Origin of the sequence: Methylobacterium sp. Leaf111, assembly GCF_001423285.1 — a bacterium.
Classification (GTDB): domain Bacteria; phylum Pseudomonadota; class Alphaproteobacteria; order Rhizobiales; family Beijerinckiaceae; genus Methylobacterium.
In genome coordinates this window covers 115716-173028 of sequence record NZ_LMNE01000023.1, presented here as the reverse complement: position 1 = coordinate 173028, position 57313 = coordinate 115716, and the positions used below count along the sequence as shown (strand labels likewise).

The following is a 57313-nucleotide window of genomic DNA, read 5'->3' as shown; positions in this document are numbered from 1 at the left end:
TCCTGAAGGCGGAAGCGTCCGTCGACATCTTGTTCACCGATATCCGGCTGCCCGGCCTGATGGACGGATGGCAGCTCGCCGAGGCCGCGCGGACCCTGCGTCCCGACCTGCCGGTCATCTACGCCACGGGGTTCTCGCAGACGCCGCCCCGCCTCATCGCGGGCAGCGTGTTCTTCACCAAGCCCTACCGCGCGGCGACGCTGATCAAGGCCATCGAATCCTTCGCGGTCGGGCCGAACGCGTGATCCAGCCCCCCGGCCCCACCCGCCGCGCCGTCGCGGTCGCGGGGCTCGCGGGCGCCGCGGCGCTGACCGCCGTCGGATCCTCCGCGGCCGGGGCGCCCGAGGCGGGGCCCGCGCGGACACGCGCGCTGCGCATCGCGATGCTGCTCTATCCGGGCATGACCGCCCTCGATCTCGTCGGGCCGCAGGCCCTCCTCGCCGGCATCGCCGGAGGCGGGCTGCACCTCGTGGCACGCTCGGCCGGCCCTGTCTCATCGGATACCGGCCTGACCCTCCTGGCCGGGGACAGCTTCGAGACCTGCCCGCGCGACCTCGACGTGCTGTTCGTGCCGGGGGGCGACGGCACGCCCGCGCAGATGCGCGATGCCGACACCCTGGCCTTCCTGCGCGACCGGGCGGCGCGCGCCGGCTGGATCACCAGCGTCTGCACCGGCTCGCTGATCCTCGGGGCGGCCGGCCTCCTGCAGGGCTATCGCGCCACCTCGCACTGGTGCGTCCGCGACCGGGTGCTGCCGCGCCTCGGCGCCATTCCGGTGGATGAGCGCGTGGTCTTCGACCGCAACCGCGTCACGGCGGCGGGCGTCTCGGCGGGTCTGGACTTCGCCCTGGCGTTCTGCGCGCGGCTCGCCGGGCCGGAGGCGGCCCGCACGAGCCAGCTCGTGGCCGAATACGCCCCGGCGCCCCCCTTCGTGGCCGGAACGCCGGAAGCGGCCGGCCCCGCCATCACCGCGCGGGCGCGGGCGATCCTCGGCCCACTCATCGACGGTGCGGACGCGGCGGCCGCGGCGATCACGCGCCCGTGACGGGAGCGCGGCCCGAAACCTGCCGGGGCCGCCAATCGCCGTTTGCCACTGCGTTGGGCAAACGCCAAGATCGCCCCTCACGAAGACCACACCCTTGCCATCCTCTTCCGCGCCCGCCCGCAATGCCGGGCGGGTCATCCGCTCCCAACCAGGATAGGACCACCCTATGGCGGCAGGCCTCGCGGGCGACCTCACGCGCACGAAATCGCTGGAACGGCTGAACAGCGACGCGGAGGGCGGCGAGCACAAGCTCGCCCGCACCCTCGGCCCCTGGAGCCTGATCGCCCTCGGCATCGGTGCGGTGATCGGCGCCGGCCTGTTCTCCCTGACCGGCATCGCGGCGGCCGAGCATGCGGGCCCCGCGGTGGTGATCTCCTTCGCCATCGCCTCGATCGCCTGCGCCTTCGCGGGCATGTGCTACAGCGAACTCGCCGGCATGATCCCGGTGGCGGGCTCGGCCTATACCTACGCCTACGCCACCATGGGCGAGTTCGTGGCCTGGATCATCGGCTGGGACCTCGTGCTCGAATACGCGGTCGGCGCGGCCACGGTCTCGGTGAGCTGGTCGAGCTACGTCACGCGCTTCCTGCGCGACACCCTCGGGATCAACCTGCCCCCGAGCCTCGTCCACTCCCCCTTCGAGACCTACGTCCTCGCCGACGGCACCACGGCCCACGGCCTCGTCAACCTGCCGGCAATCTTCATCATCGTGGCGGCCTCCGCCCTGCTGATGATCGGCATCCGGGAATCGGCCCGGGTCAACGCCGTGGTGGTGTTGATCAAGCTCGCCGTGGTGGCGGTCGTGATCGGGGTCGGGCTGTTCTACATCAAGGCGCAGAACTACGTGCCGTTCATCCCCGAGAACACTGGCACATTCGGCGAGTACGGCTGGAGCGGCATCATGCGGGGCGCCGGCGTGGTGTTCTTCGCCTATGTGGGCTTCGACGCGGTCTCGACGGCCGCGCAGGAGGCCAAGAATCCCCAGCGCAACATGATGATCGGCATCCTGGGGTCGCTCGCCATCTGCACGGTGATCTACATCGCCTTCGCGGGGGTGCTCACCGGCCTCGTGCACTACGACCAGATGAAGGGCGACGCCGCCCCGGTGAACACCGCCATCGGCCAGACGCCGTTCCTGTGGCTGCGCAGCCTCGTGACGCTCGGCGTGATCGCGGGCTTCTCCACCGTCATCCTGGTGCTGCTGCTCGGCCAGAGCCGGGTGTTCTACTCCATGAGCCAGGACCGGCTGCTGCCGGGCTTCTTCTCCAAGATCCACCCGGCCTGGCAGACGCCCTACCGCTCGAACCTGTTCTTCATGGTGTTCACCAGCGCGCTGGGCGGCTTCCTGCCGATCTCCCAGCTCGGCCACATGACGAGCATCGGCACGCTGCTGGCCTTCATCCTGGTCTGCATCGGCGTCATCATCCTGCGCCGGACCCAGCCGGATGCGCGCCGCGACTACCGCACGCCCCTGGTCCCCCTGGTGCCGATCCTGGGCATCCTCAGCTGCTTTGCCATGATGGTCTCGCTCGACGGGGAGACCTGGCTGCGCCTGCTGGTCTGGCTCGCCATCGGCCTCGTCATCTACTTCGCCTGGAGCCGGCGCCACAGCCGCGTCGGGCGGGAGGAAGCGGCCTGATCGAGCCGGGAGGTCCCGCCCCATTCGGGCGAGGGACCCTGCGCCTCAGGCGGTGCGCGCCAGGGCCAGGGTGGGCGCGCTGCACACCGGCTCGCCCACGGCCACGGTCTGGCGCTCGCGGGCGATGAAGGCGGTGGGCATCGCCGCCTGCATGTCGGCCTCGACGCTGCGCAGCATCGCGTCGGTGTGGCAGGGATGCAGGTGGATGATGGCGAGGGCCTTCACGCCAGCGGCCTGCGCCAGTTCCACGCCCTTCTGCCAGGTCGAGTGGCCCCAGCCCCGGCAGACCGGATACTCGCCCTCGGTGAACATGCCGTCATAGACCACGAGGTCGGCGTCCCGCACGAAGTCCTTCAGGGCCGCGTCCGGCCACGGATCGCTGTGCTCGATGTCGCTGATCACGCAGAGCCGCCGGCCCGCATGCTCGAAGCGGTAGCCCACCGAGCCCTGCGGATGGTTGAGCAGGATCGTGTCGACGGTGGCGCCGTCGGGGAAGGTCAGCCGCTCGCCGGCCTTGAAGCCGTGATGGGCGAGCCGGCAGGGAATGATGTCGAGGGTGACGGGAAACAGCGGCGGCGCGAACAGCCGGTCGAGGGCCGCGGCGGCGCTCTCCCCGTCGAGATTGCCGCAATAGGTGTTGAGGGTCCGCTCCGGGTCCAGCACCACGGGTTTGAAGAACGGCAGACCGGCGGTGTGGTCGAGGTGCAGGTGGCTGAAGAGGAGGTCGATCTCCTTGGGCATCGCATCGCGGTGATGGCGGCCGCAGGCATTCAGCCCCGAACCCGCATCGAGGAGGAACAGCCGCTCGCCGCACCGGATCTCGAGACAGGGCGTGCTGCCACCGAACTCGATGTAATCCGGGCCGCTGACGGGCGTCGAACCGCGTACACCCCAGAAGGTCAGGGTGAGGCCGTCATCCGCGAAGGGACGGGAGGAGAAGGTCATCGTTCGATTACCATATGCCCCGATCCCAATCTGGATCGGGTGCCCTTCGTCGCACCGGCGCGATCCAATCCTCGCGGGTCGGCGGTAGGCGGGTGCCGGGATCGAAGTGGAACTGCTCTGAGGTAGTAAGCCGCCCCTCCCCCCGATGTGCGAGCCCGCACATGGCTGGGCGGCGAGGCATCCGGCCCGGAACTTCGCCGGCGAACTGTGTCGACCCGGCCACCGGCCCACTCACCGCTGCGCCAGGACGTCGAGGGTGCCCCGGGCCGGACCGGGCACCGGCAGGGTGCCCGACAGGCCGAAGCGAACCAGGCGCGGCCAGGCGACAGGATAAGCCTCCGTCCCGAGGGCGGCGGTCGCCAGAGGCGCGAAGAGCGGCGCCATGCGCTCATAAGCCGGGACGAAGCCCGGCATCCGGGTTCGCGAGAGCGGCGAGTCCGGCGCGATCCAGCGCGACCACACCGCCTCGGCCACGGGGACCGGGCGTGGCCGGGCCGCGATGACCACCACCTCCTGGCCCGCATACGCGAGGGCTTCCGGCCGGCTCACGTCGCCGAGGGAGGCCCCCTTGGCGGCGAGCGCCGCCCAGAACGGATGCTGCGCCCCGTCGGAATAGGTGGTGCGCACGGCCGCGCTCCCCTCCTCCACCAAGGTGGCGATGCGCGCCTCCTCGGCCCCGCGATAGGCGACGACTTGGGCCTCCTTGGCCGGATCCTTCGCGGGGGCGAAGGCGTAGCGACCGCCGACCACGCTGACGGCCGGCTCCTCGCCGAGGGCGTCGAATCGATCGGCGCCCTCCTTGAGCTGGCGCCAGAAATCGATGTTCGGATCGGCCCGGTGCCGGGCCATGTTCGCGGCCGTCATCCGGAACGGGAAGGACTGGAACTGGAAGGCGGATTGACCGCCGGCGAAGGCCTCCCGGGCGATGGCGTAGATCTCGCCCACCACCTGGTCCGTCATGGCAAAGCAGCCCATCGACGAGCAGACCCCGTGCACCATCACGGCCGAACCGGTGGAGCCGTGGGCCCGGTCATAGGCATTGGGGTAGCCGACGTCGAAGGAGAGGTAGTAGCGCGAATTCGGGTTCATCTGGCGCTGCGGCACCGTGTAGAAGCCCTCGGGGGTCTGGCGGTCGCCGCTCTTGCGCTTGGGGCCGAGCTGGCCCGACCAGCGGCAGATCGGGAAGGTCTTCACGTGGACGAAGCGGCCGCTGCCGGCCCGCTTCCAGACCTCGATCTCGGATTCCTTCTTGTAGGCCCGGAACAGCACCGGGGCCGCCGCCGTGGTGCCCCGCGCCTGCATGAGGGCCAGGGTGGCGGCCGGAATCGGCGCGAAGGCCTTGGACGGCTCGGCCGCGGCCGGCGACGCCGCCATCACGGCGCCGAGGGCCAGGATCGGCGTCGCGAGAGCGAGAAGGGCCGACGCCGCACGGCGGAGCGGGCCCCGGGACAGGAAGACCATGCGTGGTCCTGAAGAGCGACCCGTCCGCTGGCGGGCGGACGCCCGTGCACGATGCACGCCCTCCTGCCTATCGCATCCCAATGGGGCGGCAATAGGGGAAGGCCCCGGAAAGCCGGGGAAGCCCCGGTTCTCACCCGCGATCAGGCGGCCAGCACCGTGTTGCGCTCGATGCGCAGCACCGCGTCGAAGGGCTCGACCCCGGCCAGGGCCTCGGCATCCGGCAGGCAGACGATGAGTCCGCGGCCGGCCCGGGCCGCCCGCAGGGCCGCCAGACGGGCGCGGATCTCGTCGCCCTTCCGGTCCTCCAGGGCGATGGCGATGACGACGATGTCCGGCCGGCGCACGAGGCAGCGGGCGAGGTCGATGGCGATGCGCTCCCGCGGGCCGATGGCGTTCTCGCCGAGGCTGGCGCCTCCCCCGGCCAGGCCGGGCTCGACCCGGCTCTCGAGGCCGAGGCGGTAGACGGCCGGTTCCAGGCCCTCGTCGGCGAGCACCCGGCGCACCAGGGCCCGCACCCGGGCCTCGGCGCCGGCCTCCTCGCCGTTGATGCGGCCGAACAGGATGTTCTCCTCCAGACTCGCGGCGGCGGTGAGCCGGGCCGGATCGTAGAACTCGACCGTTCCCCGCAGGTTGGCGGGCATCAGGCGTGCGAAGGAGCGGCGGGCCTCCACCAGCCGCCCCTCGAAGGCGGCGTCGATGAGGCCGAAGCGGTGCCGCGTCTCGCTGTAGCGCAGGGCGAGGCCGATCAGGCGCTTGCGGTCGCGCTGGCCGGCCGGGCCGCGGCGCCAGCCCTTGGCCTCGGGCTGGCGGCCGACGAGATCCTCGAAGAAGCCCCGCTCGGCGGCCGGGAACAGCGAGAACGTCTCGAACAGCGGATGATCGTCGGGCAGGTCGGCGAAGATCTCCACGAGGCTGCGGGCGACCTGGAGACCGATCTCCGTGAGAGGGCGACTGAGGCCCTCCGCCTCCAGGACGGCGCGGAGATACGGGTGCGCCGCGATGTGGTCGGAGGCGAAGGCCGGCCCCACCGCCTCGCCGAAGAGGATGTTCTCGCCCACCGTGGCCTGGTGGTTGTAGCGGGCCGGATCGAAGGGCTCCACCAGGCGGCCGGCCTTGTCGGCGGCGAGCGCCTCGCGGACCGCGTGGCGGGCGGCCACCACGGCACGGGCGATCTCCGGCTCGGCCGCCGGATCGACCGTGCCCTCCAGGCCGCGTGCATACGCGAAGGCGTCGAGGCCGGTGATCCGCAGGGTGGCGATGAGGTCGTCGGGATCGGGGGTCCCGGAGGCGCCGTAGAGGATGTTCTGGCGCAGGGACCCTTCGATGAGAATGGCCTCGGCCCCCGCCAGGGCGATGCGCCGGGCCCGCTCCTCCGGCTCGAAGGCGCGCAGGTCGATGCCGCCGTAGGTGACCGCGCCGGCGGAGGGTTCGAGCTGCCCGGCCAGGATCGCGGCGAGCACCCGGCTGCCGCTGCCGCGCTCGCCCAGGATGGCGACGTGGCCGGGCATCGGCAGGGCGGCGTCGACGCCGGCCAGCCGCTCGCCGGTGGCGGGATCGTAGGCCCCGACCCCCTGCGCCACCAGGGCGCCCGCCTCCGGCAGGGCCGTCACCGTGCCGGGGCGGGCCGGGGCACGGCCCTCGAGGGCCGGCACGGCGACGGCGACGTCGCGGAACGGGCCGGCGAGGATGCGATGCAGGCTCGCCATCCGCAGGGTCACGGTGAGGGCGACCACCGCGAGGGCGAAACCACCGGCGGCGGCCAGCAGCGCCCCGGGCTCCACCGGCTCGGTGGTGCCGTCGTGCCCGCGCCACAGCGCCACCGCCACGACGATCGCGGGCAGCAGGATCGCCAGAGCCATGGAGGGCGCGCGGGCATAGGCCAGGGCGGATTCCGAGGCCGCGAGGGCGTCGCGGGTGCTGGCGCCCTTGGCCGCGAGGCGCTCGCGCTCGAAGGCGCCGGCCCCGTGCGCCCGCACCGCCGGCATGCGGCGGATCAGGTCGGCGAGAGCCCGCCCGGCGGCCCCGCCGGCCCGGAGGCGCAGGGCGGCCCGGTCCTGCATCCGCCGCTGGATCAGCGCCCGGGCGAGGCCGGCGGCCAGGAGCCCGGCGGCGACCGTGACCACGAGGCGCGGCGCGGCGAGGCCCGCGAGGACCAGGGCGAGGACGGTGCCGCCGACCGCCAGCGCCGGGACCAGGATCGCCAGGCCGAACAGCGTGTCGAGGCGGGCGAGGAGGTCTCCCATGGCCTGGGCCAGGGCGCGGGCCTCGTCGCGGGCACCGGGCGGCGCGCGCAGGATCGCCTCGGTGACCCGCCCCTGCAGGGCGGCCACCGTCCGGGTCTGGGCATGGAAGCACAGGCGCGCCACGGCCCAGCCGAGACCGGCCGAGGCGAGGGCCGCCGCCGCGAGCCCCAGGAAGGCCGCGCGCACGAGTTCGCCGTGGGGCAGGATCCAGCCCGCGAAGGCCACGAAGGGTCCCTCGGCGGCGGGACGCCAGGGCAGGGCCGCGGCGATCCGCAGGAACGGTCCCGTGGGATCGGTGTCGTGCACCTGCACGCCGACGAGATCCCGCAGGCACAGGAGTGCGAGCAGCGCGAGGGGTCCGCCGAGACCGAGCGCCAGCCCGACCGCGGCGGCATGCTCCCGCCGCGCGGTCCGCCAGGTGAAGGCGATCGGATCGCGGTCCATCGGCACCCTGTCCACGACGCCCCGGAAAGGGGCCCGGGGAGCGGCTTAGAGGATCGTCCCCGGCGGCGAAAGCGCGGGGGCGCACCTCGGCGGGCCGGACCGCCCTTCTCCGCTGCCCTTCTCCGCCGCCGTTCCCGGTCATCGCCCGGCGCGACGGCGGCGGCGCGGACCCAGCGCGCACTCCGGACGTTTCAGGCGGATTAGCGGCTCCCGCGGGCGGGAAAATCCTCTAGAGTGGGTCGCTCGGCACCCCCAGGGGTCCGCCGCCCCGCAACGTCCTCCCTCCGTCCCTCGCGAAGTCCCCCGAACCTCCATGTGCGAACTGCTCGGCATGAGCGCGAACGTGCCCACGGATATCCGCTTCTCCTTCGCCGCCCTGGCGCGGCGCGGGGGCGAGACCGGCCCGCATGCCGACGGCTGGGGCATCAGCTTCTACGAGGGACGCGGCGCCCGCGCCTTCCACGAGCCGGAACCGAGCGCGCAGTCGGAGCTCGCCCGGCTCCTGCGCCGGACGCCGATCAAGAGCCGCATCGTCATCGCCCACGTGCGCAAGGCCAATCGCGGCCGGGTCAACCTCGAGAACACCCATCCCTTCAGCCGCGAATTGTGGGGCCGACGCTGGACCTTCGCGCACAATGGCCAGCTCAAGGGCGTGAAGAAGTGGCCCCTGACCTGGTTCAAGCCGGTCGGTTCCACGGACAGCGAGCACGCCTTCTGCTGGATGCTCGACCAGCTGCAGCAGCGCTGGCCCGACCTGCCGAGCCCGGCCCGCATCGACCGGGCCGTGGCGGACCTCTGCGCGGCCCTGCACGGCCTCGGCGTCTTCAACATGCTGCTGTCGGACAGCCGCACCCTCTATGCCCATTGCGGCAAGCGCCTGTGCTACCTGACCCGCCGTGCCCCCTTCGGCACCGCGACCCTGGTGGACGAGGACTGGCGGGTCGATTTCGCGCAGGAGACCGGCGCGAAGGATGTCGTCACGGTGATCGCCACGAAGGCCCTCACCCGCGACGAGTGCTGGACCGACGTGGAGCGCGGCCACGTGCTCTCCCTGCGCGACGGCGTGGTGCGCACCCTCAAGCCGGCCAATGCCCCGGGAGGCTCGTCCAAGGGGGCCTCCGCCAAGGCGATCCCGCTCCCGGACCGGGTCCCGTCCCCCTGCGGCTGTTGATGCGGCGCGGCGCAGAACCGCCACGGTTGTCCGGCGGGATGCGTGGCCGGCCCAGATGCGCTACAACGCCCGACATCAGTTGACCACGCGGGTGCTTCTCGGACGCCTCGGGCCGACACGAAACCTGACCGCCCCAGATTACGACGAGCCATGACACGCGACGTGACCGACACCGCCCCCGACGCCCTGTCGGCCTCTGCCGATGGCCGGCCGAACCTGTCCTCGAACATCCGGACCCATCTGGGCGAGCACCTGCGCACGGTCTACGACCGCCTGCCCGCGGACGAACAGCCGACCCGCTTCGCCGAACTCATCGCGCAGCTGGAGGCCGCCCTCAAGGCGCGCGGCGAGGCGATCGAGCCCGAGTTCCGCAACGGCCTGCTGGCGGCCGTGCCGTCCCTGCGCGCCTTCGCCCTGTCGCTGACGAGCAACCCGGCCCGCTCCGACGACCTCGTGCAGGACACCCTGCTGAAGGGCTGGCAGCACCGCGCCCGCTTCCAGCCGGGCACCAACCTGAACGCCTGGCTGTTCACGATCCTGCGCAACATCTTCTACTCGGACCACCGCAAGCGCGTGCGCGAGGTCGAGGACCAGGACGGCTCCTACGCCGCCCGCCTCGCCACCGCCCCGCACCAGGGCGACCGCCTCGACGTCGAGGACCTGCAGACGGCTCTGGGCAAGCTGCCGCCGGACCAGCGCGAGGCGCTGGTGCTCGTCGGCGCCGAGGGCGTCTCCTACGAGGAGGCCGCGGCCATCATGGGCTGCAAGGTCGGCACCGTGAAGAGCCGCGTCAGCCGGGCCCGCGGGCGCCTCGCCGAGCTCCTCGGCTACGACGAGGAGGACCTGAGCTCGGACCGGCTGATCCAGTCGGCCATGCCCAAGGAAGCCTGATCCCGCCCGGGGAAGTCCGATTCCGGCGGCTCGCGACCGCCGGCCCGTAAGGGGTCCGGCCGTGGCCGCCGGCGCGGCGGACAAGGCCCTCCGCTCTGTTCGGTCCCGGAACTTTCGACGCATCCCTTCCGGGAGTTGGACGTTACTGCCCTGAACCCGGCAGCGCTTCACAGCGTCGCGGGATCCTCGTTCAGGAGCTTCACGATGAACTTCAAGACCCTTCTCGCCGCTTCCGCGATCGCCCTCAGCCTGCCCATGGCCGCCCAGGCGCAAGGCCTGGTGCGCGGCGCCGAGCGCGGCGCCCAAGAGGGCGCGGATGCGGCCGGCCCGGTCGGAGCGATCGTCGGCGGCGCGGTCGGCGCGGCGACCGGCACGGTCGGCGGCATCCTCGGGGTCGATGACCGTCCCCGCTTCCGTCAGTACGTCACCCGCGAGCGTCGCTCGTCCTACGACTACAACGGCGACGTCCGCGTCGGCGCCGTGCTGCCGAACTCGGGCGTGACCTATTACGATGTCCCCGCCGAGTACAACGCCCGCGGCGCCCGCTACACCATCGTCAACGAGCGTCCGGTGCTGGTCGACCGCAGCCACCGCATCGTCGAAGTGATCGACTAAGGATTTCCGCCGCGCCCTCGGCGCGGGGATTGATCGAGGCCTCCGGCGACGCCCTCGCCGGAGGCCTTTTTCCGTTCGGACCAGTTCATCCCCGCCCTCCCCCGGTGGCCTTCGGACGATGACCGGTGCAACACTTGACGATCTCGGCCGTTACTCTTCCCGGTACGCGTCGCGTGGGTACGAATTTGTCGATGGACGCGAGGGATACCCAGACAATGGCAGACGATTCCACGCTCGACCCGGCCCTTCCCGAGCCGGTCCGCGATCATCTCGGCCAACAGCTGCGGACGGTGTTCACCACTGGCGAGACCGTCCCGGACTATCTCGGCGATCCGGCCGCCCCGGAGGCTTTCGCCCCCCAGCTGAAGCGGCTCGAGGTGCGGCTGAAGACCCACGAGGAGGGCACGGTCGCGGTCGAGCAGGCCCTCGAGGGTCTGCTCGGCGACCTCGGGGCGGCCCCGAAGCCCGACGAAGCCCCCTAGATCGTCAGACCCTCGGCCTGGTCGCCAGGATGTCGCGGATCTCGGAGAGCAGCTTCACGTCGGCCGGAACTTCGGCCACAGCCTCGGGCTTGGCCTCCTCCTTGCTCACGAGGCGGTTCATCGCCCGGATCACGAGGAACAGCACGAAGGCCACGATGAGGAAGTTGAGCGCCACGGTGATGAACTGGCCGTAGCCGATCACCGCGCCCTGCTTCTTCGCGTCGACATAGGCCGCGCCCTTCTGCACGCTGGATGACAGCGCGATGTAGTAGTTCGAGAAGTCGAGACCGCCGGTGATCGCGCCGATCATCGGCATGAACAGGTCCTGCACCGCCGAGGTCACGATGGCTCCGAAGGCGGCACCGATGATCACGCCGACGGCGAGGTCGACGACGTTGCCGCGCAACGCGAACTTCTTGAACTCCTCGAGCATCGACCCGCCCCCGCATGCTTCGTGCCCGGACGAAGCTTCCGGGCCGCGATCAACTTAGACGATGACAACCCGGGAGCGACAGCGCCCTGCGTCAGCTGTCCACGGCCCGATCGTGGGCCGGCCTCGCCCGTTCGGAGAGATCGTCGGCCGCAGCGAGCGCGGCGGAGCCCTGCCCCTCCGCCTTGGCGCGGCGGCGATACTGCGCCGCCCCGATCGGCAGGGTGATGAGGTAGCCGAGTGCCAGCGCCACCATCGCCTCGAACGGGAAGCTGATGAACAGGCCGAAGGCCGCCACCACCACGAGGAAGATCGGCAGCACCCAGTCCCGGGGCACGCGCTTGCCCATGGTCTTGCCCGAGAAGGTCGGCACGGTGGAGACCACCAGCAGGGCGATGCAGAGCATGTAGCCCAGCACCACGGGGGCCGCCCAGTGCTCCATCGGCAGGCCGAGGAAGTTGAGGTAGAGCGGCAGCATCGCGGTGAGCGCCCCGGCGGGTGCCGGCATGCCGACGAAGAAGTCCTTCTTCCAGGCCGGGCGGTTGGGATCGTCCAGCATCGCGTTGAAGCGGGCGAGCCGCAGCGCCATGGCGATGGCGAAGATCAGCGCGACGATCCAGCCGACCGAGCGCAGCTCCTTCAGGGCGAACCCGTACAGGATCAGCGCCGGCGCACAGCCGAAATTGACGAAGTCCGCCAGGGAGTCGAGCTCCGCCCCGAAGCGCGAGGTGCCCTTGAGCATCCGGGCCACGCGTCCGTCGATGCCGTCGAGGAAGGCAGCGGCCACGATGGAGATCACCGCGGGCTCGAACTTGCCCTCGAAGGCCAAGCGGATCGCCGTCAGCCCGAGGCAGAGCGCCATCAGGGTGATCATGTTCGGTGCGATCATCCGGAACGGCACCGGCTTGAATCGACGCGGCCGGGGCTCGTTGGCATCGGGGGCGAAGGGCGGGAACAGGTCGTCCATGGGAACCCCTCAGATGCGCCGGAACGTGCGCTCGGGCCCGCCGCCGAGATCGGCGAGCACGGTCTCGCCCGCCACGGCCTTCTGGCCGAGGCCGACGAGCACGCGAGTGCCGACCGGAAGGTAGACGTCGACGCGCGAGCCGAAGCGGATGAGGCCGAAGCGCTCGCCGACGTTCAGAGTGTCGTTGGCGTGGACCCAGCCGACGATGCGGCGCGCCACCAGCCCGGCGATCTGCACCACGCCGATGCGCAGGGGCGCGCCCTTGTGGGTCGTCTCCATGACGAGGCCGTTGCGCTCGTTGTCGTCGCTGGCCTTGTCGAGCTCGGCGTTGAGGAACAGGCCCGGCGTGTAGTGGATCTGCCCGATCCGACCCGTCACCGGCACGCGATTCACGTGGCAGTCGAACACGTTCATGAAGACCGAGATGCGCAGCATCGGCTCCTGCGGCAGGTCGAGCTCCGGCGGGGGCAGCACCGTCGAGATGAGGTTCACCCGCCCGTCCGCCGGCGAGACCACGAGGCCGTCGCCCACGGGAGTGATCCGCTCGGGGTCGCGGAAGAAGTAGCAGACCCACAGGGTCAGGATCAGGAAGATCCAGCCGAGGAACTGCGCGAAGTAAGCGCCGATCACCGTCAGCACGATGCCGATGACGATGAAGGGATAGCCCTCCTTGTGGATCGGCACGAGCGTCCGGCGAATCGTCTCGAGGAGATCGGTCATGGGTGTTTCGGACTGCTTTCGTCTGGTGGGCGCCCCCGGAAGGCTCCCTGGGCAGGGGCCCCCTCATAAGGCACGGAGCGGCGTCCGTCATACGGTTTCGGATCAGGGACGCGCGAGGCATCCCATCGCGGTTTCGGATCAGGGACGCGCGAGGCATCCCATCGCGGTTTCGGATCAGGGACGCGCGAGGCATCCCATCGCGATTTCGGATCAGGGACGCGCGAGGCCCCGCCGGCAAACCGGGGACGGGTGTCAGCCATCGGCCTGGACGAGGGGCGGCAGGCGCGCCAGCCGCAGGGCGATCGCCAGCGCGAGGCCGTAGAGGGTCGCGAAGAACGCCACCACGCCGACCCAGCCCGCATGGGCGAAGAACCAGCCCCCGGCGGTGCCGAGCACCGAGGAGCCGAGATAGTACAGGCACAGGTAGATCGACGAGGCCTGGGCCCGGTCGCGCAGGGCCCGGCGCCCGACCCAGCTGCTGGCCACGGAATGCGCGCCGAAGAAGCCCACGGTGACGAGGACGATGCCGAGGATGATCAGGCCGAGATGGGCGGAGAGCGTCAGGGTCACGCCCGCGAGGCCCAGGAGGATAGCGAGCCACAGCACCTTGCGCCGCCCGAGCCGGCTCGCGATCTCGCCGGTCAGCGCCGAGGAGACGGTCCCGAACAGGTAGACGACGAAGATCGCCCCGATGGCGCTCTGGCTGAGGGAGAAGGGCGGATCGAGCAGGCGAAAGCCGATGTAGTTGTAGATGCAGACGAAGCCGCCCATCAGCAGGAACGCTTCGGCGAACAACCAGGGCAGACCGGGATCGCGGAAGTGCTGACCGAAGGTGCCCGGCACCTCGCGCCAGCGCATCCGGTTCGCCCGGAAGCGCCGCGAATCCGGCAGCAGGTAGACGAAGGCGATGGCGGCGAGGAGCGCCAGCACGCCGATGGTGCCGAGGCCCCAGCGCCAGGAGGCATGGTCGGCGATGATGCCGGTGAGCAGGCGGCCGACCATGCCGCCCGCCGCGTTCCCGCCGATGAGCAGTCCCATCGAGAGGCCGATGGCACGCCCATGCATCTCCTCGCCGAGATAGGCCATCGCCACGGCCGGCAGACCGGAGGCGGCGAGCCCCGTGAGCGCGCGCAGGGCGAGGAAGCCGTGCCAGCTCGGCACCAGGACCGCGACGATGGTGAGGAGCGCCGAGGCGAACAGCGAGGCCACCATGATGGGCTTGCGGCCCCAGACCTCCGAGAGGGGGCTGACCACCAGGAGCGCGATCGCCAGCATGGCGCAGGGCAGCGACAGGGCGAGGCTGCTCTCGGCCGGAGAGACCGCGAAGTCGTCGGCGAAGATGGGCAGTAGCGGCTGCACGCCGTAGAGCACCGCGAAGGTGGAGAACCCGGCGGCCCCCAGCGCGATGGCGGTGCGGCGGAAGGCCGGGGTTCCGGCCTCGATCAACCGCTCGCTCGCCTCGTCCATGAATGCTCCTGCGGAGTCGGCCCGGAAGCCGTGACACGCCGCAGCGGATGATCTCGCCCGGCCACCGCCCCCTCGCGAACGGGAGCCGAAGGCAGTGGAGCCCCGAGGGCCCGCACTGCCGAGGCGGGTATATAGGCCGGGCCGACGATGGGGAAACCGCACCGGCGCTCGCCATGGCAGGCGGCGCCGGATGTCCCCGAGGCCGCCCGGTGCCCTCGGAGGCACTGGTCGGGCCGCTCAGGCTGCCCGGACGGTGGCGAGGAAGCGGGCGACCTCGGCGCCGAGATGCTCGGACTGGCGCGAGAGTTCACTGGCGGAGGACAGCACCTGGGCGGCCGCGGCGCCGGTCTCCTCGGCGGCCCCCGCCACGCTCACGATGTTGGAGGTCACCAGTTCGGTGCCGACCGCCGCCTGCGAGACGTTGCGGACGATCTCCCGGGTGGCCGCACCCTGCTCCTCCACCGCCACCGCGACGGTGGTCGACACGCCGCTGATCTCCCGGATGCGGTCGGTGATGCTGCCGATGGCCGAGACCGCCTGTCCGGTCGAGCCCTGGATCTGACCGATCTGGGTTCCGATCTCCTCGGTGGCCCGGGCGGTCTGGTTGGCGAGCTCCTTGACCTCCGCCGCCACCACCGCGAAGCCGCGGCCCGCCTCGCCCGCGCGGGCCGCCTCGATGGTGGCGTTGAGGGCCAGAAGGTTGGTCTGGCCCGCGATGGTCGAGATCATCGCCACCACGTCGCCGATCCTGGTCGCGGCCGTGCTGAGATCCTGCACCAGGGTGGCCGTCCGCTCCGCTTCGACCACGGCGCGTTGCGCGAGCTGGGCCGAGCCGTCGACCTGGCGTCCGATCTCCTGCACGGACGAGCCGAGCTCCTCGGTGGCCGCCGCCACGGTGTTGACGTTGGAGGCGGCCTCCTCCGCGGCGGCGGCCACGGTGGTGGATTGGCTGGCGGTCTCGGTCGCGGTGCCGGCCATGCTCTGGGCCGTGGCCTGAAGCTCCGTGGCGGCGCTGGTCACCCGGGTGATGATGCCGCTCACGGCCGTCTCGAAATGATCGGCCATCTGGTGCATCCCCAGCCGGCGCCGCTCCTCCGCCGCCAAGTCGCTCGTCTTCTGCTGCTGGCGGAGGGTCTCGGTCTCCAGGAGGTTGTCGCGGAAGACCGAAAGGGCCGAGGCCATCGCGCCGATCTCGTTGCGGCGGCCGGAATAGGGGATGTCCCGCGCCAGATCGCCCCCCGCGACCGCCTGCATCGCACCGGTGATCCGAGCGATCGGACGCGTCACGCCGAAGAGGACGAACACCGCGCCGCAAACGCCGATCAGGAGCGAGACGCCGCCCACCGCGACCGTGAGCCAGAAGGCGTTCGCGTAGTCGATCTTCGAGGCGGCCTCCGCCGCGGCGGCCCCACGGTCGTTGTAGGCGACATCGTCGTCGATGACCTTCATCAGTTCCATGTAAGCCGGCCGCGTCATCTCGAACGCGTCGACCATCGCGCTCTGGTCACCGGCCCTGAACGAAGCCAGAAACCCGCCTCGGACCTCGTCATACGCGGCGTAGCGCTTGGCGATGTCTTCGGCGATCACCCGTTCCTCAGGGGCGGCGATGTACGACTGATGAGCCTTCAGGGCGGTTTCGACCGCTTTCTCGCGCGCCGCGTTGAGCGTTTCGAGCGAAGCCGCCGAATCCCGCCCCATGACATAGCGCGCATCGACAAGCCGTAGATTCGTCAACGTGAACTTGATCTCGCCCAAGCTCCGCACGCTTGGCATCCATACCGTAGAGATTTGCGTGGAATTCGCCCGGATTTTCTCCAAGCTCTTCATCGCTATCCCGCCCTGAACCACCAGGGCGGCGATGACAGAACCGATGATCGAAATCAATATCCACTTCAGTTTGATCGACATTGCTTGATAAGAGCGCCTAAAATGCTGTCGTGTCTGCGGCGATCAGAACACAACAGGCCCGAAAGACGATCTAGACTGTAGATTGATCGATTAAAGATTTGATAACCCGGACCCCGGTCACGATCGAAATTCATGGCCGGTGCCCGCCTGGATTCCACGCGGCGGTTCGAGGCGATCCGTGTCGCCGTCCTGTCGGCTCGCGGAGCGCCGTTTCCGGGGGGAACGCGCCGGCAGGCGAGCGGCCGAACGGCGACAGGGCGGAACCGCTCCAGTCCCGTGCCCCCGCGGCCTGCCTGGGCAGGACCGTTCGACGTCCGGCCGGTGCAACGGGGCGGTGACGCGACCCGCGCGCCGGGCCCCAGGCTCATGACGGACCGGATCGTGACCGGTGGACCGTCGCAGCGACGCAGGAGCGCATCGGGAATGCGATCCTGCCGGCCACGCGCAGGAACGGCAGGCTGGGACGAGCCCATGCGTCCCGGGTGTCTGCGTTGACCGATCGACGACCAGGGTCGATCGGGCCCGTCAGGCGACCCACGCAGCCTTCTCGCCGTCACCGGTCCGTCGAAGGTGTGCAAGCGACGGGCGCGCAGCGGGCAACCGGCGGCTTGTCGCCCGCCGGTCGCCGAACTTATCGCCTCAGCGCGGCGGCGGCGGCGCCTCGCTTTGCTGCTGAATCAGCGGCGTGATGCGGCGGACGGTCACCCGCCGGTTCTCGCGCGAGGCGCTCTGCGTGTTCACCTTCAGGTTCTGCTCGCCATAGCCCTGCGTGGTCAGGTTCTCGGGCGGCACCTGAAAGTTCTGCGTCAGCACCGTGGCCACCGACTGCGCGCGGCGGTCGGAGAGCGAGAGGTTGTCGATGTCGGCCCCCACCGCGTCGGTGTAGCCTTCGATCAGGAACACCTCCTGCGGATTGGCCTTGATCGCCCGGTTCATCGCCGACGCGATGGTGGCGAGGCGGGCGGCCTGGTCCGGCGTCACCGTGAACGAGCCGGTGTCGAAGTTGATCGTATCGATGTCGACGCTGCGCATGCGGGCGCGCAACTGCGGGCTGTAGCGGACCTGATCGAGGGTGTAGCGCCGGTCCACCGCCACCACCGGCGGGGCCGACAGGGCCTCGTAGACGGCGCCCTCGTCCGCGCCCTCGTAATCGACCACGTAGCGATTGCGCGGGATGCGGATGTCCGGCGGCGGCAACTCGACGACGTCCTCGTAGATCGGCCGCGAGACGCCGCCGCCGAAGCTGTTGTCGATGATGACGACCTCGCGCCCGTCGCGGAAGCGGCGGGACCGGCGCACGAGACGGCCGTCATCGTCCACGATGGTGACGATCTGCTCGCCGCCCGGCCGGTCGAGATACGTGATGGTATCGCCGCCGCGACGCTCGCTGCGATAGGCCCGCCGGTCGAGATCGCGGAAGCGCTCGTTCTCGTCGTGGCGGATGAAGTAGGTGTCGCGGTCACGCACGATGATGCGGCCGGGCTCGCGGATATAGGTCCGGCCCCCTTCCGAGAACTCGCGGCGGTCGCGGCGTACCTGATCGTAGTCGCGGACATCGTCATCGTCCCGGAAGCCGCCCGGGACGTAACCCGGCCGCCCCGGCGCATTGAAGCCGCTGCGCGCGTCGCGGCGCTCGAAGGCGTCACGCCGCTCGCGGTCCTCGCGACGGTCATCGATGCCGCGATCCTCGCGGCGGGCGTCGATGCCGCGATCGTCGCGGCGGGCATCGCCGGGCCGGAGATCGGGTCGGCCCGCGTCGTCGCGGCCGGGGCCGTTCCGATCGGGGCCGTCGCGGCGCAGGTCGCGGGTCCCGGACTCCCTGGCAGCCGGATCTCTCGCATCCCGACCGCCCGGGATCGGTCCGTCCCGATCCGGCCGGGCGTCGGCCGGGTTGGCACCCGCACCCGGACGGCCGTCGGGACGCGGCGCGTCCGGATTCGGGGCACCGGGCGGGACGAACGGACGTCCCGGGACGCCGGGCCGCGCATTGGGCGCCGCGGCGCCGGGCTGGCCGGGCTGGCCGGGCTGCGGAGTCGGGGGAGCCGGCTGGCCCGAGGCACGCGGCTCGCCGGGGGCATTCGGACGGCCCGGCTGGGCTGCGCCCGGCACGTTCGGATTGACGGGGTTGGCCGGGTTGCGGATCTCGGGTGCGTTCGGCGCCGGGGCCTGCGCCGGAGCGGGGGCTTGTGCAGCAGGCGGGGCTTGGCGCGGCTGCGCGGGCGCCGGACGGTTCGGCTCGGGCGCGGCGGGACGCTCGGGCGTGTTCGGCCGGTCGGGGGTGCGCTCCCGGGCGGCCGGCGGGGGCGACGGACGCTCCGTGGGCCCATCGGCACCGGGGGCACGACGCTGCGGCGCCTGATCCCGGTCCGGACCGGGGCCACGCTCCTCGCGGGCGGGACGCTCCTGGCGCGGCTCCGGGCGATCCGGACGGGCGGCGGGACGCTCGGCCGGCGGCGCGGCCGGCACACGCTCCTGGCGCTCCGGACGGGGCTCGGGTCGTTCTTGACGGGGCTCAGGGCGCTCCTGGCGCGGCTCGGGGCGGGCGGCCGGCCGCTCCGGACGCGGCTCGGGCCGCTCCTGCCGTGGCTCCGGCCGCTCCTGGCGAGGCTCCGGCCGCTCCTGGCGGGGCTCCGGCCGCTCCTGGCGGGGCTCGGGGCGGGCAGCCGGCCGTTCCTGGCGCGGCTCGGGGCGCTCCTGCCGCGGCTCCGGTCGTTCACGTCCGCCGCCGGGCGGACCGCCCCGCGGACCTTCGGCACCCCCACCCCGGGGGCCCTCGCCCCGCGGCCCCTCGCCCGGCCCGGCCTGGGCCAGCAGGGCTTGGGCCAGCAGGATGGTGCCACCCGATGCGGAGTCCGGCCGGGCCAGGCTGGGGCCGGACAGGAGCAGGGCAGGCAGAACCGTGCCGGTCAGGAGAAGGTGGCGGATGCTCCGCATCGAAGGTCACTCACGTCGTTGATGAGGCCTTCGGAACAGAATGCGAGCGGGATGGTTCCCGTTTTTTGGCCGCGCGGCGCCGACTGTCCCCCTCAGGGATTCCCCGGCCGGGGGGCGGTCGAGAACAGGTTCGGGGCGATGATGCGCACCGGTTGGCGCTCCTCGCCCGTCCCCGGCACGGCCGCGGCCGGCTCCGTCAGCGCAGGCGCATCGGAGGCGACGCCGGCACTGCGCGTGGCGGCGTCGGCGGCGAGGCCCGCGGCGGTCTTGTCGGCCCGTCCCACCAGGGTCAGGCGGACCTTCGGCGGGCGCGACAGGGCTTCGGCCTGCATCGGCGTGACGAAGATGTCGCCCTTGTGCCGGACCAGCATGCTCTCGGCCTTGACCAGGGACTGGGCCCAGCTTTGCCCCTCGCGCTTGCACGAGCAGTTCGGCGTGAAGGAGGTGCGGAACTTGAAGGCGTTGGGCAGGGCCGTGTAGGCGCGGCTCCCCTTCACGGTGGCGGCCTGTTTCAGGGCCTCGTCGCCGTGCGGCATCGAATAGGCGGCGGCTTCCGCGCCGGGGCAGAGGGCCTGGCAGAGCTCGTCGGCGCCCTCGCGCCCGTCGGGCAGGTTGGTCATCGGGAAGTAGGCGCCGTCGCAGGTGCGCACGCAGATCACCTGTGCGCCACCCCGCGCGCGCGCCTCGCCCGGAGGGCCGTCCGCCTTGATCAGGCTGCGGCTCGCCGCATCCGTGCAGGCGGCGGCGATCGCCTCCGTGAGCTGCTGCCGGCGGGCGGCCGTCACCTCGCCGTTCTCGGCGCCGTAGCCGGCGTTGAGCGCGCGGATGCGCTGCTCAACCGCGCCGCATTGCGGGGGGCGCGAATCGAAGAAGAGGAACCGCCCCCCCTCGCAGTTCAGGGTGCGATAATAGGCATTCAGGCGGCCGATCTCGTTCTGCAGGGCCCGCGCGGTGCTGGCGCCGTCGCTGAGGCCGGCGAGTTCGGAGCGGTAGCGCAGACAGGCGGAGGTCTGCGCCTCGGCGATACCCGTCAGGGTGGTGACGGCGAGGACGCCGGCGAGCACTCGGACGAGCGTGCGGATCTGGGAGGGGATCAGCGGCATGGCCTGATTGCAATGGATGGCGGGACGCCGTCGCGCGACGTCCCCCGAAGGAAACTTCGACGAAGCGGAGGCGAACGGGCTCAACACAAGTTTATTAGCGACCCTCGCACGACCGCGACACCCTTCCCACATCCGCTCGGAACAAACTGAGGGGAATGATACGATGATGTGGCTTCGGGGTCTCACAGGCTGCGCGCTGGCGCTGGGGCTCGGCCTCGCCGCACAACCGGCGCGCGCGGACGATGCGGACCGCATCTTCGACAAGTCGACCGTGTGGCGACCTCTGACACCCAACGACAAGCTCGTGGTCTACGGGATCGACGATCCGTCGGTGGCAGGGGTGGCCTGCTGGTACACCCAACCGGAGAAGGGCGGCATCAAGGGCACCCTCGGCCTCGCGGAGGATGTCTCCGACATCTCCCTCGCCTGCCGTCAGGTCGGCCCGGTGCAGTTCAAGGAGAAGTTCAAGCAGGGCGCGGTCGTGTTCAGCGAGCGCCGGTCGCTGATCTTCAAGTCGATGCAGATCGTGCGCGGTTGCGACACCAAACGCAACACGCTGATCTACATGGTCTACTCGGACAAGGTGATTCAGGGCTCGCCCAAGAATTCCACCTCCGCCGTGCCGCTGATGCCCTGGGGCACCGAGCCGCCGCCACGCTGCGACGCGCTCATGGAGAAGTAGGCCGGGAGACTGGATCGCCTCACGTCGGAGCGACCCGGCTGCCTGCCACGCTCGGGCGGAATCCATCCCGCCCGAGGATTCAATCCTGGCAGGTGATCCGGATCGGGCGCTCGGCGGGCTTGGCCACCGGGGCCGGCGGGATCGCGCCGGTATATTCGTCCTGGGCGGCGACGCCGAAGGAGCCGGCAGAGGCGAAGCCCTGCGCCTCGCACCAGGCATTGGCCACCACCTGGCCGCAGGCGCTCTCGCCATTGGTGAGGCAGTCGCCGACGCCGTACCCCTCGCTCGACGGGATCAGGAACGTCTTCTCGACGGTGCCGGGTGCCTTGGCCGGGCTCTCCCCGTCGGAGGCGAGGGCGCCGTGGGCGGAGAGGACGAGAGCGAGAAGAGCGCCGATACTGGCGGTCGCGCGGCGCATGGGCAGAACCTTGCTGGTGTCGGAAGCGTATGGGGCGAAAATTTCGCGGCACCAGGTTAACAAACCCTTTCGCCGTGCCGTCGTTTTCGCGGCAGGCGTTTCGAAGGCGTGCCGGTCCGGCGTCGTTCTCGAATTGCTCATGGTTTTGGGGTAGCGCAGGACGGGCGGCCCGGCCGTCGCCTTCGCGCAACAGGGCCCCGGGCGGAACGCGGCGACGGTGTGGCGGGCGCTTGGGTGCGCTGCGGCAAAAGCCGCGCGAAACCAACGCGCTGCGGTGTTTTCAAGGACGGACGGGTCCGGATGGAGGCCCGGGACGTAAGGAAAGTTTCATGGCCTCGATGTTGCGGCTCTACAACACGCTGACCCGCGAGAAGGCCGCCTTCACGCCGATCGATCCCACGAACGTACGGATGTATGCCTGCGGCCCCACCGTCTACGACGCCGCCCATATCGGCAACGCCCGGCCGATCATCGTCTTCGACCTGCTGTTTCGCCTGCTGCGCCACCTCTACGGCGCGCCCCACGTCACCTATGCCCGCAACGTCACGGACGTGGACGACAAGATCAACGCGCGGGCCGCCGAGCGCGGCATCAGCATCCGGGAACTCACCGACGGCACCCTGAAGGCCTTCCACGCCGACATCCGCGAACTCGGCGTGCTGATGCCGGAGGACGTCAACGTGCCGGGCGGGCACCCGCGCTTCGTCGAGCCGCGGGCCACCGACCACATCGCCGAGATGCACACCATCATCGCCGGCCTGGTGACGCGCGGCCATGCCTACGTGGCGGACGGCCACGTGCTCTTCGACGTGCCCTCGATGCCCGATTACGGCGCCCTCTCGAAGCGTCCCCTGGACGAGATGGAAGCCGGAGCCCGCGTCGAGGTCGCGCCCTACAAGCGCTCGCCCCTCGACTTCGTGCTGTGGAAGCCCTCGAAGCCCAGCGAGCCGGCCTGGCCCTCCCCCTGCGGGATCGCCGAGCCCGGCCGGCCGGGCTGGCACATCGAGTGCTCGGCGATGTCCTGGAAGCATCTCGGCGAGCGCTTCGACATCCATGCCGGCGGCATCGACCTCATCTTCCCGCACCACGAGAACGAGGTCGCCCAGTCGCGCTGCTGCTTCGGCACCGACGTGATGGCCGACGTCTGGCTCCACAACGGCTTCCTCCAGGTGGAGGGGGAGAAGATGTCGAAGTCGCTGGGCAACTTCATCACGATCCGGGACGTGCTGAAGGATTGGCCCGGCGAGGTCGCGCGCCTCGCTATGCTCAAGACGCATTATCGCCAGCCGATCGACTGGACCCTGCGCGGCCTCGAGGAGGCGGCCCGGATGCTCGACCGCTGGTACGGGGTCGTCGGCGACGTGGCCGCGGCCGCGGCGATCCCGGAGGGCGTGCGCGAGCCGCTCCTCGACGACCTCAACACCGCCGCGGCACTCGCCGAGCTGCACCGCCTCGACGAGCCGGCGGCCCTGAAGGCCGGGGCGAACCTCCTCGGCCTGCTCACCCAGATGAAGTCGGCGCGCGACCAGGGCACCATCCGGGCAGCCGGCGTCGACGTCGCCCGGGTCGAGGCGCTGATCGCCGACCGGCGCGCGGCCCGGGCCGCCAAGGACTGGGCCGCTTCGGACCGGATCCGCGACGAACTCCTGGGCATGGGCGTCGCCGTGAAGGACGGCAAGGACGGGACGACCTGGAGCGTGGCGACCTGAGCCGGGCCGCCGCGCCGGGGCCGTCGCCTCAGAACCGCTCCGCCACCAGGGCTTCGGCGGCGGGGGCCGGCGCGACCGATCCGGCCGCGTCGCGCAGCAGGCCGACCACGTCGGCCGCCTCGGTGGCCACGAGGTAGCTCAGGTCGAGCCCTTCCCGGATGAAGCCCTGCCCCCGCATGTGGTCGAGGAGCGTCAGGAGGGGCGTCCAGAAATCCGCCACCGAGAGCAGCAGGATCGGCTTGTTGTGCTGGCCGAGCTGCGCCCAGGTGAGCTGCTCCACCAGCTCCTCCAGGGTGCCGATGCCGCCGGGCAGGGCCACGAAGGCGTCCGAGCGCTCGAACATCAGCCGCTTGCGGGTGTGCATGTCCTCCACGACGATGGTCTCCTGGATCTCGTCGAGCATGCGCTCGCGCGATTTCAGGAAATCGGGGATGATGCCGGTGACGTGGCCGCCGTTCTCGAGGACCGCCCGGGCGACGGTGCCCATCAGGCCGACATTGCCGCCGCCGTAGACGAGGCCGATCCCGGCCTCCGCCAGGGCCTTGCCGAGGGTCACGGCCGCGGCCGTGAAGGCCGGATCGCCGCCGAAGCCCGAGCCGCAATAGACGCAGACCGTCCTTACCGGAGCCATGCCGGACCTCCCTGATGCGCAGCGGCCGGGGCCCGTCCGCCGCGGTCCACGAGCCAAACTGCTGATTTTACGGAAGATCCGGCCGTGATCCGGCGGGTATGATTTGGTGATCCGATCATGTTCGCTAATATGTCGCCATCAATCGCCGGTTTGTCGACGGGCCCGATCCCGCGGCGATGGAATTTCGGCCGCCGTGCCGGTGGACGAAGGAGTGGCGTGTCATGAGGGCGGAGTTGCGACGGAGCATCTTCCTCGCCTGCGTGGGGCTTCTGGCGGGCTTTGCCCTCGTGGTCACCCTCTACGGCGCAGGCACCCTGTTCAAGCGCGGCCTCGGATCCCCGGCGGGCTCCGGCGCCCCCGAGGAGAGCGCCCCCCCCACCGGCAAGCCCCCCGCCCGGACCGACGGCGCAGCCGAGCCGAATCCACCGGTCCGGCGGGATGCGAGCCCCGGGGAGGGGGCGGCGCCGGCGGGAAAGCCCCTGGCGGCCCTGGGCCCGGGCCAGCCGTCGGCGCAGGCCTCGGGCACCTCGCCGGGCAGCGAGGCGCCGACCTTCGACATCATCCGGATCGAGCCCAATGGCGAGGCGGTGATCGCCGGGCGGGCCGCGCCCAACACCACCGTCGAGCTTCTGCGCGACAACGAGCCGATTGCCCGTGCGCTCGTCGACCCCTCCGGCCAGTTCGCCATCGTACCCCCCGCCCTGCCCACCGGCAGCAGTGAGATCACCCTGCGGGTGCTCGGTGCCGACGGTCAGGCCCGGATCTCGCGCGACAGCGTGGCGGTGGTGGTCTCGCCCCATCGCAATGCCAAGCCCCTCATCGCCCTGACCTCCCCCGACAAGCCCACCATCGTGCTCTCGCAGCCGGACCCGGCTCCGGCGACGCCGGGGACCACCCTTGCCGATGCGGGCAGGACCGAGACGGGGAAAGCCGCCTCGGGCAAAACCGAACCGGACAGGATGGACTCGAGCAAGGGCGCCTCGGGCAAAAATCTCCCGGATAAGACCGAGGCCGGCCGGAGCGGCAAGGCCGATGGCACCCTCGCAACGACCATGCCCGACGGCCGCGCGCCCCGGAATCCGGCCCCGACGGCGCAGACCCGCCCCGGCAAGGCCGACGCGGACCGCACCGGGCCGGTGAAGATCGTCAGCGTCGAGGCGGAAGAGGGCGGACGGCTCTACGTCACGAGCCAGGCCCCGCCCGGAGCCACCGTGCGGCTCTATCTGAACGACGCCCTGGTGGCGCCCGGCAGTGCCGGCGCCGACGGCCGGGTGGCCTTCACCATCGGGCGCGGCGTCCGGCCGGGCGACTACAAGGTCCGGGTAGACCAGGTCGATCCCGTCTCCGGCAAGGTGAAGACCCGCTCCGAGGTCGCCTTCAACGTGCCCGCGGCGGTGACCAAGCCGGCGGCACCGGGGGCGGGCCGGCCGCCCGAGGGCGGGCCGGCCGTCGCGCAGCCGGGCAATCCGCCGGCACCGGGCCCGGTCGCACGCCTGGGGACGCCGGAGAACCCGGCGACACTGCCCCCGGCGGCCGTGCCCCGGGCAGCGGCCCCCCAGGCGCCCGCCGCGCTCCCGCCCGCGAATTCCGGGACCGGAACGCCCCAGGCCCCGACGCCGGCACCGTCCGCAGCCCCCGCGCGCACCCCGGCGCAGCAAGCACGGACGTCGCAAGATTCGCCCTCGCGAGAGGCTTCCCCGCAGCCGCCGTCGCCGCAGGTCCCGCCGCGCCCCGCTTCGGTCACGCCGCCCGCCACCGCACAGGCCGAGGCGCCCGCGCTGCGAAGCCCTGTCCCGGCCCCGCCCCAGACACCCGCCCAGAGACAGGCCCTGACCCCTGCTCTGGCGGAACGGAGCCCGACGGTCTTCGTCCCGGAGATCGGGACCGCGACCATCATCCGGGGCGACAGCCTGTGGCAGATCAGCCGGCGCATCTATGGCAAGGGCACGCGCTACACGGTGATCTTCGACGCCAACCAGCCGCAGATCCGCAATCCCGACCTGATCTATCCGGGCCAGATCTTCGTCCTGCCCACCGACGGCACCGCGGCGGTTCCGCAACCCGACAAGCGGGGCTGACGGCGCGGCCCCTACGCGGCGGGCGCCGGCTCCGGCACGAGGGCCGGTCGCTCCTTGGGCACCGGCAGCGCCGCCTCGCTGCGCTGGAGGATCTCCAGGGCGGCGTCGGCCTCGCGCTGACGGCTCCACATGGAGGCATAGACGCCGTCCTGCTCCAGCAGGGTGGCATGGTCGCCGCGCTCGACGATCACCCCCTTGTCGAGGACGATGATCTCGTCCGCATTGACCACCGTGGAGAGACGGTGAGCAATGACCAGGGTGGTGCGGCCCTGGCTCACGGTGTCGAGGGCATCCTGGATCTCGCGCTCGGTGAAGGAGTCGAGGGCCGATGTCGCCTCGTCGAGGACGAGGATCGGCGGTCCCTTCAGGATGGTCCGGGCGATGGCGACGCGCTGCTTCTCGCCGCCCGAGAGCTTCAGGCCACGCTCGCCCACGGGCGTGTCGTAGCCCTCCGGCAGGGCGGAGATGAAGCGGTCGATCTGCGCCAGGGCGGCGGCGGCGCGCACCTCCGCCGGGGTGGCGTCCCAGCGGCCGTAGCGGATGTTGTAGCCGATGGTGTCGTTGAACAGCACCGTGTCCTGCGGAACCATGCCGATGGCCGCCCGCAGGCTGGCCTGCCGGACCCGCGAAAGATCCTGGCCGTCGATGAGGATGCGGCCGCCCTGCGGCTCGTAGAACCGGAACAGCAGGCGCGACAGGGTCGACTTGCCGGCCCCCGAGGGGCCGACGATCGCCACCGTCTTGCCCGCGGGCACCGCGAAGCTGACGCCCTTGAGGATGGGCCGGGCCGGGTCGTAGGCGAAGCGCACGTCCTCGAACCGCACCACGCCGTCCGAGACGGCGAGCGGCAGCGCGTCCGGCCGGTCGGCGATCTCCGGGTTGCGGTGCAGGATCTGGAACATGTCGTCGATGTCGATCAGCGCCTGTTTGATCTCGCGATAGATCATGCCCATGAAGTTGAGCGGCATGGAGAGCTGCACCAGCATGGTGTTGACCAGCACGAAGCCGCCGAGGGTGGTACGCCCCGCCATGATGTCGCGCGCTGCCAGCCACATCACGATGGTCATGCCCACGGTGAAGATCACTGCCTGGCCGGCGTTGAGCACCGCGAGCGAGACGTAGGTCTGCGTCGAGGCCTTCTCGTACTTGGCCATCGAGACGTCGTAGCGTTCCGCCTCTCGCCGCTCGGCGCCGAAGTACTTCACGGCCTCGAAGTTCAGCAGCGAATCCACTGCCTTGGTGTTGGCGTCGGTGTCGGAATTGTTCATCCGGCGCCGGATCTCGATGCGCCACTGCGTCGCCTTCCAGGTGAAGGCGAGGTAGGCCGCCACCATCGCGAACACGACCACCGAGTAGATCCAGTCGAACTCGTAGGCGAGGACGCCGATCACGAGCAGGAACTCGACGATGGTCGGCACCAGCGTCAGCACCATCAGGCGCGAGAGTTCCTCGATGCCGCCGCGCCCGCGCTCCAGCACGCGGGTCAGGCCGCCGGTCTTGCGCTCCAGATGGAAGCGCAGGGAGAGCCGGTGCATGTGCTCGAAGGTCTGGAGCGCGAGGCGGCGCACCGCATGCATCGCCACCTTGGCGAACAGCCCGTCGCGCACCTGCGTCAGACCCGCCATGAGGATGCGCGACAGGCCGTAGAGGCCGATCAGCAGCATCGGGGCGGCAAACAGCCCGGTGGGGATGGCCGCACCCGGCTTGGGGTCGGTCAGCGCCACCAGGGCGTCGGTGGCCCACTTGAAGGTGAAGGGCGTCACCATCGTCACGAACTTGGCGACGATCAGCAGGCCGAAGGCGAGGAAGACGCGTCGCTGCAGGTCGGGCCGGCCGTGGGGCCAGAGATAGGGCCAGAGACGGCGATAGGTGGCGACGAGGCCGGGGCGCGCGGGCGGCGCGGCCGCGGCCGGTGCCGCCGGGGCGGGATCGGTGCTCATTCGGGTCAGGAACTCGGGATGAAGAGGGCGTCGGGCCCGCATATAGGCGCCCCACCCGGCCAGCGACAGTCACGGGTGCCGGCGGGTCGGGCCTGCATGCACCGCAGGGACCCGCCGTCAGCCCTCTCCCGCCAGCCGGCGGAGCACCACGTCCCGCCCGATCAGCGGCAGCAGGCCGGCGAGATCCGGCCCGTGCTCCAGGCCGGTGATGGCGAGGCGCAGCGGCATGAACAGCGCCTTGCCCTTGGCCCCCGTGGTGGCCTTCACGGCCCCCGTCCAGGCCTTCCAGGTCTCCCCGTCCCAGGGCTCGGCCGGCAGGAGCGCGGCGGCGGCCCCGATGAAGGCCGGGTCGGCGATGACGGGGCTCACCGGGCCGGTGACCACGCGCCACCAGTCGCCCGCCTCCGAGACCTTGGCGAGGTTGGGCCGCACGGCCTCCCAGAACGCCGCGGCGCGCTCGGACGCGACCCCTTGCGCCGCGAGGCGGTCGGCGACCTCCGCATAGGGCATGACGTGGACGAGGCGGGCGTTGAGTCCGTCGAGCTCGTGCGGGTCGAACTTCGCCGGAGCCCGCGAGATCTGCGCAAGGTCGACGAGGCCGGCGAGCTCGTCCAGGCCCGCCACGGCGCGGACCGATTCGGCCGACCCGGTGAGCACGGCCAGCGAGCGCACGGCGCCCGGCTCGTAGCCGGCCTCGCGCAGGCCGCGCAGCGAGAGGTGGCCGAGGCGCTTCGAGAGCCCCTCCCCGTCCGCGGTGGTCAGGAGGTTGTGATGGCCGAAGACCGGGATCGCGCTGCCCAAGGCTTCGAAGATCTGCACCTGCACGCCGGTGTTGGTGACGTGGTCCTCGCCCCGGATGACGTGGGTGACGCCCATCTCGGCGTCGTCGACCACGGAGGGCAGGGTGTAGAGGTAGCTGCCGTCTGCCCGGATCAGCACCGGATCGGAGAGCGAGGCGCAGTCGACATGGGCGGGGCCGCGCACGAGGTCGTCCCAGGCCACCGTGCGTGCGTCGAGCTTGAAGCGCCAGTGCGGCTTGCGACCCTCCGACTCCAGGGCAGCCCGCTCGGCCTCCGTCAGGGTCAGGGCGGCCCGGTCGTAGATCGGCGGCTGGCCGCGCCCGAGCTGGCGCCGGCGCCGGCGCTCGAGCTCCTCCGGCGTCTCGTAGCAGGGATAGAGCCGGCCCATCGCCTTCAGGCGTTCGGCGGCCGCATCGTGGACCGCCACCCGGTCGGATTGCCGCGCGAACAGGTCGGGCACGATCCCGAGCCAGGCGAGGTCCTCGGAGACCGCGTCGGCGAAGGCCTGCGTCGAGCGCTCCCGGTCGGTGTCGTCGAGGCGCAGCAGGAAGCGCCCGCCCCGCGCCCGCGCGAAGAGCGCGTTGAGGAGCGCCGGCCGGGCGTTGCCGATGTGCAGGTAGCCGGTGGGCGAGGGCGCGAAGCGCACGAGGGGCGCGCCGGCGCGGGGCGTGTCGGCCTGGGGCGAGGTGGCGTGAGTCATGAGGCGCCCTCTAGACCATTTCGCCGGCCCTGAGGACTCCGGTGACGGGCGAAAGCCTCAGCCCCGGGTGCCCCATCTCACGCCCATCCGGCTCGGGGCATTCGAATCCGGCCCGAGGGCTGGTCCGCTCCCGCTGCGCGGCACGAAGGGCTTCGGCGTCAGGGTCTCGGGGATGGCGCTCTCGAACTCCTGCATCTTGGCGAATTGGCCCGCCTTGCGGAAGCGCCAGAGGTAGCCCGGCACCACCGCCTCCATGGCGGTGGGCTGCAGGCCGATGCCCTCCAGGGTACGCCCCTCGGCCTTGGCCGTCTCGGAGACGACGTTGTCGTTCTGGAGCAGGACGACCTGGTCGCGGGTGAGCTTCAGGCTGTCCGGCAGGAGGCCGAGGGTGAGGGTGTCGACCACCTCGAGGGCGCGGGCCTGGAACATCGCGGCCGGCTGCGGCAGGCCGAGGACTACGCGCTTGCGCATCGTGACCTTGAGCATGTAGCGCACCAGCGATTCCAGGGTCTCGACCTCCGGGCCGCCGAGTTCGTAGACCTTGCCGGCGGGCACGTGGCCCTCCACGGCGCGGGCCACCGCCTCGGCCACGTCGGCCACGTAGACGGGCTGGAAGCGCGACGCGGCGCCGGCCAGCGGCAGCACCGGCAGGGCACGGGCCAGGGCGGCGAAGCGGTTGAAGAAGCTGTCGCCGGGGCCGAACACCAGCGAGGGCCGCAGGATCACGTGCGGACCGCCGGCTTCGGCGACCCGGGCCTCGCCGAGGGCCTTGGTGCGGGCGTATTGCGAGGGCGAGTGTGCATCGGCGCCGATGGCCGAGACGTGGACCAGGGGCGCGCCGACGGCGGCCGCCGCCCGGGCGATCTCGCCCGCGCCTTCCGCCTGCAGCTGCGAAAAGGTCTGCTTGCCGGTCTCCTGGAGGATGCCCACGAGGTTGACGACGATGTCGGCGCCGTGGACCGCCTGGGCGATCGAGTCGGGGTAGCGCAGGTTGGCCTGGACGGCGACGATCTGGCCGACCTTGCCGAGGGGCTGCAGGAACAGGGCGAGGTCGGGCCGGCGCACGGCCACCCGGATCCGGTAGCCGCGCTTGGCCAGCGCCCGCACCACGTGGCGCCCGAGGAAGCCCGATCCGCCGAACACGGTGACGAGCTGCGAGGCGGGGCGGGTCAGGGGGAGGGTCTCGAAGCCGGTCATCGCTCGTGCGTCTCGAAAAGCGGCCCCCGCGCCGGTCCGGCCCCTGCGGGGCTTGGATCGGCGCCGGTCCTTGAGCCTGGTGCAGCGTATCTAGACCACTTCCAGGCCAGACGGGAGGCCGAACGATGAAATTCGGCCCTCGGCAGCTCCGGGGGAGCCTCAGCGCAGGCGCGGCTGGGGCTGCGGTCCGGCGACCGGGGTGCGCCGGCTGAGGCCCTTGTGGACATGCACCATCAGGGCGATGCCGAAGAGCGGGGTGACGAGGTTGAGCACCGGCACCACCATCAGGCCGGCCAACAGCACGCCGGCGAGGAGCGTGGTGCCGCCGTAGTGGCGGCGCATGGCGCCGGCCTCCGCCATCGGCCGGAAGCGTCCGGCGGCGAGCTCGAAATACTCCCGCGACAGCAGGTAGGCATTGGCCCCGAAGAACGCGACGAGATTCACCCCCGGCACGAAGAACAGGATCAGCGCCACGAGGTTCACCAGCAGGGCGAGGCCGGCGAAGCGGACGGCGTAGAACATGGCGGTGCCGAGGGGCAGGGCGAGGCCGGGCGGCTCGCCCGGAAAGTCCGTGCGCTCGACGATCTCGGCCGCGTCGTCGAGGAAGTAGCCCGCCACCAGGATCGACACCGCCGGCATAACGTAGGCGAGGCCCACGAACAGGCCGGCCCCGGCGAAGAACACCGCCAGGGTATCGAGGAAGGGATAATCCACCGAGAGATGGTGCTGGGACAGGAACCAGTTGATCGCCCGCGTCAGTCCGAACCAGACGAGCACGAGGATGCCCACCGTGAGCCCGAGGGACTTCCACAGGATCGCGCGCAAGGGGGATGAGAACACCTGCCGGACGGCGGCGAAGGCGGCCTGGATGAGCATACCTGGGTATCCCGTGGTCGTGGATCGATCCGTTCGTGAGGTCCCGGCCTGCGTCGCCCCCGCGCGCGCCGTGTCCCGAGGTTCTGGCGATGGCCGTGCGCAGGCGCAAGTGCGGGCCATCGCTGCACCACCCGTCCCGCCGGGCAGCGGACGGGCGATTCGCGGCGCCGACCCTGGACGCCCGAGTTTTCTGGCGTGTGACCGGCGTGCGACCGGTCGCATGGTGTCGCCCGGCACCGCCCTCTGCTAGGCCCATCGCCATTCTTCGCCGACAGGAACGAGACCGTCATCCATGCGGACGTCCCGCCCCGAGCACGAACGCTGGCGCCCGAGCATCGCGCCGCGCCTGGCCCCCCTGCCCGACGATCCGGAGGTCATCGTCGTCGGGGCGGGCGCCGCCGGCGTCGCGGCGGCGCGCGGCCTCGCGGCCCTGGGCGTCCGGGTGGCGGTCCTGGAGGCGCGCGACCGGGTCGGCGGGCGCCTCGTCACGGTCTCCCTGCGGGGTCACGCCGTCGACCTCGGCGGGCACTGGCTGCATGCGGGGCCGATCAACCCGCTGGTGCGGCTCGCAACTCAGCGGGGGGAGCCCCTGCGGATGGCGGCCCAGGAGAGCCATCTCTGGGTCGGGCGCCGGCGCGGCCGGCCGGTGGAGGCGGCGGCCCTCGGCCGTGCCTTCGCGGTGGCCGACCGGGCGATGAGCACCCAGGCGGGCTGGGCGGGGCCGGACCGGCCGGCGGCCACCGCCCTGCCGCCGGGCCTCGGACCCTGGGGCCGGCGGGTCGAGCGCGTCCACGGCCTGGTCTCCGGGCAGTCCCTCGCCCGCGTCTCGCTCCAGGACTTTCCCAGCATGGAGTACGGCGACAACCGCTTCATCGCCGGGGGCTACGGCGGTTATCTCGCCCGCCTCGCCCAGGGGCTGCCCATCGCCCTTGGGACGCCGGTCACCGGCATCGACTGGTCGGGCGCGGGCGTACGGGTGCACACGGGATCCGGGAGCTTCGCGGCCCGGGCCGTCATCGTCACGATTCCCACCATGGTACTGCGGGCCGCGCCTCTCTTCACCCCCGTCCTTCCCCCGGAGGTCGCGGACGCGATCACGGGATTCGCCACCGGCATCTACGAGCATGCGGTGCTGCACTGGCCCTCCTGCCCGTTCCGGGGGGCGGACCGGCTCGCGAGCCTCGTCGGCGGGCGCGAGGCGAGCCCGGGCCTCCTCACCCGGATCGACGGCACGCCGTTCCACTTCTTCGAGCTCGATGCGCCGATGGCCGCCGCCCTCGACGCCCGTGGGGCCGGGCCGGACGGGGTCCGCCGCCTGGTGCGGGCGACGCTCGCCGCACATGTCGGCGCCCGCGCCCTGCACGACCTGAGCATCCCGGCGGTGAGCGCGTGGCGCCACGACCCCTGGGCGCGCGGATCCTGGGCCGTGGTGCCGCCGGGCCATGCCGATGCCCGGGTCCGCCTGCAGGCGCCCGTGGCGGACCGGATCTGGTTCGCCGGCGAGGCCTTGTCGCGCCTGCAATGGGGCACGGCGGGGGGCGCCTACGCGGAGGGCGCGCGGGCCGCCGCGGCGGTGGCCGAGCGCCTGCGCGCTTAGGACGGCCTCAGGCCGGCGCCCGGCGGAACATCAGGGGCAGGAGGGGGAAAATCTCGCCGAAGCGCACCGGCAGGGATGCGATGAGGTGGGGGATTTCGTCGGCCGGTCGGGCCGGGCTGAAGAGGAAGCCCTGGATGTCGTCGCAGCGGCTCGCCCTAAGCATCTGCGCCTGCTCCCTCGTCTCGACGCCCTCCGCGGTGACGGTGATCGAGAGCTTGCGCGCGAGGGTCAGGATCGCCTCGATGATCGCCAGGCATTCGGGTCGGCTGTCCATGTCCTTGATGAAGGAGCGGTCGATCTTGATCTTATCCACCGGGAACCGGATCAGGTAGCTCAGCGACGAGTAGCCGGTGCCGAAATCGTCGAGCGCCACGCGGATGCCCAGGGCGCGCAACTCGTTGAGGTTGGCGATGGTCGTCGCGTTCATCTCGAAGAAAACCGACTCGGTGACCTCGATCTCCAGGCGCTCCGGCCTCAACCCGCTGGCCTCCAGCGCCTGGGTCACGTCGGCGACGAGGTCGGTGTTCCGGAACTGGATCGGCGAGAGGTTCACCGCCAGCCGGATGTCGTCGGGCCAGCGCGCGGCCTCCCGGCAGGCCTGCATCAGGACCCAGCGGCCGATCTCGGTGATCAGGCCCGAGGCCTCGGCGACGGGCACGAAATCGGCGGGGGAGACCGGGCCGCCGGCGCCGCGGGTCCAGCGCAGCAGGGCCTCGAAGGTACGGACCCGACCGTCCTCCAGACCCACCAGGGGCTGGTAGTGCAGGCTGAATTCGCCCTGCGCCACCGCCCGCTTCAGATCGACCTCGAGCTCGCGCCGCAGGCGCATCGTCGCCTCGAGGTCGGGCGAGAACACCCGGACCTTGCCGCGGCCGGTGGCCTTGGCCCGGTAGAGGGCGAGATCGGCCTTGCTGAGGAGGCCTTCGGGGCTGTGCGCATCGCGCGGCGCCAGGGCGAGGCCGACGCTGGCGCCGATCTCCACCTGAACCCCGTCGAGAGTGTAGGGTGTGCTCAGGGCCGCGATGAGGCGCAGGGCCAGTTCGGTCAGGGCATCCTCGTCGCCGCCGGGCAGGAGGATGGCGAACTCGTCGCCGCCGAGGCGCGAGACCAGCCCCTGGGGCGGGACCGTGCCGGTCAGGCGCTGGGCCACCCGGACCAGCAGGACATCGCCGAGGGCATGGCCGAAGGTGTCGTTGACGAACTTGAAGCCGTCGAGGTCGAGATAGAGCAGCGCGCAGGCCTCGCCCCCGGTCTGCGCCCGGGCGCAGAGCTGGGTCGCCACGCCCTGGAACTGGGTCCGGTTGGCCAGGCCCGTCAGCGGGTCGTAGCTCGCCAGATAGGCGATCCGCGCCTCGGACTGGCGGGTGTCGGTGATGTCCGAACCGACCCCGCGAAAGCCCAGGAAGGTCTCGCCGCCGTCGGTGATGGGCCTGCCGCTGAGGCGCCACCACCGCGTCAATCCGCCGATGGTGACCTCGACGACGCGCTCGCGAAAGGCCTTGCGCTCGGCGACGAGGGCCAGGATCTCGGCGATCTCCGGGGTCATCTGACGGGGCTTGCGAACGCCGAGAAAGAGCGCCGCGAACGGCGCCTCGTGCAGGATCGCCGGGTCCTCGCCCGCCACCTGGCCGATGCGCTCGGACACGTGCTGGAGGCGTCCCAGCGGGTCGGTCTCCCAGAGCCAGTCGCTGGTGCTCGCCTCGAAGTCATGGAGCAGCAGGCTGATCGTCTCGTTCTGCTCGCCGACCCGGACGCGATCGATGATCCGCTGTTCCGAGAGGCGTCCCATCCGCCCGGCGGTGAAGGCGACGAAGGCCGAATAGACGCCCATCAGCATCGCCAGCCACCCGTTGGCGGCCCCTCCGACGAGGAACAGGGCGGCGAGGCTGCCCAGGGCGATCGGCGCGGAGTAGACCAGGCCGAGATGCGCGAGCGAGCCGAAGGTGTAGGTGGTGGCCATCAGGCCGGCCCCGATGGCCACCACGAAGGTCTGGTCCTGGGTGCCCGCGGTGGGGAGGATCATCAGCGGCATGCTGGCCCAGGCCAGCCCCAGGATCAGCGAGAACAGGGCGGCGAGCCGATGCCCGGTGACGACGTCGCGCTCCCCCAGGCGCCGCCGGCGGTAGCGCCGCGCCCCGATCGCCGCGAGGGTGATGGGACCGGCGACGCTGCCGAACAGGATCAGCAGGTAGGTCCGGTGCGCCTCGCTCCAGAAGAGCAGCAGCACGGCACCGACGACCACCGTATGGGTCAAGGCCAGGTAGGGTGCGAATTGCAGCACCTCGTCGAGATGGCCGGCGCGGGCCTCCAGATCGTAGCGATTGGTCCGAAGGCTCGCGGCGCGGGACGGCGCCCCCTCGGCCGCCGGCTCCGGGCTCCCCGGTGCCGAGGCGCGAACGCGATCACCCGCCCGGCGTCCCCACGTGGCCTCGCGCACCCGCGCCCCGGCGGCGGGGGAGACGAGCGGCCCGGACGCGAGGGAGGGGCAGGCGAGGACGGGGGCAGGTGGACGCGGCATCAGCTGAGCGATCTTCAGGTTATCGCCAGCAGTGGGGCCTGCCGGATCGACCCAACCGGACAGGACTTGACGGAATCGGGGTCGCATCGTCCGCGTACCGCATCGTCAAGTCTCCGACTGGAGGGCGAGGCCACAGGCTAGTCCCGATCATTTGATAGAAACTTAATTGTAGCCTTTCGCGCGGTCCCGCAGCGGTTGCGTCGCCGGTTATCCCGTCCCGGATCGCCCCCTCCTGATCGCCTCAGAAACCGGACCGGCCTCGGACGGGCCGGAGGCACTCCCGCGTCACGAGAAGAGATCGCGCGTCACAACAGGACGTGGGGCCCGAGATCCTTCGCCGGAAGGGGCTGGAGGAACGCCGCGCCGATGCCGTCCTCGAAGCAGCGCGCGACCGTGGCCGGCGTTCGGCCCAGGGTGATCTGCGTGCCGGGCTCCAAGCGGATGTCGATCCGCACGGCCGCGCCCGAGGCCGAGACGTTGAGGAGGCGGCCCGGGATCCGGGTGCCGCAGGACATCGTGACGAGGATGTCGGGCGAATCCGGCACGAAGCGCGGATGGACGCGCTGGGGCACCTCGCCGCCGTTCTGCTCGGCGGCGAGGTCGAGCAGGCGACGCACGATGACGGGCAGCGGAGCCTCGGCGCGGATCACCCGGGTGACGAACTGCTCCTTGCCGCCCTCGATGACTTGGACTTCCATCGCGCCCGCGTGCCGGATGCTGCAGGACAAGATCTCGCCCAGGGACGGCACGACGGACGAACGAAAGCGAAGACCCGTGACGGAGAGATCGGCGGTGACGGCGTAGAAATCGGCACGATACCGATTCCAGCAGAGGGCAGGCAGGATCACTCTCGTCTGCGTTGCTGTGAGGGTCTCGCCCATGGCCATCCTGAGGTTGCGGAGGCCATAAGACGGGGCGCCCCCCGACATTCCTTTACCCGAACGCCGAAAATTTGATCCAACCGGGCCCGGGAAGGCCGGCCATGCACGATTTCCGTGCAGAAGGCCCTGCTCGGAATCCTCGCACGCCGCATCGGTGCGGACCCGCCCCTCACCCGGTCGGACGGGCTAGGGATGGCAGTCGCTGCTCGACGCCAGGGTGTCGAGGCGGGTGAGGTCGCCGACCACCGCGAATTCGCCGTAGTTGAGCCGCAGCGCGCCGCTGACGCCGTTCTCGTAGAGGTCGAAGCTGAGGACGTAGATCGGCGTGCGCTCGCCCTCGCCGGGAATGTAATAGCTCAGGGTGACGGGCCAGCGCGGCACGGTCGCCATCGGCCCCTCCCGCAGGGGCTTGTCGCGCTCGGCCGCCTTGTCGGAGGCCGCCGGCGCCGGGACCTGACGGCCGATGACCGCGAGGGTGTCGTAAACCTTGCGCCCATCGTCGGAGCCGTCGAAGACCTTGACGGAGACGGTGCTCTGCCCGTCGCGGGCCGCCTGGATCAGGCGCCGCATGTGCACCGTGGGGAAGAGGACCTCGCCCGCATCCTGGAACTGGTCGCGCTTGGGCTCCTTCAGCTTGACCTTCAGGAGGTCGGAACTCGATTCGGCGGTGCCGTCCACAGCCTGGCCGGGAGTGCCGTTGAGTACCGTGCTGGTCTTGAAGCGGTAGCTGCGCCCGTCCCCGCTCTCGAACGTGCTGTTGCGCAGGTCCGAGGTGCGGCTGCCGGTCTCGCCACTCTCCAGAACGGTCACCTGGCGGGTCTGCATCGTGTAGCCCTTGCAGGCATCCCCGGTGAAATCGATGACGATGCGCCCCCGCGCGCTCTCCACCGCCCGCGTGCCGCTGCTCTCGGCGAGGGAGAGATCGTAGACGGCCCGATGGTTGGCGAGGGTGATCGGCGCGGCGGCCCCTGCCCCGGTCGCGAACAGGACGAGACCGACGGCGATGCCGGGGACGGCCATCCGCGCCCTCGGGACGGCTGCACTCACGCTGGGACGACGCATGGACTCTCCTGACAGGACGGGGCCGGAGGACAGGGGCCCCGCCGACGCCCCTCAGATAGGGCACCCCGCGGGCCCGCGCGAGGCTCGGTCCCCCCCCCGTCCGCATTCGCCGCGCCGACGGGGCGCCCTAGATCGGATCGGAGAAGAAGAACCGGAAGACGGGAGAAGGAAACGCCCATGGACGCCGATACCCTGCGCTCGCTCCAGGCCCCGATCAAGGACCGCTACCGCAACGCCCCGGACTCGGCCGTGGTGACCCTGCGGGCCCGGGGCAGCCTCGACGACACGGCCATCGCTTGCAAGGTCGAGACCGGGCGCGCCCTCGCGGTGGCAGGCCTGCACCCGGCCACCGGCGGCTCCGGCGCCGAGCTCTGCTCGGGCGACATGCTGCTCGAAGCCCTGGTGGCCTGCGCCGGCGTGACCCTGAAGGCGGTGGCCACCGCGATCGGCGTCGCGCTCCGGTCCGGCACGGTGAGCGCCGAGGGCGACCTCGATTTCCGCGGCACCCTCGGGGTCGACAAGGCGGCGCCCGTGGGCTTCCGCGCGATCCGCCTCACCTTCGCCCTCGACACGGACGCCCCCCCGGACAAGCTCGACCAGCTCCTCAAGCTGACAGAGCGCTACTGCGTCGTGTTCCAGACCCTGAACCACAAGCCGGAGCTGGCCGTCACCCTCGCGCAGGGCTGACCGGCAGCGCCGGGTTTCGCGCCGGGGCGAATGATCCCGGGGCCATGCTGGCGCGTTCCCCTCGACATGATGATTTTTCAATGGACAGTCGGCGTCCTTCTCGGCGCCGTGCTCCTGGCGGGGCTCGCCCGCCGGGTGGGTGCCCCTTATCCCGTCTTCCTGGCCCTTGGGGGCATCGGCCTCGCCTTCATCCCGGCCGTGCCCAACCTGGTGCTCGACCCGGAGCTGGCGCTGGCCCTCTTCCTGGCGCCCGTCCTGCTCGATGCGGGCTACAACACCTCGGTGCGGGACCTGCGCACCCACTGGCGCCCGATCGCCGGCCTCGCCTTCGGGGCGGTGGTCGCGACCACGGCCGCCGTGGCCGTGGTGGTGAAGTGGCTCGTGCCGGACATGCCCTGGGCGGCCTGCATCGTGCTCGGCGCGGTGGTGGCGCCCCCCGACGCCGTGGCCGCGCTGTCGGTGCTGCGCCACGTCTCGCTGCCCCACCGCCTCACGACGATCCTGCGCGGCGAAAGCCTCCTCAACGACGCGGGCTCGCTGATGATCTACCGCCTCGGGGTCACGGCGGCGGTCACCGGCACCTTCTCGGTGAGCCAGATCGGCCCGGCCTTCCTCGTGGGCATCCTCGGCAGCCTCGTCGCCGGGCCGGTCCTCGCCCTCCTCTACAGCGCCGCCACGCGCCCGGCCACCGACGCGCCGAGCGTCATCGTCCTGCAGTTCGTGGCCGCCTTCGGAATCTGGATCGGAGCGGAGCACGTGCACCTGTCCGGGGTGCTCACCGTGGTCACCTTCGCCATCACGGTGGCGCGCATCGCGCCGGGCCACACCCCGCCGCGCACCCGCATCGTCTCCTACGCGGTCTGGGACACGGCGGTGTTCGTGCTGAACGTCCTCGCCTTCGTGCTGATCGGCCTGCAGATCGGCCCGATCCTGGAGCGCCTGACCCGGGAGCAGCAGATCTCCTACGCGCTGGTCGGCGCGGCGGTGTTCCTCACCGTGGTGGTGGTGCGCTTCCTCTGGGTCCTGCCCACGGCCCACCTCGCCCGCCTGGGAGCCGACGGGACCGAGACCCGCGACCGCGGGCTCTCGGCCGGGATCGCGGTGTCCTGGGCGGGCATGCGGGGCATCGTCACCATCGCCACGGCCCTGGCCCTGCCCGACGGCGATCCGGGCTTTCCTTACCGCGACCTCATCGTGCTCACCGCGTTCTGCGTCATCATCGGCACGCTGACGATCCAGGGCCTGACCCTGCGTCTCCTGCTCGGCCGGCTCGGGTTGGAGGACAACGACCCGGTCGGGCGCGAGGTCGGGCACGGCCGCACCGAAGCCTACCGAGCCGCCCTAGAGAGCCTGGAGAATGCCGAGGATGCCCCCTCCGAGGCCTTGCGCGAGGAGTTCCGCATCGCCCTGGAGCAGGCCGAGGCCCGCGACACGGGCTTCGCCTCCGAGGCGCTGCCCGCCGATGCCGCCCGTCGGCGCGCCATCGAGGCGGCCCGCGACCGGGTGCTGGCCCTGCGCCGCTCCGGCACGATCGGCGACGACGCCTACTACGTGCTGGAGGAGGAGTTCGACTGGGCCGAGATGAATGCGACGCCCCGGGCCGAGACCTGACACGCGGGCGCGGAGTCGCATCTCGACCCCGACGCCTCAGGCCACGGGCGCCACCCGCAGGGAGAAGTGTGCGCCCTGCACGTCCGGGGCGACCGCGAGGGCGCCCCCGAGCTGGCGGGCGAGGCTGTTGATGATGCGCATGCCGAGGCTGGCGCTGCGCGCCGCCGTGGGATCGAATCCGTCCGGAAGCCCGGCGCCGTCATCCTCCACCGCGAGGATCAGGCCGGCCGCCCCGTCGGGCCGGGCCTCGACCCTGATCTCGCCCTCGCCGTCCGCGTAGGCGTACTTGATCGCGTTGGTGACGAGTTCGTTGACGAAGAGGCCGAGGGGGATCGCGAGGTCGGCGGGGATGTTCATCCGCGCCGCGCGGCAGACGAGGCGGTGGCGCGGCGCGCTCTCCTGCAGCTTGGCGCAGAGGGCCTCGAGGAAGCCCGCGACGTCGATCGCCTCGAGGCTCGGCTGGCGCCAGAGCTGGTCGTGGACCTGGGCCACCGCCTCGACCCGAGTGCGGGCATCGGCGAGGGCGCTCTTCACGTCGTCGTTGTCGGAGCCCCGGGCCTGGAGCCCAAGAAAGCCCGCCACCACCGCGAGGCTGTTCTTCACCCGGTGGCTCATTTCCCGGGATAGGAGCTCCTGGCGCTCCAGGGCCGCCTTCAGCCGTGCCTCGGCCCGCTGGCGCTCGATGGCACCGCCGACGAGGTTGGCGAACCCCTGCATGAAGGCGATGTCGGCCTCCTCGAACTGGCCCTCGCGGGTGTCGTCCACCTCCAGCACGCCGTAATTGCCGTCGCGGTTGGCGATCAGCACGTTGATCGCGCGGCGGATGCCGTGGTCGGCCATCAGCTTCGGCGTGCGGAAGCGCGTCTCGTTCTCGAGATGGTTCGAGATCACGGGCCGGCCGGTCTTCAGGGCATAGCCCGCCGGCGAGGCGAGGTCGGCACCGATGATGGTGGTGCCCACCGCGTCCTCGGCCCAGCCCACACCGGCACAGACGAGGAGGCAATCCTGGTGCGGTTTGTATTCCAGCGCCTTGCAGAATTGCGCCTCCATGCCCTCGGCACAGAGTTCGGTGGCGCGCTGGAGCAGGGGCAGCAGCTCGGTGGCCCGCAGGGCTTCGACCCCGAAATCGGAGAGGATCGCCTGCTGCCGCAGGCGGATCGCCAGGGCCTTCGGCGCCAGTTCGGTCATCGCTACGCTACACGTCCCGGTTTCGGCGCGGCCGGGCCGCCCGTCCGCATGGCCTCCTTGTGCGACACCCGGAGCGCTGCCCGCAAGGTCATACAGCACGGTCCGCACGAGAGTTGATGGCCCGCGCCCGGCTCAGATCTCGATCTCGGTGCCGACCTCGACCAATTGCCGGGTCGGCACGCAGAAATGCGCGCCGGTGCGCTCGGCGTTGCGCAGGAGGAAGGCGTAGATCTCCTCCCGCCAGGTCGCCATGCCGCGCTGGTCGCTCTTCGGGATGATGGTCTCGTGCCCGATGAAAATCGTCAGATCCTCGAGGCACTCTGCCGGCAGGCGCTTGGCATCCACGGCGCAGCGGAGGCCGTCGGGCACCGAGGCATCCTCCATGAAGCCGTAGCGCAGGATCACGCGGGTGATGTCGGGCGTGATCGGGATGACCTCGGCGCGCTGATCGCGAGCGACGGCCGGCTCCTCCTCGTAGCGGGCGGTCACGATGAGGATGCGCTGGTGCAGGGCGTGGCTGCGCGCGACGAAGCGGGACAGGTGCAGCGGAATGGCGCTGGTGGCGGAGGACAGGAAAGCGGCGTTGCCCGGCAGGACGATCGGCGGATCGCGCCGGAGCTGCTCCAGGAATTCGACCTCGGGCTGGCGCAGGGCGACCCGGGCCGACTCGACGAGCTGGTTTCCTTTGCGCCAGGTGAGCATCAGGAACGCCACCACGGCCGCCAGCATCAGCGGAAACCAGCCGCCCTCGAACAGCTTCACGCTGTTGGCCCCAAGGAACACGAAGTCGATCGCCAGGAAGAACCCGTTCACCGCCAGCACGGCCACGGGGTTGTAGCCCCATTTCAGCGCCACGAGGGCGGCGAGCAGGGTGGTGATCGCCATCAGGGAGGCGACGGCGATGCCGTAGGCGCCGGCCAGGGCATCCGAGGAGCCGAAGACCAGGACCGCGCTCAGGGTGGCGGCGGCGAGCAGCCAGTTCACCATCGGCACGTAGATCTGTCCGCGCTCGTGCCGGGCGGTGTGGACCACCCGCATCGGCGGCAGGAAGCCGAGTTGAATCGACTGCTGGGTGAGCGAGAAGGCCCCCGAGATGATCGATTGCGAGGCGATCACGGTGGCGACCGTGGCGAGGCCGATCAGCGGATAATGCGCCCAGTCCGGGCTGAGGCGGTAGAACGGGTTCTCGATGGCGTCGGGCTCGACCAGGAGCAGCGCGCCCTGTCCGAAATAGTGGATCACCAGGGCCGGCAGCACGAGGCCGAACCACGAGGCGCGGATCGGGCCGGCTCCGAAATGCCCGAGATCGGCATACATCGCCTCGCCGCCGGTGACCGCCAGGAAGGCCGCGCCCAGCATGGCGAAGCTGACGTGCCAGCCCGCATGCGTCAGGAATTCGACGGCTTTGAGCGGGTTGAGAGCGGTCAGGATCTGCGGCGCATGCCAGATGCCGCCGAGACCGAGCAGCGCCAGCACGACGAACCAGACGAACATTACCGGGCCGAAGATGCGGCCGATGAAGGCCACGCCTCGGCTCTGGACCAGGAACAGCCCGACCAGGATCAGCACCGTGATCGGCGCGACGAAGCGCGACAAGGCCGGTGCCTCGACCTTCAGGCCCTCCACCGCGCTGAGCACCGAGATCGCCGGCGTGATCGCGCCGTCGCCGTAGAGGAGCGCGGCGCCGATGAGGCCGACCACGAGGAGAAGGCCGGCCCAGGAGCCGGGCTTGGCGTTCCGGGCTCCGAGCAGCGCCAGCATGGCGACGATGCCGCCCTCGCCGCGGTTGTCGGCGCGCAGGATCAGCACGGCGTACTTGATCGAGACGATGAGGATCAGCGACCACAGGATCAGCGAGACGGCCCCCGTCACCGCGATCGGAGTCGGGGGCGCCCCGGCACTCGCGGCGCGGACCGCCTCCTTGAAGGCGTAGAGGGGGGACGTGCCGATATCGCCGTAGACGATGCCGAGCGCCCCCAGCATCACCGCTGGGCGCAGGGCCGGCCGTCCCGAACGGGATTCCTCGTGGACCACGGGCACGCTCTCCGGCAACGGCGAAGGTTCGCTCTGCCGCTCGCAGGTAGGGGCTGCTGTCCGCCCGACCAGGGGCCGGGCCGCCCTCCGGCGTGAAACCCCGGGCGGGGACATCACTCGAGCCGGACCACGACGCTGTCGCTGGCGCCCGTGGCGTCCATCACGGAGATCCGCGCGAAGCCGGCACCGTCCGGAGCCCAAGCCGATTGTCGGCGCGCGCCCCCCGCCACCGGCAGGCCGTCGACCATCCAGGTCAGGGGCGGCACGCCGCCCAGCGCCTTCAGGGCGAGACGCGCCGACGATGCGGGATCGGGCTCCGACAGGCCCAGATCGATGCGGGCGCCGTCTGGCGGGTAGGCGATCTTCAGGGCGCCCCCCAGCGCCGCCGACAGGGTCTTGGGGATGTCGCGCCGGATGTGGCGCAGGGGCGGCGGCAGGCCGGCCGTGGTGGTCACCAGGGCGTCGCGCGGCATCGGCACGGAGTCGGGCTCGCCGCCGAAACGGGCGAAGGCATCGAACAGGATCGGGGCCGCCACCACCCGGCCGACGAGGCCCGGCACGGCATTGCCGTCCGGCCGTCCGACCCAGACCGCGAGGGTGATGCGCCGGTCGAACCCCACCGCCAGGGCATCCCGGTAGCCGTAGGAGGTGCCCGTCTTGTAGGCGAACCGGCCCGCCAGGGCATTCTCGGGCGGGGGCGCACCCCGAAGGATGTCGGCGACGTACCAGGCGGCGACGGCGTCCGTGATGCGGGCCTCCTGCGGCGGTGCGCCGGCCCCTCCGCCCGACGCCTCCCCGACGCGACGGGTCAGGTTCGGTACCAGCCCCTGCCGGGCGAGTCCGGAGAACAGGCGGGCGAGGTCGGTGAGGGTGATCCCGAGGCCGCCGAGCGCCACCGGCAGGCCCGGTGCGGTGTCGCGGGGCAGGTCGATGCGGGCGCCGGCGGCCCGCAGGCGGGCGATGAAGCGGGCGGGGCCGACCCCTTCCAGCAGGTCCACCGCCGGCACGTTCAGGGAGAGCTGGAGGGCGCGTCGCGCCGTCACGCTGCCCTGGTAGCCGAGGTCGAAGTTCTCGGGGGCGTAGGCCCCGGCAAAGCGCACCGGCCGGTCGTCGAGCTGCGTCTCGGGATGCGCCAGCCCGGTCTCGAAGGCGAGCGCGTAGATGAACGGCTTGAGGGCGGAGCCCGGCGAGCGGATCGCGCCCGTCATGTCGATGGCGCCGGCGCGACTCGCATCGAGGTAGCCGGGGCTGCCGACCTGGGCCAGAACCGCGCCCGTGCTGTTGTCCAGCACCAGGATGGCGGCCGAGATCCCGGGTCCGTGGGCGGCCGCGCGCTCGGCGGCCAGGGTTTCGAGGCTCGCCTGCAGGCGGCCGTCCAGGGTGAGGCGGATCGCCTGGGCGCCCGGGTCGGCGGCATGGGCCGCCTCCGCCGCGTGGGCGGCGAGCATCGGGAAGGGTTTTCGCGCGGATGGCACCGGCTCGGCGCGGGCGGCCTCCGCCTCGGCCGCCGTGACGACGCCCTGAGCGGCGGCGATGGCGAGGACCCGGTCGCGGGCGCGCCGGGCCGCCTCGGGGAAGCGGTCGGGTCGCCGGGCTTCCGGCGCCTGCGGCAGAGCCACGAGGAGCGCGCTCTCGGCGAAGGTGAGCCGGGCCGGCTCGCGGCCGAAATACGCGAGGCTGGCGGCACGCAGGCCCTCGACCGGGCCGCCATAGGGGGCGAGCGCCAGGTAGAGGTCGAGCACCCCGTCCTTGCCGAGGCGACGCTCCAGCTGCACCGCCCGCACCATCTGGCGCAGCTTGGCGGCCAGGGAGCGCTGGGCCCGCGGCTCGACGAGGCGGGCCACCTGCATCGACAGGGTCGAGCCGCCCGAGACGATGCGGCCCGCCCCCAGCCATTGCCCCGCGGCCCGGAGGGTCGCCGCCGGATCGACGCCTGGATGGCTCGCGAAGCGCCGGTCCTCGTAGGCCGTGAGCATGGCGCGGAAGCGCGGATCGACCTGGGACCCGGTCACCGGCAGACGCCAGCGCCCGTCGGCGGTGGCGAAGGGGCGCAGCAGCCGCCCGTCGCGGTCGAGCACCACCGTCGAGCGGAGCCCGGCCGGGATCAGGTCGAGGGGCGGGAGGGTTTGGATGAAGTGCCAGAGGGCGAGGGTCGGGCCGAGACCGACAACGGCAAGGGCTGCGAGCGCGAGGCGCCGAAGTCCCCGCCCCGTTCCGGGGGCACTCGGAGTTTCACGGTCACGCGCACCGCGTCCCCCCCTCCACGAGGGGGACGCGGTGCGCCATGCCGTGCGCGCCCGATCGGACCGGAGAGGAGGGTCGCGGCCCGTATCCACGGCCCTACTTCGCGCTCACCGTCATCGAACCGAACCCCGTACGCCCGAAGCGCTCCGGCCGGTACATGTCCTCGATGGTGGCGGCCGGGTGAACGTAGGTGCCGGGCGAGACCGCCCGCACGGTGTAGGCGACCCGGAAGAAGGCCGATTGCTCGGGGGTGCGCTCGTAGGCGGCCACGAAGCGGTCGTCGCGGAACTCGGTGTGCACAGGCGCCACGTCGGACTTGGCGAAGGCGAGACCGGTGAGCGCATCGGCATCGAGGAGCTTCGGGTTGTCGATCTCCAGGCCTGCGGGCAGCCGGTCGACCAGGAGGAGGCGACCGGCGCTGGCCTTGGCCTCGGTCACGGTGAGCACCACCACGAGGCGGTCGTTCTGGTGGATTCCTTGCGCGAGATCCACCGGGGCGCCGTCGAGACGGTGATAGCGTCGCTCGATGGTGTAGCCGCGCGCCTCGGCCGGCTCGGGAGCGATCGGATTGCCGCTGACGCTGACCACCGCCTGCACGGGCTGGGTGCCGGCATTGACCAGGGTGACGGGTTTCCCCTCCAGGGCGGCGGCGCGGTAGCGGCGCGCCAGAGCGCCGCTTTGCGGTTTACCGTCCAGGGTGAAGCGGAGGTTGTCGGAATCCGCGCTCAGGCCCTCGGCGGCCAGCACCATCCAGGCCTCCTCCTGCGTGCTGGTCGGCCGGCCTGCGGCCCGCTCGGCCGCGATGATGGCACCGAGCGGCTGGACGCTGTCGCGGGCAAGCCCCGTCTCGGCGGCCAGCGCCAGCAAGCCCGCGCTGTCGCGCAGGCGCGAGCCGTAATCCGGCCGGTAGGCCGAGGTCGTGGAAGCCGCCTCGCGGAAACCGGCCAGCGCCGAGGCGAAGGCTTTCGCCGCCCGGCCCCGGTCCCCCAACAACGCCAGGGCCGCCGCGATCTGTCCGCGCGCGAGGGGCGTCGCGAACGCAGCCAGCTTGGTGTCGACGAGGTAGCGCAGGTCACCCATCACCGGGCGGCCGTTGCGGGCGAGCACGTAGGCGGCGTAGGCGATGTCCATGCCGCCGTCGCCGACCTCGGTGGTGTTGGCCACCGCGTTGCGCAGGCGGTCGAGGGCATTGGCGAAGGCGGTCTGGGGCACGGCGAACCCGCGCTCCCGGGCCCGGGTCAGGAAGTCGGTGACGTAGGCGTTGAGCCAGGTGTCGCTGGCGCCATCCGTGGACCACAGGCCGAAATCGCCGGCCGCGTTCTGGCGGCCGAGCACCCGCTCGATCGCCTGGCGCACGCGCTCGTCGGCCTTGTCGAGGCCGAGCGGATCCTGACCGAGCTGATCTTGAGCCGCGAGGCGGTGGACGTAGAGGAGCGGCATCGCCCGGCTCACCGTCTGCTCGGAGCAGCCGTAGGGATAGCGGTCGAGGGACTGGAGGAGCGCCGGCACGTCGATGCCGGCGAGATTCGAGGCGGAGAGCGAGACCGTGCCGGTGCCGGGCAGGATGTCGGCCAGGAGCTCGTCGGAGAGGTGCAACGCCGCGCCGGGTTCGAGGGTCTCCACGGAGCGGCGGGCGAGCGCCCCCGTGCCGGGACCGATGGTCAGGGCGAAACTCTGGCCGACGCCCTCGGGCAGTCCGGGGCCGCTGAGCGTTAGGTCGATCCGCGACAGGCCCGGCCCGGCAGCGGTGATGGGAATGACGAGGGCCCCCCTGGCGCCCGCCTCCAGCCGCAGGGTCTTGTGCAGGGCCTCGGCACCGACCAGCACGGAGCCGGTCAGGTCGAGATCCACGGTGTAGTCGCCGGCCGGCCCCTCGACATTGTCGATGGCGACGTGGACGCGCGAGCGATCGCCGACATTGAGGAAACGCGGCAGGGTGCCGGTGACGATCACGGGATCGCGGATGATCACGTCGGCCTGGGCGGCGCCCACCTTCGCGCGACTCCAGGCGGTGACCATCACCCGGCCGGTGCCGTTGAAGGACGGCAGGGGGAAGCTGACGCTGGCACGGCCGTCGGGTCCGACGGCGATCGGCCCGGAATAGAGCGCCAGCGGCGCCTGGGTCGGCGGCGAATCGGCGAGTTCGGCTGCAGCCCCGTCGCCGCCGGAGCGGATGGCGCCGAGCGTCCCCTGCATGCCGTCGATCAGGTATCCGTAGAGGTCGCGGATCTCCGGGCCGAGGGCCTTCTGGCCGAAGAAGTAGCCGAACGGGTTCGGTGCCTCGTAGCGGGTGAGGTTGAGGATGCCGACATCCACCAGCGCGACGGTGACCCGCGCCTCCTCGCCGGCTCGCAGGCCGGCGAGCTGGATCGGCAGGGTCAGGGTCTCGCGCGGACGGACCTTCGCCGGCGCGTCGAGCGTGACGCCAAGATTGCGGCTGTCCCGGTCGACCCCGAACCACGCGACACCGAGCGCACGGCCCGGCAGGCGCTTGGCCGCCTGGTCCAGGGGCCGGTAGGCGGTGGCCACGAGGTAGGCGCCCGAGCCCCACTCGGCCTTCACGGGGATGTCGATGGTGGCACCGGCGGCCGGCACGTCGACGGTGAGGAGCGCGTGCAGCTTGTCGCTGACGACGGCCAGCGTCGCCTGTCCCTTGAACGTCGGCTGCAGCCGCGCGTGCAGCGTCTCGCCGGTGGCGTAGGCCGCCTTGTCCAGGCGCAGGTCGAGGAGGTCCGGCACGTCCGCCGTCTCGCCCCCGCTCCAGCCCACTGTGAAGGTCACGCTCGCGGTGGCGGCCGGGCGACCGGGCACGCTCGCCTCCAGCCGGTAGGTGCCGTAGCTCACTGTGGCGCTGACGCGGCCCGGCGCGGCGGGGGTCAGGTCGAGACGGCCATCGGCGACGCGGCGGGTGCTGGTCACCGGCTCGTAGGACCAGCGCCCCCCCTCGCGGTACCATTGATAGTTCTTCTCGACGCGCTGGAGCGTCCAGGCCACGTTCCCCTGCGCCAGGCGCCGGCCGTCGGGAGCGGCCATGACCACGTCGAAGCCGGCGACGCCGCCCTCGGTGAGGTCGCCGGCAAAGCCCTTGCGGATGGCGAGCACCGGCGCGTCGGGCAGGATCGGCAGGGTCAGGCTGCGGCTCAGCGCCCGCCCGCCGGGCTCGCCCACCTGCAGGGTGATCTTCGCCTCGACGGGGCGCGGGGCGGCGAGCGCCTGGACCGGGACGACGAGCCGGGCCCTGCCGGCCGCATCGGTGGTGGCACGGGCGTCGATCTCCGCCGAGGCGGCCTCCACCCGCTCGTCGTCGAGGCCGACCGAGAAGCCCTCCAGGCCCTGGATCCCGCTGCCCGCCGCCTGTTGGACCAGGACGGTACCGGAAACCTCGAGCCCGGCGCCCGGCGCGCCGTAGAGGTAGCGCGCCGCCACGTCGATCGTGGCGGGCGCACCCCTGGTCAGGCTCGGCGTCGCGCTCGAGAGCGTCACGTCGAGGCGCTCGGGGACGTAATCCTCCACGAGGAAGCTCGCCTCGCCGATGGCCGGCGCCTTGGGGTCTGTGTAGGCCGCCACCCGCCAGGTGCCGTGCTGCGCGCCGGCCAGAAGGGGCAGCGCCAGGGCGCGTCCGCCGAGGCCCGCATCCGCCACCTGGGCGCGGCGGTACTCGACGCCGTCGGGACGCTTGACCACCAGGGTCAGAGGAATTTCCGGCACGGCGGCGCCCTGTGCATCGCGCAGCAGGCCGGTGAGGTTCACGGTCTCGCCCGAACGGTAGACCCCGCGCTCGGGAAACACGTAGGCCTCGACGGCGCCTGGCTGGGGCCGGCCCTTCACGCCGCGATCCGTGAGGTCGAAGGCCGACTGGCCGAGATCGAGGAAGCCGTAATCGTCGCCGATCTGCGCCACCACGAGGCCCGGTGCGGTACCCCCCTCCCCGCGGGCGAGGCCCGACGCGAAGGCGGCGTGGCCTTGGCCATCGGTCTTCGCCGTGGCCAGGACCTCGTTGTTGCGCGCCACCAGCCGGATCTCGGCACCGGTCAGCACGTCGGCCGAGGCCAGCGAGCGGGCGAAGACGTGGACGCCGTCGCGGCCCTTGAAGGCGGTGAGGCCGAGATCCGAGACCACGAACCATTGCGTCGCCTGCTGCTCGTAGCCGCCCTCCTCGTTGGTGGACGCCGTGGCTCCCGCGGGTTGGGCCACCATGATGTAGATGCCGGCTTCCAGCTTGCCGACCGCCTGGAGCACCGGGAAGGCGGTGACGGCCTCCTGGTTCAGCTCGGCCTTGGCCGTGTCGAGGACGCCCTTCCAGACGCGCCGACCCTTCTGGTCGGCGATGGTCCGCGCCGTCGTCCCGTTGAGCTGGGACAGGAAGTCCTCGGCCCGCAGCGACGGCAGCAGCCCCCGGTCACCGACGCGCAAGACCTCAACGTCGATCTTGGCCGCGTTGATCGAAACCAGAGGCACGCCGGCCTGACCGGTGCGGGGCAGGACGTAGTTGCGCCCGGTAAAGCGGACCTGGGGCGAGCGGTCCCGGACATAGATCTCGTAATCGGATGCCTTGAGCAGGGTCTCCCCAGCGCCGGAGGGCAGCCCGGAGCGGACCACGAAGGCGTAGCGCTCGCCGTGCTTGAGCCCGTCGACGCAGATCTGCTGGCCGGTGCCGGTGACGGCGGCGTTGGCTGCGCCGGAGACGGCGATGAAGGGCGTGAAGTCGGTCTTGGCCGCGACGCCTTCCGAGAACTGGAAGCAGACGCGCGGCGCGGCAGCGTCCGAATCGACGGTGTAGTTGAGGATGCGGAAGCCGTGCTCGGCGCGAAGGCCCTCGTAGGTCGCACGCACGTCCGCGTCGTCGGCGAGCGCCAGGCTGGCGCGGTAGGCCTCGAGCGACGGGCGCCACTCCGATTCGGCGGCATAGACCTCGCCCAGCGTCGCGAGCGCCTCGGCCTCGACCGCTCCGGCACTCGCCCGCAGATAGCCCTGGTAGGCAGCGGCCCGCGCGTTGCGGCGCAGGCGCAGACGGCCTGCGTAGTCACCGGTCTGCTCGTCGCTGCCGACCGCGCTGGCGGCGCGCGCATAGGCCAGCCAGTTCGCCGGCTCGCCGGGTTCGCTCGCCACGGCGAGGCCGAGGGGCTTCAGGGCATCCGCCGGCTTCTCGGCTTCAACCAGGGCCTCGCCCTCGGCCCGCGCCTTCGCGGCGGATCGGGTATCGGGCCGGGGATTCCCCACCTCGGCCTTCAGGGTCGCTTCGAGGCGGACACCGTCGCTGGCGAGGTCTTCGCGCACGAAGCTCTTGGCGGCGGACGGCCTGGGCGAGACCTTGGCAGCGGGGCGCGTCGTTGGCGACTGGGCTTGCCCTTGGGCCTGCCCCTGCGCCTGGACGGGGAGGGCCAGAAGCCCGGCGATCGTGAGGACCTGCACGAGGCCAGAGAGTCCGACCACAGATCGGGGCGAGCGCCCGTATCCGGATGATCCCGCCATGCTTCCACCCCGTTCTCTGGAGGCCGGCCCGTCGCACCGGTCCCGCGCGGAACCGTAGCACTTCGCGCATCGGCCGCAACGGCCTGGAATTCGGGCGTGGGCTCTGCCACACCGGACGGGTTCTCGCGGGGGAGACGCGACTCGGCCATGATGCGACGCGATCGGACCACCCGGGGCCTGACCGGGTTCGTGCTGGCCCTGGCGGCGAGCGCGGCCTCCGCCCAGACGCCGCCGGCACCGAGCCCCGGCGCATCGAGATCCGCCATACCGAGACCCGCCATACCGATGCCGATCCCGTCGACGCCCGCCGCATCGGCACCCGCGCGGGCGAAGCCGGCTGCGCCCGATCCCGCCTTCGAGGCGGCACGGAGCCTGTTCGAGGCCCTGCCGGAGGCCGAGCGCAAGGGGCTGCAGGACGCCCTGGTCTGGACCGGCGACTACAACAGCCTGGTCAACGGCACGTTCGGGCGGCGCAGCTACGAGGCGCTTCAGGCGCATGCCCGACGAACCGGCGGAGCGGGGCTGCCGGACGCGGCCGGACGCGCCGCCCTGCTCAAGGAGGGGGCCGCGGCGCGCGCGGCCGCCCGATTCGCCGTGAAGCCGGACCCGGCCAGCGGCGTCGTGCTCGGCGTGCCCGAGCGCATCCTGTCGAAGCGCACGCCCCAGCCCGGGGGCACCCGCTGGCAGAGCGCCGACGGGCGCATCACGCTGGAGACGAAATCCTATCCGCCCGGCGAGACCGGGCTGGAGGCGGTCTTCGCCCGCATCACCGCCCCAGGGCCCGACCGGCGGGTGACCTACAAGCTCCTGAGACCCGACTTCCTGGTGGTGACCGCTGAGACCGGGACCGGCAAATCCTACATCCGATACGCCGCCGGCGAGGCGGGCCTGCGCGGCCTCACCCTCGGCTACGACAAGGCCCTGTCCGGGGAGGTGGACCGCCTCGCCATCGCCATCGCCAACAGCTTCGTGCCCTTCCCCGAAACGGCCCCCGCCTCGGCACCGGCTCCGGCCGCGACGGCCGTTCCGTCATCGAGCCTGCCGCCCGTCGCAGGCAGCCGGCCGGCCCCAGTTGCGACGGGCCTGGTCGTGGCGCCGGGACGGGTGCTTACCAGCGCAGCGGCGCTGGTGGACTGCCGGGCACCGGTGGTCGTGGGCCTGCCGACGCGGGCGAGCCCTGGCGGCACCGCCGATCTGATGCTGCTGGAAACGGCTCTGCTCCCCGGCCGGATGGAACGCACGCCGGCCCTGCACGCCGGCGCCCTCGCCGAGGGCGAGGCCGTGGTGGCGTTGGCCGTCGATGCCGAGGGGGCGTCGTGGTGGCGCCGGGCCGCTCCGAGCCGGGCGGGGCGCGCATCGCCGCGCCGCTGCAGCCCGGCGCCGGCGGCGCTCCGGTTCTGGACCGCGCCGGTGCGCTCGCGGGCCTCGTCGCGACGGTTCCGAAACAGCCCCGCCTGATCGCGGGGGTCATGCCGCCTGCGAGCTACAGGCTCATCCCGGCCGACGCGCTCGCGGCCTTCCTCGGCGCTGCGGGCTTGCGGACAGCGCCTGCGCCGAAGGCGGCCGGCACGCTGGGCGCAGCCGCCGCGACCCTGGTGGGCGCGGTGGTGGCCATCACGTGCCAGCCGTGAGCGGGGCCGTCAGATTCGTCCGGTGACGAGCAGCACGATCAAGATGATCACCAGCAGGCCGCCGAGACCGAAGCTCGGTCCGCGGTAAGCGCCGCCGCCGAGGAAGTTGCCGCCGCCGAGAACGATCAGGATCAGGACGATGAGGAGAATGGTGGTTAGGGTCATGGATGGGAACTCCGTCACGCGCCCAACCGGAATTGCTTGAGCTTGACCGTACAAACGTCGCCGTGGCGATTCCGTTCAACGGTCCGTGCGGCATAATCCCACGAAGGCGGGGTTTTTCGCCGGTTCGACGTCAGGCTCGCCACTCCGGCAGGGAATCCGATGCGGTTCCAAGCCAATCCGGCACCGGCAGGCCCCGCTCGGCCAAGAAGGCGGGGTTGAACAGCTTCGAGGCGTAGCGCGCGGCACCATCGCACAGGATGGTCACGATGGTGTGGCCCGGCCCGAGATCCCGGGCGAGCCGGATCGCCCCGGCGACGTTGATGCCCGACGATCCGCCGAGGCTGAGGCCCTCCTCCCGCATCAGCCGGAAGACAATATGGAGGGCTTCGGCGTCGGGAATCCGGAAGGAGACGTCCGGGGTGAAGCCCGCGAGGTTGCGGGTGATCCGGCCTTGGCCGATGCCCTCCGTGATCGAGGAGCCCTCCGCCCTCAGGGTACCGGTGGTGTAATGAGCGTGCAGTGCGGACCCCTCCGGGTCGGCGAGGCCGATCCGCACGCCGGGACGCGCCGCGCGCAGGGCCTCGGCGGTCCCCGCCAGGGTGCCGCCGGTCCCGGCCGCACAGATGAAACCATCGACCGCCCCACCGGTCGCCGCCAGGATCTCCGGGCCCGTGGTTTCCACGTGCGCCTGCCGGTTGGCAACGTTGTCGAACTGGTCGGCGAAGAAGGCGCCGCCCGGTTCGGTCTCGGCCAGGCGCTCGGCCAGGCGGCGCGCGGCGTGGACGTAGTTGTTCGGGTTGGCGAACGGCACCGCCGGCACCTCGACCAGGCGGGCGCCGGCCAGACGCAGGGTTTCCTTCTTCTCGGCCGACTGCGTCTCCGGGATCACGATGACCGTGCGGTAGCCGCGCACCGCCGCGACGAGCGCCAGGCCGATGCCGGTGTTGCCGGCCGTGCCCTCCACGATCGTGCCGCCGGGCCGGATGGCGCCCCGGGCCTCGGCGTCGCGCACGATGGAGAGCGCCGCCCGGTCCTTTACCGAGAGGCCGGGATTCAAGAACTCCGCCTTGCCCAGGATGGTGCAGCCGGTCTCCTCCGAGGCGCGCGCCAGGCGAATCAGAGGCGTGGCGCCGATGGCCGAGAGGATGTCCGGCAGAGGACGGTCGGGCAGGTGACGGTCAGAATGGAGGATCATGCGCGGGATTCCGGGGGCGAGGCGGCGGACCCGGCGCGCGTCAGGCGGCGAGGGCCCGATTCACCGTGGAGCGCAGGTCGGCCAGCGAGAACGGCTTCGTCAGGACGTCGGTCACGATGGCATCGAGGCCCCGCGCGCGCTCGCGCTGGTCGGCGAAGCCGGTCATCAGCAGGATCGTGAGATTGGGAAAGTCGCGCTTGGCCGCGAGCGCCAGGGCGATCCCATCCATCAGCGGCATGCGGATGTCGGTGAGCATGAGGTCGAACGCGCCATCCGCCTCGGTCAGCCGGTCGAGCCCGTCGCTGCCGTCCGTGGCCGTGACCACGGCGTGGCCGTCGATCTCGAGGCCCCGCTTGAGGAAGCCCCGCACCGTCTCTTCGTCATCCACCAGGAGGATGCGGGCCATCGTTCGTCTGTGTCTCTCTCGGGTCCGGGCGCTCAGTCACGCAAGCGCTGAGGCGCCCTGTCAAGGGATCGTCGGACACAGCAAGCCCTTTAAGGGCCAAATCGTTTCATATTCTCTGGCGCGCCAGAGAAATTCCGCGGATCGTGGGCGGGCGCGCCTCAGGTGCCGCCGAACAGGTCGGGCTCGCGGCTGTCGTAGTCGACGAGGCCGACGAAGGGCAGCTGGCGGTAGGCATGGGCGACATCCATGCCGTAGCCGACCACGAACACGTCCGGGCAGGTGAAGCCGACGAAATCCGCGTCGATGGTCACGGCCCGCTTGCCGGGCTTCTCCAGGAGCACGGCGGTGAGCACCCGCTTGGCGCCCCGCGCCATCAGCAGGTCCTTGGCGAACACGATGGTGCGGCCGGATTCGAGGATGTCGTCCACCAGGAGGACGTCGCGTCCGCGCACCTCGCTCTCCACGTCGCGCAGGATCTCGACCTGCCCCGAGGAGACCGTGGCGGTGCGGTAGCTCGACAGGTGGACGAACTCGGCCTGCGGCTCCAGCCCGACCCGGTGCAGGGCGCGCAGGAGGTCGGCGGCGAACATGAAGCTGCCCTTGAGCACAGCCACCACGAGCAGGTTCTCGGGGTTGGCGGCGGCGATGGCCGCTGCAAGTTCCTCGGTGCGCCGGGCGATGGCGGTTTCGTCGAAGAGGACGCGGACGCGTCGGGAAGCGCTGGTCATCCGCATTCCTTATCACGGGGCCGGAGCGCTGGCACCGGCCTTCGGCATGGTCTCGCCCGCCTCGGCGGCGGCAAAATGCACGCGGACCGAGCGGCCCTGCGCCGGCGGCGCCGACAGGCTCGCGCGAAAGCGCGCGGTCTCGCTCTTCTCGAGCGCCGTGCGCGGGGGCGCGATGCGCCAGCGATAGAGCGGCTGGTCACGGCCGTCCCGGACCTCCACCTCGATCGGCGGCACCGTGGCCTCGGCGGCGACACCGACGAGATCGCCCTCCACCACGAGTTGGCCCTGCGCGCCCTCTCCCGGGGTCTGGAACGCCACGAGGTCGCGGAATTCTACGCCGCGCAGGTTCACCGGGAAACCGACGCGGGCATAGAGCCCGGCGCTCTGGGGCATCGCCCGCACCACCGTGGCGCGTCCGAGAACGGCGAGGCCGAGTCCGCCCACCACGGCGAGCCCGAGGGCGGCCCCAGGCGACGCCAGGGGGAAGCCCGTGCGCTTCGGCTTCACGGGCTTGGCCCGCGCCCGCGGGCGCGGCGTCTCGGGCGGCGATGGAACGGGCTCGGGTTCGGCGGCCAGGGCCGATTCCCAGGCATCGAGATCGGCTTGGGCCGAGGCGCGGCTCTGCGCCGCGTCGGGGCCGAGCTCGGAGGCGGCCATCATGGCGGCGGTCATCTCGGCCTCGAGGGCGGCGGAGACGTCGTCGGGGGAGATGAACCAGGTCTCGCGGCAGGCCGCGCAGCGCACCGAGCGCCCGTCCGCGCCGACGCGGTCCACGTCGATCTCGTACTCGCTGGCACAGGACGGGCAGACGATCAGCATGGCGTCCGTGGGCCTCGGATCTCGATGGACGGTTGCCGACGGGGGCAAAAAGACTCAAACGGTTCTCGGCCAACACGGTTAACCGTCCGTGAAGCGGACGGCCTATAACCGGGATGCGCGGGGCCGTCGCAAAAGGGCCGACTGTGTTGGGCAGGCTTAGTCAGGCAGGCTTGGTCAGGCAGGCTTGGTCAGGCAGGCTTGGTCAGGCAGGACCTCGGTTAGGCAGGACCTTGGGGGGATCGTGGCGGATCGGGTGAACACGCAGTCGCTCCTCTCCGGAGCCGAGGAGCCGGTGGTCCAGTTCGAGAGCGTCGGCATGCGCTACGGTCTCGGGCCGGAGGTGCTGAGCGATGTCAGCTTCCAGATCGCGCCGCGCTCGTTCCAGTTCCTCACGGGGCCGTCCGGTGCGGGCAAGACCACCCTGCTGCGCCTGATCCTCCTGTCGGTGCGCCCCACCCGCGGCCTCGTCTCGGTCTTCGGCGAGGAGGTCAGCGACATCTCCAGCGAGGCGCTGACCGGCCTGCGGCGGCGCATGGGCGTGGTCTTCCAGGATTTCCGCCTGCTCGACCACCTCACCACCTACGAAAACGTCGCGCTGCCCCTGCGTGTCCAGGGGCGCTCGGAAACGAGTTACCGGGCCGAGGTCGTAGAGCTCCTGCGCTGGGTCGGTCTCGGCGAGCGCATGCACGTGCTGCCGCCCCTGCTCTCGGGCGGGGAGAAGCAGCGGGCCGCCATCGCCCGGGCGCTCATCGCCCGGCCGGAACTGCTCCTGGCCGACGAGCCCACGGGCAACGTCGACCCCGGCCTCGGCCGCCGCCTGCTGCGATTGTTCATCGAGCTCAACCGGCTGGGCACCTCGGTGCTCATCGCCACCCACGACTTCGCCCTGATGGACCTCGTCGATGCCCGGCGCTTCGTCCTCGGCGAAGGGCGCCTGACGGTCGAGGCATGATGGACGAGACCGACACACCGTCCCCCGCGCCGGCGCACCGTGCGCCGCCCCGCACCGACGACCGGCCACCGGTGAAGCCGCCGGCGCCGCCCGAATCGCGGACCGCCCCCCTGCCCCCGACCCTGCGCCGCAATGCCCCCCTGGTGCCGACCGACTCGGCGGCGAGCCGGGCCCTGGCCGCCGTCATCGCGATCCTGACCTTCCTCGCCGCACTCTGCGCGGGAGCGGCCGAGATCGTGGCCTCCAGCGCCGTCCAATGGCAGGACACGGTGGCCCAGGAGGTGACGATCCAGGTGCGTCCGAGCCCCGGGCGCGACATCGATGCCGACGTCGCCCGCGCCGAGGGCCTCGCCAAGGCCACCCCCGGCATCGCCGCCGTGCGGGTGTTCTCGAAGGCCGATGCCGAGCGGCTGCTCGAGCCCTGGCTCGGCAGCGGCCTCGACCTCTCGGACCTGCCGGTGCCACGGCTCGTGACCCTGAAGCTCGCCGAGACGTCCCCGGACCTCAAGCCGCTGCGCAGTTCCCTCAGCGAGGCGCTGCCCGGGGTGGCGAGCCTCGACGACCACGCCCTCTGGCTGCGCCGGCTCTCCACGGCGGCCAACACCTTCGTGGGCGTCGGGATCGGCA

45 protein-coding genes (2 of these 45 only partly in view) are annotated in these 57313 nt (G+C 71.7%); 17 read left to right on the top strand and 28 right to left on the bottom strand.

Annotation, left to right across the window (positions count from 1 at the left end; translation table 11 throughout):
• The 3 genes from ASF41_RS13775 to ASF41_RS13765 all read left to right on the top strand — a co-directional run.
• Positions 1-245, top strand: the 3' portion of a protein-coding gene (locus ASF41_RS13775) for a response regulator (protein ID WP_056211718.1). It extends 133 nt beyond the left edge of the window; only the last 245 of its 378 coding nucleotides appear in the window; its start codon lies beyond the left edge, outside the window; its stop codon occupies positions 243-245.
• A 137-nt stretch (positions 246-382) separates the two neighbouring features.
• A complete protein-coding gene (locus tag ASF41_RS13770; protein WP_056494227.1) occupies positions 383-1045 on the top strand; it encodes a DJ-1/PfpI family protein in 663 nt (220 codons plus the stop codon).
• Positions 1046-1211: 166 nt separating this feature from the next.
• Positions 1212-2684 carry an amino acid permease gene (locus ASF41_RS13765; protein WP_056494024.1) on the top strand — a complete coding sequence of 491 codons (1473 nt, stop codon included), beginning with the start codon at positions 1212-1214 and terminating at the stop codon, positions 2682-2684.
• 45 nt (positions 2685-2729) lie between these two features.
• Here the strand turns inward: ASF41_RS13765 and ASF41_RS13760 are convergent, their stop codons facing one another.
• The 3 genes from ASF41_RS13760 to ASF41_RS13750 all read right to left on the bottom strand — a co-directional run bounded on the left by ASF41_RS13760 (position 2730) and on the right by ASF41_RS13750 (position 7777).
• Positions 2730-3629, bottom strand: coding sequence for an MBL fold metallo-hydrolase (locus ASF41_RS13760; protein WP_056276078.1), 900 nt, complete (start codon positions 3627-3629; stop codon positions 2730-2732).
• 231 nt (positions 3630-3860) lie between these two features.
• On the bottom strand, positions 3861-5090 hold the full coding sequence (locus tag ASF41_RS13755) for a L,D-transpeptidase family protein (protein WP_407067284.1): 1230 nt from the start codon (positions 5088-5090) through the stop codon (positions 3861-3863).
• Positions 5091-5230: 140 nt separating this feature from the next.
• Positions 5231-7777 carry an ABC transporter transmembrane domain-containing protein gene (locus ASF41_RS13750; protein ID WP_056494021.1) on the bottom strand — a complete coding sequence of 849 codons (2547 nt, stop codon included), beginning with the start codon at positions 7775-7777 and terminating at the stop codon, positions 5231-5233.
• A 313-nt stretch (positions 7778-8090) separates the two neighbouring features.
• Between ASF41_RS13750 and ASF41_RS13745 the strand changes: the two genes are divergently transcribed.
• The 4 genes from ASF41_RS13745 to ASF41_RS13730 all read left to right on the top strand — a co-directional run bounded on the left by ASF41_RS13745 (position 8091) and on the right by ASF41_RS13730 (position 10936).
• Entirely contained in the window at positions 8091-8948 is an 858-nt protein-coding gene (locus ASF41_RS13745; RefSeq protein ID WP_056211711.1) for a class II glutamine amidotransferase, read from the top strand.
• A gap of 150 nt (positions 8949-9098) precedes the next feature.
• Positions 9099-9839, top strand: coding sequence for a sigma-70 family RNA polymerase sigma factor (locus ASF41_RS13740; protein WP_056211709.1), 741 nt, complete (start codon positions 9099-9101; stop codon positions 9837-9839).
• Positions 9840-10043: 204 nt separating this feature from the next.
• Positions 10044-10454 (top strand): DUF1236 domain-containing protein, encoded by a 411-nt coding sequence (locus ASF41_RS13735; RefSeq protein WP_056276085.1) that lies wholly within the window; start codon positions 10044-10046, stop codon positions 10452-10454.
• A 215-nt stretch (positions 10455-10669) separates the two neighbouring features.
• Positions 10670-10936 (top strand): hypothetical protein, encoded by a 267-nt coding sequence (locus ASF41_RS13730; protein WP_200917582.1) that lies wholly within the window; start codon positions 10670-10672, stop codon positions 10934-10936.
• A 4-nt stretch (positions 10937-10940) separates the two neighbouring features.
• Here the strand turns inward: ASF41_RS13730 and mscL are convergent, their stop codons facing one another.
• The 7 genes from mscL to ASF41_RS13695 all read right to left on the bottom strand — a co-directional run bounded on the left by mscL (position 10941) and on the right by ASF41_RS13695 (position 20465).
• Positions 10941-11369 carry a large conductance mechanosensitive channel protein MscL gene (gene mscL, locus ASF41_RS13725; RefSeq protein ID WP_056211704.1) on the bottom strand — a complete coding sequence of 143 codons (429 nt, stop codon included), beginning with the start codon at positions 11367-11369 and terminating at the stop codon, positions 10941-10943.
• Between the two features lie 91 nt (positions 11370-11460).
• On the bottom strand, positions 11461-12333 hold the full coding sequence (locus ASF41_RS13720) for a phosphatidylcholine/phosphatidylserine synthase (protein ID WP_056211702.1): 873 nt from the start codon (positions 12331-12333) through the stop codon (positions 11461-11463).
• Between the two features lie 9 nt (positions 12334-12342).
• Positions 12343-13053 (bottom strand): phosphatidylserine decarboxylase, encoded by a 711-nt coding sequence (locus ASF41_RS13715; RefSeq protein ID WP_056211700.1) that lies wholly within the window; start codon positions 13051-13053, stop codon positions 12343-12345.
• Positions 13054-13305: 252 nt separating this feature from the next.
• A complete protein-coding gene (locus tag ASF41_RS13710) occupies positions 13306-14520 on the bottom strand; it encodes an MFS transporter (protein WP_056211698.1) in 1215 nt (404 codons plus the stop codon).
• Between the two features lie 237 nt (positions 14521-14757).
• Positions 14758-16428 carry a methyl-accepting chemotaxis protein gene (locus ASF41_RS13705; RefSeq protein ID WP_056211695.1) on the bottom strand — a complete coding sequence of 557 codons (1671 nt, stop codon included), beginning with the start codon at positions 16426-16428 and terminating at the stop codon, positions 14758-14760.
• A 639-nt stretch (positions 16429-17067) separates the two neighbouring features.
• Complete coding sequence (locus ASF41_RS13700; protein ID WP_056494019.1) at positions 17068-19362, bottom strand: OmpA family protein; 2295 nt, start codon at positions 19360-19362, stop codon at positions 17068-17070.
• Positions 19363-19454: 92 nt separating this feature from the next.
• Positions 19455-20465 carry a DUF2865 domain-containing protein gene (locus ASF41_RS13695; protein ID WP_056276647.1) on the bottom strand — a complete coding sequence of 337 codons (1011 nt, stop codon included), beginning with the start codon at positions 20463-20465 and terminating at the stop codon, positions 19455-19457.
• A 163-nt stretch (positions 20466-20628) separates the two neighbouring features.
• On the opposite strand from ASF41_RS13695, the gene ASF41_RS13690 reads away from it, so the two are divergent.
• Positions 20629-21147, top strand: a complete 519-nt coding sequence (locus tag ASF41_RS13690; protein WP_056494016.1) for a CreA family protein — start codon at positions 20629-20631, stop codon at positions 21145-21147.
• Between the two features lie 79 nt (positions 21148-21226).
• Here ASF41_RS13690 and ASF41_RS13685 read toward each other — a convergent pair whose 3' ends face one another.
• The gene (locus tag ASF41_RS13685) at positions 21227-21565 is read right to left on the bottom strand and encodes a hypothetical protein (RefSeq protein WP_056211689.1); all 339 of its coding nucleotides are present in this window, start codon (positions 21563-21565) and stop codon (positions 21227-21229) included.
• Between the two features lie 329 nt (positions 21566-21894).
• Between ASF41_RS13685 and cysS the strand changes: the two genes are divergently transcribed.
• Positions 21895-23274: a cysteine--tRNA ligase gene (gene cysS, locus ASF41_RS13680; RefSeq protein WP_056494013.1), complete on the top strand. Its 1380-nt coding sequence runs from the start codon at positions 21895-21897 to the stop codon at positions 23272-23274.
• 28 nt (positions 23275-23302) lie between these two features.
• Here the strand turns inward: cysS and ASF41_RS13675 are convergent, their stop codons facing one another.
• Positions 23303-23905, bottom strand: coding sequence for a TIGR00730 family Rossman fold protein (locus ASF41_RS13675; protein ID WP_056211684.1), 603 nt, complete (start codon positions 23903-23905; stop codon positions 23303-23305).
• A 221-nt stretch (positions 23906-24126) separates the two neighbouring features.
• On the opposite strand from ASF41_RS13675, the gene ASF41_RS13670 reads away from it, so the two are divergent.
• Positions 24127-25983, top strand: a complete 1857-nt coding sequence (locus ASF41_RS13670) for a LysM peptidoglycan-binding domain-containing protein (protein WP_056276098.1) — start codon at positions 24127-24129, stop codon at positions 25981-25983.
• 11 nt (positions 25984-25994) lie between these two features.
• Here the strand turns inward: ASF41_RS13670 and ASF41_RS13665 are convergent, their stop codons facing one another.
• The 4 genes from ASF41_RS13665 to ASF41_RS13650 all read right to left on the bottom strand — a co-directional run bounded on the left by ASF41_RS13665 (position 25995) and on the right by ASF41_RS13650 (position 31496).
• Positions 25995-27923, bottom strand: coding sequence for an ABC transporter ATP-binding protein/permease (locus tag ASF41_RS13665; protein ID WP_056494010.1), 1929 nt, complete (start codon positions 27921-27923; stop codon positions 25995-25997).
• Between the two features lie 117 nt (positions 27924-28040).
• On the bottom strand, positions 28041-29423 hold the full coding sequence (gene gltX / locus ASF41_RS13660; protein WP_056494007.1) for a glutamate--tRNA ligase: 1383 nt from the start codon (positions 29421-29423) through the stop codon (positions 28041-28043).
• A 57-nt stretch (positions 29424-29480) separates the two neighbouring features.
• Positions 29481-30620 (bottom strand): complex I NDUFA9 subunit family protein, encoded by a 1140-nt coding sequence (locus ASF41_RS13655; protein ID WP_056494004.1) that lies wholly within the window; start codon positions 30618-30620, stop codon positions 29481-29483.
• 159 nt (positions 30621-30779) lie between these two features.
• Positions 30780-31496, bottom strand: a complete 717-nt coding sequence (locus ASF41_RS13650; RefSeq protein ID WP_056493999.1) for a sulfate transporter family protein — start codon at positions 31494-31496, stop codon at positions 30780-30782.
• A gap of 292 nt (positions 31497-31788) precedes the next feature.
• Between ASF41_RS13650 and ASF41_RS13645 the strand changes: the two genes are divergently transcribed.
• Positions 31789-33093, top strand: a complete 1305-nt coding sequence (locus tag ASF41_RS13645) for an NAD(P)/FAD-dependent oxidoreductase (RefSeq protein ID WP_056493995.1) — start codon at positions 31789-31791, stop codon at positions 33091-33093.
• A gap of 7 nt (positions 33094-33100) precedes the next feature.
• On the opposite strand, the gene ASF41_RS13640 is transcribed toward ASF41_RS13645, so the two are convergent.
• The 3 genes from ASF41_RS13640 to ASF41_RS13630 all read right to left on the bottom strand — a co-directional run bounded on the left by ASF41_RS13640 (position 33101) and on the right by ASF41_RS13630 (position 37512).
• Positions 33101-35611 carry a bifunctional diguanylate cyclase/phosphodiesterase gene (locus ASF41_RS13640; protein ID WP_056493992.1) on the bottom strand — a complete coding sequence of 837 codons (2511 nt, stop codon included), beginning with the start codon at positions 35609-35611 and terminating at the stop codon, positions 33101-33103.
• 305 nt (positions 35612-35916) lie between these two features.
• Complete coding sequence (locus ASF41_RS13635; protein ID WP_056381920.1) at positions 35917-36492, bottom strand: PilZ domain-containing protein; 576 nt, start codon at positions 36490-36492, stop codon at positions 35917-35919.
• 186 nt (positions 36493-36678) lie between these two features.
• Positions 36679-37512 carry a cell envelope integrity EipB family protein gene (locus ASF41_RS13630; protein WP_056276113.1) on the bottom strand — a complete coding sequence of 278 codons (834 nt, stop codon included), beginning with the start codon at positions 37510-37512 and terminating at the stop codon, positions 36679-36681.
• A 219-nt stretch (positions 37513-37731) separates the two neighbouring features.
• Between ASF41_RS13630 and ASF41_RS13625 the strand changes: the two genes are divergently transcribed.
• A complete protein-coding gene (locus ASF41_RS13625) occupies positions 37732-38241 on the top strand; it encodes an OsmC family protein (RefSeq protein ID WP_056211665.1) in 510 nt (169 codons plus the stop codon).
• 66 nt (positions 38242-38307) lie between these two features.
• The gene (locus ASF41_RS13620) at positions 38308-39852 is read left to right on the top strand and encodes a sodium:proton antiporter (RefSeq protein WP_056493989.1); all 1545 of its coding nucleotides are present in this window, start codon (positions 38308-38310) and stop codon (positions 39850-39852) included.
• 36 nt (positions 39853-39888) lie between these two features.
• On the opposite strand, the gene ASF41_RS13615 is transcribed toward ASF41_RS13620, so the two are convergent.
• The 4 genes from ASF41_RS13615 to ASF41_RS13600 all read right to left on the bottom strand — a co-directional run bounded on the left by ASF41_RS13615 (position 39889) and on the right by ASF41_RS13600 (position 50790).
• A complete protein-coding gene (locus ASF41_RS13615; protein ID WP_056211660.1) occupies positions 39889-41040 on the bottom strand; it encodes a sensor histidine kinase in 1152 nt (383 codons plus the stop codon).
• Positions 41041-41172: 132 nt separating this feature from the next.
• The gene (locus ASF41_RS13610) at positions 41173-43023 is read right to left on the bottom strand and encodes a potassium transporter Kup (protein ID WP_156653297.1); all 1851 of its coding nucleotides are present in this window, start codon (positions 43021-43023) and stop codon (positions 41173-41175) included.
• A gap of 164 nt (positions 43024-43187) precedes the next feature.
• Positions 43188-45206 carry a penicillin-binding protein 1C gene (gene pbpC / locus ASF41_RS13605; RefSeq protein ID WP_244479661.1) on the bottom strand — a complete coding sequence of 673 codons (2019 nt, stop codon included), beginning with the start codon at positions 45204-45206 and terminating at the stop codon, positions 43188-43190.
• Between the two features lie 208 nt (positions 45207-45414).
• Positions 45415-50790 carry an alpha-2-macroglobulin gene (locus tag ASF41_RS13600; protein ID WP_082504397.1) on the bottom strand — a complete coding sequence of 1792 codons (5376 nt, stop codon included), beginning with the start codon at positions 50788-50790 and terminating at the stop codon, positions 45415-45417.
• Between the two features lie 147 nt (positions 50791-50937).
• On the opposite strand from ASF41_RS13600, the gene ASF41_RS13595 reads away from it, so the two are divergent.
• Entirely contained in the window at positions 50938-52248 is a 1311-nt protein-coding gene (locus tag ASF41_RS13595; RefSeq protein WP_244479655.1) for a serine protease, read from the top strand.
• Between the two features lie 11 nt (positions 52249-52259).
• A complete protein-coding gene (locus ASF41_RS26130; RefSeq protein WP_244479654.1) occupies positions 52260-52421 on the top strand; it encodes a hypothetical protein in 162 nt (53 codons plus the stop codon).
• 9 nt (positions 52422-52430) lie between these two features.
• On the opposite strand, the gene ASF41_RS24880 is transcribed toward ASF41_RS26130, so the two are convergent.
• The 5 genes from ASF41_RS24880 to ASF41_RS13575 form a co-directional block, all read right to left on the bottom strand.
• On the bottom strand, positions 52431-52586 hold the full coding sequence (locus ASF41_RS24880) for a DUF3309 domain-containing protein (RefSeq protein WP_156389751.1): 156 nt from the start codon (positions 52584-52586) through the stop codon (positions 52431-52433).
• 130 nt (positions 52587-52716) lie between these two features.
• On the bottom strand, positions 52717-53781 hold the full coding sequence (locus ASF41_RS13590; RefSeq protein ID WP_056493986.1) for a cysteine synthase A: 1065 nt from the start codon (positions 53779-53781) through the stop codon (positions 52717-52719).
• Positions 53782-53821: 40 nt separating this feature from the next.
• The gene (locus ASF41_RS13585) at positions 53822-54187 is read right to left on the bottom strand and encodes a response regulator (protein WP_055946868.1); all 366 of its coding nucleotides are present in this window, start codon (positions 54185-54187) and stop codon (positions 53822-53824) included.
• Between the two features lie 158 nt (positions 54188-54345).
• The gene (gene hpt / locus ASF41_RS13580; RefSeq protein ID WP_056211657.1) at positions 54346-54915 is read right to left on the bottom strand and encodes a hypoxanthine phosphoribosyltransferase; all 570 of its coding nucleotides are present in this window, start codon (positions 54913-54915) and stop codon (positions 54346-54348) included.
• Positions 54916-54927: 12 nt separating this feature from the next.
• The gene (locus ASF41_RS13575) at positions 54928-55734 is read right to left on the bottom strand and encodes a zinc-ribbon domain-containing protein (protein WP_056493983.1); all 807 of its coding nucleotides are present in this window, start codon (positions 55732-55734) and stop codon (positions 54928-54930) included.
• A gap of 253 nt (positions 55735-55987) precedes the next feature.
• On the opposite strand from ASF41_RS13575, the gene ftsE reads away from it, so the two are divergent.
• Both ftsE and ASF41_RS13565 read left to right on the top strand, forming a co-directional pair.
• On the top strand, positions 55988-56686 hold the full coding sequence (ftsE, locus tag ASF41_RS13570; protein ID WP_156394047.1) for a cell division ATP-binding protein FtsE: 699 nt from the start codon (positions 55988-55990) through the stop codon (positions 56684-56686).
• A protein-coding gene (locus ASF41_RS13565; protein ID WP_407067283.1) for a cell division protein FtsX crosses the window boundary here: on the top strand, positions 56683-57313 show its 5' portion. 386 nt of this gene lie beyond the right edge of the window; only the first 631 of its 1017 coding nucleotides appear in the window; it begins with the start codon at positions 56683-56685; its stop codon lies beyond the right edge, outside the window. The genes ftsE and ASF41_RS13565 overlap by 4 nt, the downstream gene beginning before the upstream one ends.

Bases quoted from the DNA above. Each gene is read 5' to 3' on its own strand.
- ASF41_RS13770 (WP_056494227.1), top strand. From the start codon at position 383: ATGCTGCTCTATCCGGGCATGACCGCCCTCGATCTCGTCGGGCCGCAG.
- ASF41_RS13765 (WP_056494024.1), top strand. From the start codon at position 1,212: ATGGCGGCAGGCCTCGCGGGCGACCTCACGCGCACGAAATCGCTGGAA.
- ASF41_RS13760 (WP_056276078.1), bottom strand. From the start codon at position 3,629: ATGACCTTCTCCTCCCGTCCCTTCGCGGATGACGGCCTCACCCTGACC.
- ASF41_RS13755 (WP_407067284.1), bottom strand. From the start codon at position 5,090: ATGGTCTTCCTGTCCCGGGGCCCGCTCCGCCGTGCGGCGTCGGCCCTT.
- ASF41_RS13750 (WP_056494021.1), bottom strand. From the start codon at position 7,777: ATGGACCGCGATCCGATCGCCTTCACCTGGCGGACCGCGCGGCGGGAG.
- ASF41_RS13745 (WP_056211711.1), top strand. From the start codon at position 8,091: ATGTGCGAACTGCTCGGCATGAGCGCGAACGTGCCCACGGATATCCGC.
- ASF41_RS13740 (WP_056211709.1), top strand. From the start codon at position 9,099: ATGACACGCGACGTGACCGACACCGCCCCCGACGCCCTGTCGGCCTCT.
- ASF41_RS13735 (WP_056276085.1), top strand. From the start codon at position 10,044: ATGAACTTCAAGACCCTTCTCGCCGCTTCCGCGATCGCCCTCAGCCTG.
- ASF41_RS13730 (WP_200917582.1), top strand. From the start codon at position 10,670: ATGGCAGACGATTCCACGCTCGACCCGGCCCTTCCCGAGCCGGTCCGC.
- mscL (WP_056211704.1), bottom strand. From the start codon at position 11,369: ATGCTCGAGGAGTTCAAGAAGTTCGCGTTGCGCGGCAACGTCGTCGAC.
- ASF41_RS13720 (WP_056211702.1), bottom strand. From the start codon at position 12,333: ATGGACGACCTGTTCCCGCCCTTCGCCCCCGATGCCAACGAGCCCCGG.
- ASF41_RS13715 (WP_056211700.1), bottom strand. From the start codon at position 13,053: ATGACCGATCTCCTCGAGACGATTCGCCGGACGCTCGTGCCGATCCAC.
- ASF41_RS13710 (WP_056211698.1), bottom strand. From the start codon at position 14,520: ATGGACGAGGCGAGCGAGCGGTTGATCGAGGCCGGAACCCCGGCCTTC.
- ASF41_RS13705 (WP_056211695.1), bottom strand. From the start codon at position 16,428: ATGTCGATCAAACTGAAGTGGATATTGATTTCGATCATCGGTTCTGTC.
- ASF41_RS13700 (WP_056494019.1), bottom strand. From the start codon at position 19,362: ATGCGGAGCATCCGCCACCTTCTCCTGACCGGCACGGTTCTGCCTGCC.
- ASF41_RS13695 (WP_056276647.1), bottom strand. From the start codon at position 20,465: ATGCCGCTGATCCCCTCCCAGATCCGCACGCTCGTCCGAGTGCTCGCC.
- ASF41_RS13690 (WP_056494016.1), top strand. From the start codon at position 20,629: ATGATGTGGCTTCGGGGTCTCACAGGCTGCGCGCTGGCGCTGGGGCTC.
- ASF41_RS13685 (WP_056211689.1), bottom strand. From the start codon at position 21,565: ATGCGCCGCGCGACCGCCAGTATCGGCGCTCTTCTCGCTCTCGTCCTC.
- cysS (WP_056494013.1), top strand. From the start codon at position 21,895: ATGGCCTCGATGTTGCGGCTCTACAACACGCTGACCCGCGAGAAGGCC.
- ASF41_RS13675 (WP_056211684.1), bottom strand. From the start codon at position 23,905: ATGGCTCCGGTAAGGACGGTCTGCGTCTATTGCGGCTCGGGCTTCGGC.
- ASF41_RS13670 (WP_056276098.1), top strand. From the start codon at position 24,127: ATGAGGGCGGAGTTGCGACGGAGCATCTTCCTCGCCTGCGTGGGGCTT.
- ASF41_RS13665 (WP_056494010.1), bottom strand. From the start codon at position 27,923: ATGAGCACCGATCCCGCCCCGGCGGCACCGGCCGCGGCCGCGCCGCCC.
- gltX (WP_056494007.1), bottom strand. From the start codon at position 29,423: ATGACTCACGCCACCTCGCCCCAGGCCGACACGCCCCGCGCCGGCGCG.
- ASF41_RS13655 (WP_056494004.1), bottom strand. From the start codon at position 30,620: ATGACCGGCTTCGAGACCCTCCCCCTGACCCGCCCCGCCTCGCAGCTC.
- ASF41_RS13650 (WP_056493999.1), bottom strand. From the start codon at position 31,496: ATGCTCATCCAGGCCGCCTTCGCCGCCGTCCGGCAGGTGTTCTCATCC.
- ASF41_RS13645 (WP_056493995.1), top strand. From the start codon at position 31,789: ATGCGGACGTCCCGCCCCGAGCACGAACGCTGGCGCCCGAGCATCGCG.
- ASF41_RS13640 (WP_056493992.1), bottom strand. From the start codon at position 35,611: ATGCCGCGTCCACCTGCCCCCGTCCTCGCCTGCCCCTCCCTCGCGTCC.
- ASF41_RS13635 (WP_056381920.1), bottom strand. From the start codon at position 36,492: ATGGGCGAGACCCTCACAGCAACGCAGACGAGAGTGATCCTGCCTGCC.
- ASF41_RS13630 (WP_056276113.1), bottom strand. From the start codon at position 37,512: ATGGCCGTCCCCGGCATCGCCGTCGGTCTCGTCCTGTTCGCGACCGGG.
- ASF41_RS13625 (WP_056211665.1), top strand. From the start codon at position 37,732: ATGGACGCCGATACCCTGCGCTCGCTCCAGGCCCCGATCAAGGACCGC.
- ASF41_RS13620 (WP_056493989.1), top strand. From the start codon at position 38,308: ATGATGATTTTTCAATGGACAGTCGGCGTCCTTCTCGGCGCCGTGCTC.
- ASF41_RS13615 (WP_056211660.1), bottom strand. From the start codon at position 41,040: ATGACCGAACTGGCGCCGAAGGCCCTGGCGATCCGCCTGCGGCAGCAG.
- ASF41_RS13610 (WP_156653297.1), bottom strand. From the start codon at position 43,023: ATGCTGGGGGCGCTCGGCATCGTCTACGGCGATATCGGCACGTCCCCC.
- ASF41_RS13600 (WP_082504397.1), bottom strand. From the start codon at position 50,790: ATGGCGGGATCATCCGGATACGGGCGCTCGCCCCGATCTGTGGTCGGA.
- ASF41_RS13595 (WP_244479655.1), top strand. From the start codon at position 50,938: ATGATGCGACGCGATCGGACCACCCGGGGCCTGACCGGGTTCGTGCTG.
- ASF41_RS26130 (WP_244479654.1), top strand. From the start codon at position 52,260: ATGCCGCCTGCGAGCTACAGGCTCATCCCGGCCGACGCGCTCGCGGCC.
- ASF41_RS24880 (WP_156389751.1), bottom strand. From the start codon at position 52,586: ATGACCCTAACCACCATTCTCCTCATCGTCCTGATCCTGATCGTTCTC.
- ASF41_RS13590 (WP_056493986.1), bottom strand. From the start codon at position 53,781: ATGATCCTCCATTCTGACCGTCACCTGCCCGACCGTCCTCTGCCGGAC.
- ASF41_RS13585 (WP_055946868.1), bottom strand. From the start codon at position 54,187: ATGGCCCGCATCCTCCTGGTGGATGACGAAGAGACGGTGCGGGGCTTC.
- hpt (WP_056211657.1), bottom strand. From the start codon at position 54,915: ATGACCAGCGCTTCCCGACGCGTCCGCGTCCTCTTCGACGAAACCGCC.
- ASF41_RS13575 (WP_056493983.1), bottom strand. From the start codon at position 55,734: ATGCTGATCGTCTGCCCGTCCTGTGCCAGCGAGTACGAGATCGACGTG.